At 64.9% G+C, this 57,178-nt stretch carries 52 protein-coding genes, 4 pseudogenes and 1 riboswitch; of the genes and pseudogenes, 19 read left to right on the top strand and 37 right to left on the bottom strand.

The genetic code is table 11. The features are described from left to right. The first annotated feature begins 158 nt into the window (after positions 1-158). The 6 genes and pseudogenes from LFT49_RS21410 (at position 159) to LFT49_RS21385 (ending at position 9,679) form a co-directional block, all read left to right on the top strand. Positions 159-2,381: a transglycosylase domain-containing protein gene (locus tag LFT49_RS21410; protein WP_237430602.1), complete on the top strand. Its 2,223-nt coding sequence runs from the start codon at positions 159-161 to the stop codon at positions 2,379-2,381. Between the two features lie 261 nt (positions 2,382-2,642). Continuing rightward, entirely contained in the window at positions 2,643-4,235 is a 1,593-nt protein-coding gene (gene resB / locus LFT49_RS21405; protein WP_237430601.1) for a cytochrome c biogenesis protein ResB, read from the top strand. Between the two features lie 184 nt (positions 4,236-4,419). Further along, a pseudogene (gene ccsA / locus LFT49_RS21400) lies at positions 4,420-4,890 on the top strand (cytochrome c biogenesis protein CcsA); the annotation flags it as partial. Positions 4,891-5,378: 488 nt separating this feature from the next. After that, positions 5,379-8,345, top strand: a complete 2,967-nt coding sequence (locus LFT49_RS21395) for a Tn3 family transposase (RefSeq protein ID WP_236803072.1) — start codon at positions 5,379-5,381, stop codon at positions 8,343-8,345. A gap of 15 nt (positions 8,346-8,360) precedes the next feature. Further along, a complete protein-coding gene (locus LFT49_RS21390) occupies positions 8,361-9,041 on the top strand; it encodes a plasmid pRiA4b ORF-3 family protein (protein WP_236803071.1) in 681 nt (226 codons plus the stop codon). A 221-nt stretch (positions 9,042-9,262) separates the two neighbouring features. Then, positions 9,263-9,679 carry a hypothetical protein gene (locus LFT49_RS21385; protein ID WP_236803070.1) on the top strand — a complete coding sequence of 139 codons (417 nt, stop codon included), beginning with the start codon at positions 9,263-9,265 and terminating at the stop codon, positions 9,677-9,679. Between the two features lie 223 nt (positions 9,680-9,902). On the opposite strand, the gene LFT49_RS21380 is transcribed toward LFT49_RS21385, so the two are convergent. Next, complete coding sequence (locus tag LFT49_RS21380) at positions 9,903-11,714, bottom strand: glycoside hydrolase family 15 protein (RefSeq protein WP_236803069.1); 1,812 nt, start codon at positions 11,712-11,714, stop codon at positions 9,903-9,905. A 1-nt stretch (position 11,715) separates the two neighbouring features. After that, entirely contained in the window at positions 11,716-12,765 is a 1,050-nt protein-coding gene (locus LFT49_RS21375; protein WP_236803068.1) for a glucose 1-dehydrogenase, read from the bottom strand. Between the two features lie 206 nt (positions 12,766-12,971). Between LFT49_RS21375 and LFT49_RS21370 the strand changes: the two genes are divergently transcribed. The 5 genes from LFT49_RS21370 to LFT49_RS21350 are packed head-to-tail and all read left to right on the top strand — an operon-like array spanning position 12,972 to position 16,066. Continuing rightward, positions 12,972-13,241 carry a hypothetical protein gene (locus tag LFT49_RS21370; protein ID WP_236803067.1) on the top strand — a complete coding sequence of 90 codons (270 nt, stop codon included), beginning with the start codon at positions 12,972-12,974 and terminating at the stop codon, positions 13,239-13,241. A gap of 2 nt (positions 13,242-13,243) precedes the next feature. After that, positions 13,244-14,182 (top strand): FAD:protein FMN transferase, encoded by a 939-nt coding sequence (locus tag LFT49_RS21365; protein ID WP_236803066.1) that lies wholly within the window; start codon positions 13,244-13,246, stop codon positions 14,180-14,182. After that, a complete protein-coding gene (locus LFT49_RS21360; protein WP_236803065.1) occupies positions 14,179-14,754 on the top strand; it encodes a ferric reductase-like transmembrane domain-containing protein in 576 nt (191 codons plus the stop codon). The genes LFT49_RS21365 and LFT49_RS21360 overlap by 4 nt, the downstream gene beginning before the upstream one ends. Next, on the top strand, positions 14,745-15,836 hold the full coding sequence (locus tag LFT49_RS21355; protein WP_236803064.1) for an NADH-ubiquinone oxidoreductase-F iron-sulfur binding region domain-containing protein: 1,092 nt from the start codon (positions 14,745-14,747) through the stop codon (positions 15,834-15,836). Before LFT49_RS21360 ends, LFT49_RS21355 begins: the two co-directional genes overlap by 10 nt. Then, the gene (locus tag LFT49_RS21350) at positions 15,833-16,066 is read left to right on the top strand and encodes a ferredoxin (protein WP_236803063.1); all 234 of its coding nucleotides are present in this window, start codon (positions 15,833-15,835) and stop codon (positions 16,064-16,066) included. The genes LFT49_RS21355 and LFT49_RS21350 overlap by 4 nt, the downstream gene beginning before the upstream one ends. 172 nt (positions 16,067-16,238) lie before the next feature. Here the strand turns inward: LFT49_RS21350 and LFT49_RS21345 are convergent, their stop codons facing one another. Beyond that, positions 16,239-16,865 carry a DedA family protein gene (locus tag LFT49_RS21345; RefSeq protein ID WP_236803062.1) on the bottom strand — a complete coding sequence of 209 codons (627 nt, stop codon included), beginning with the start codon at positions 16,863-16,865 and terminating at the stop codon, positions 16,239-16,241. A gap of 243 nt (positions 16,866-17,108) precedes the next feature. Between LFT49_RS21345 and LFT49_RS21340 the strand changes: the two genes are divergently transcribed. The 4 genes from LFT49_RS21340 to LFT49_RS21325 all read left to right on the top strand — a co-directional run bounded on the left by LFT49_RS21340 (position 17,109) and on the right by LFT49_RS21325 (position 21,510). Further along, positions 17,109-17,657 carry a hypothetical protein gene (locus tag LFT49_RS21340; protein WP_236803061.1) on the top strand — a complete coding sequence of 183 codons (549 nt, stop codon included), beginning with the start codon at positions 17,109-17,111 and terminating at the stop codon, positions 17,655-17,657. A 278-nt stretch (positions 17,658-17,935) separates the two neighbouring features. After that, positions 17,936-18,157 (top strand): hypothetical protein, encoded by a 222-nt coding sequence (locus LFT49_RS21335; RefSeq protein WP_236803060.1) that lies wholly within the window; start codon positions 17,936-17,938, stop codon positions 18,155-18,157. Positions 18,158-19,067: 910 nt separating this feature from the next. After that, on the top strand, positions 19,068-20,684 hold the full coding sequence (locus LFT49_RS21330; RefSeq protein WP_236803059.1) for a multicopper oxidase family protein: 1,617 nt from the start codon (positions 19,068-19,070) through the stop codon (positions 20,682-20,684). Positions 20,685-20,832: 148 nt separating this feature from the next. Beyond that, positions 20,833-21,510: a DUF1345 domain-containing protein gene (locus tag LFT49_RS21325; protein ID WP_236803058.1), complete on the top strand. Its 678-nt coding sequence runs from the start codon at positions 20,833-20,835 to the stop codon at positions 21,508-21,510. Between the two features lie 156 nt (positions 21,511-21,666). Here LFT49_RS21325 and LFT49_RS21320 read toward each other — a convergent pair whose 3' ends face one another. The 3 genes from LFT49_RS21320 to LFT49_RS21310 all read right to left on the bottom strand — a co-directional run bounded on the left by LFT49_RS21320 (position 21,667) and on the right by LFT49_RS21310 (position 23,567). Next, the gene (locus LFT49_RS21320) at positions 21,667-22,377 is read right to left on the bottom strand and encodes a VIT1/CCC1 transporter family protein (RefSeq protein ID WP_236803057.1); all 711 of its coding nucleotides are present in this window, start codon (positions 22,375-22,377) and stop codon (positions 21,667-21,669) included. Positions 22,378-22,989: 612 nt separating this feature from the next. After that, complete coding sequence (locus LFT49_RS21315; protein WP_236803056.1) at positions 22,990-23,418, bottom strand: hypothetical protein; 429 nt, start codon at positions 23,416-23,418, stop codon at positions 22,990-22,992. A 2-nt stretch (positions 23,419-23,420) separates the two neighbouring features. Further along, positions 23,421-23,567, bottom strand: a complete 147-nt coding sequence (locus LFT49_RS21310) for a hypothetical protein (protein WP_237430600.1) — start codon at positions 23,565-23,567, stop codon at positions 23,421-23,423. A gap of 521 nt (positions 23,568-24,088) precedes the next feature. Here LFT49_RS21310 and LFT49_RS21305 point away from each other — a divergent pair. Then, positions 24,089-24,253: pseudogene (locus LFT49_RS21305) on the top strand (IS256 family transposase); the annotation flags it as partial. Positions 24,254-24,544: 291 nt separating this feature from the next. Here LFT49_RS21305 and LFT49_RS21300 read toward each other — a convergent pair. The 6 genes from LFT49_RS21300 to LFT49_RS21275 form a co-directional block, all read right to left on the bottom strand. Next, on the bottom strand, positions 24,545-24,940 hold the full coding sequence (locus LFT49_RS21300; protein ID WP_236803055.1) for an ArsR/SmtB family transcription factor: 396 nt from the start codon (positions 24,938-24,940) through the stop codon (positions 24,545-24,547). Next, positions 24,924-26,177 carry an MFS transporter gene (locus LFT49_RS21295; protein ID WP_236803054.1) on the bottom strand — a complete coding sequence of 418 codons (1,254 nt, stop codon included), beginning with the start codon at positions 26,175-26,177 and terminating at the stop codon, positions 24,924-24,926. Before LFT49_RS21295 ends, LFT49_RS21300 begins: the two co-directional genes overlap by 17 nt. Before the next feature lie 70 nt (positions 26,178-26,247). Continuing rightward, positions 26,248-26,574: a hypothetical protein gene (locus tag LFT49_RS21290; RefSeq protein WP_236803053.1), complete on the bottom strand. Its 327-nt coding sequence runs from the start codon at positions 26,572-26,574 to the stop codon at positions 26,248-26,250. A gap of 26 nt (positions 26,575-26,600) precedes the next feature. Beyond that, positions 26,601-27,896 (bottom strand): magnesium transporter MgtE N-terminal domain-containing protein, encoded by a 1,296-nt coding sequence (locus LFT49_RS21285; protein ID WP_236803052.1) that lies wholly within the window; start codon positions 27,894-27,896, stop codon positions 26,601-26,603. An 86-nt stretch (positions 27,897-27,982) separates the two neighbouring features. Next, positions 27,983-29,722 (bottom strand): Nramp family divalent metal transporter, encoded by a 1,740-nt coding sequence (locus tag LFT49_RS21280; protein WP_236803051.1) that lies wholly within the window; start codon positions 29,720-29,722, stop codon positions 27,983-27,985. Between the two features lie 261 nt (positions 29,723-29,983). Then, positions 29,984-30,154, bottom strand: a riboswitch (M-box (ykoK) riboswitch). Between the two features lie 234 nt (positions 30,155-30,388). Then, positions 30,389-31,015, bottom strand: coding sequence for a mechanosensitive ion channel family protein (locus tag LFT49_RS21275; protein ID WP_236803050.1), 627 nt, complete (start codon positions 31,013-31,015; stop codon positions 30,389-30,391). Between the two features lie 419 nt (positions 31,016-31,434). Here LFT49_RS21275 and LFT49_RS21270 point away from each other — a divergent pair, with 419 nt between their 5' ends. Beyond that, positions 31,435-31,719 carry a hypothetical protein gene (locus LFT49_RS21270; protein WP_236803049.1) on the top strand — a complete coding sequence of 95 codons (285 nt, stop codon included), beginning with the start codon at positions 31,435-31,437 and terminating at the stop codon, positions 31,717-31,719. A gap of 551 nt (positions 31,720-32,270) precedes the next feature. Here the strand turns inward: LFT49_RS21270 and LFT49_RS21265 are convergent. The 3 genes and pseudogenes from LFT49_RS21265 to LFT49_RS21255 form a co-directional block, all read right to left on the bottom strand. Next, positions 32,271-33,245, bottom strand: coding sequence for a magnesium and cobalt transport protein CorA (locus tag LFT49_RS21265; RefSeq protein ID WP_236803048.1), 975 nt, complete (start codon positions 33,243-33,245; stop codon positions 32,271-32,273). 83 nt (positions 33,246-33,328) lie between these two features. Next, positions 33,329-33,589, bottom strand: a complete 261-nt coding sequence (locus LFT49_RS21260) for a hypothetical protein (protein WP_236803047.1) — start codon at positions 33,587-33,589, stop codon at positions 33,329-33,331. A 276-nt stretch (positions 33,590-33,865) separates the two neighbouring features. Next, a pseudogene (locus tag LFT49_RS21255) lies at positions 33,866-34,875 on the bottom strand (cation diffusion facilitator family transporter). On the opposite strand from LFT49_RS21255, the gene LFT49_RS21250 reads away from it, so the two are divergent. After that, positions 34,834-35,163 carry a hypothetical protein gene (locus LFT49_RS21250; protein WP_236803171.1) on the top strand — a complete coding sequence of 110 codons (330 nt, stop codon included), beginning with the start codon at positions 34,834-34,836 and terminating at the stop codon, positions 35,161-35,163. The pseudogene LFT49_RS21255 and the gene LFT49_RS21250 overlap by 42 nt on opposite strands. On the opposite strand, the gene LFT49_RS21245 is transcribed toward LFT49_RS21250, so the two are convergent. Further along, complete coding sequence (locus tag LFT49_RS21245; protein ID WP_442863742.1) at positions 35,097-35,315, bottom strand: hypothetical protein; 219 nt, start codon at positions 35,313-35,315, stop codon at positions 35,097-35,099. The genes LFT49_RS21250 and LFT49_RS21245 overlap by 67 nt on opposite strands. Before the next feature lie 345 nt (positions 35,316-35,660). Between LFT49_RS21245 and LFT49_RS21240 the strand changes: the two genes are divergently transcribed. After that, positions 35,661-36,233, top strand: coding sequence for a recombinase family protein (locus LFT49_RS21240; RefSeq protein WP_236803046.1), 573 nt, complete (start codon positions 35,661-35,663; stop codon positions 36,231-36,233). A 332-nt stretch (positions 36,234-36,565) separates the two neighbouring features. Here LFT49_RS21240 and LFT49_RS21235 read toward each other — a convergent pair whose 3' ends face one another. From LFT49_RS21235 to LFT49_RS21135, 21 genes and pseudogenes are all read right to left on the bottom strand, one after another. Next, complete coding sequence (locus tag LFT49_RS21235; RefSeq protein WP_237430665.1) at positions 36,566-37,972, bottom strand: NADH-quinone oxidoreductase subunit N; 1,407 nt, start codon at positions 37,970-37,972, stop codon at positions 36,566-36,568. 14 nt (positions 37,973-37,986) lie between these two features. Then, the gene (locus tag LFT49_RS21230) at positions 37,987-39,465 is read right to left on the bottom strand and encodes a complex I subunit 4 family protein (RefSeq protein ID WP_237430599.1); all 1,479 of its coding nucleotides are present in this window, start codon (positions 39,463-39,465) and stop codon (positions 37,987-37,989) included. A gap of 2 nt (positions 39,466-39,467) precedes the next feature. Next, positions 39,468-41,393, bottom strand: a complete 1,926-nt coding sequence (locus tag LFT49_RS21225; RefSeq protein ID WP_237430598.1) for a proton-conducting transporter transmembrane domain-containing protein — start codon at positions 41,391-41,393, stop codon at positions 39,468-39,470. Then, the gene (locus tag LFT49_RS21220) at positions 41,390-41,692 is read right to left on the bottom strand and encodes an NADH-quinone oxidoreductase subunit NuoK (protein ID WP_141160658.1); all 303 of its coding nucleotides are present in this window, start codon (positions 41,690-41,692) and stop codon (positions 41,390-41,392) included. The genes LFT49_RS21225 and LFT49_RS21220 overlap by 4 nt, the downstream gene beginning before the upstream one ends. Further along, entirely contained in the window at positions 41,689-42,357 is a 669-nt protein-coding gene (locus LFT49_RS21215) for an NADH-quinone oxidoreductase subunit J (RefSeq protein WP_336886864.1), read from the bottom strand. The genes LFT49_RS21220 and LFT49_RS21215 overlap by 4 nt, the downstream gene beginning before the upstream one ends. After that, positions 42,357-43,298 (bottom strand): NADH-quinone oxidoreductase subunit H, encoded by a 942-nt coding sequence (locus tag LFT49_RS21210; RefSeq protein ID WP_237430597.1) that lies wholly within the window; start codon positions 43,296-43,298, stop codon positions 42,357-42,359. The genes LFT49_RS21215 and LFT49_RS21210 overlap by 1 nt, the downstream gene beginning before the upstream one ends. Further along, complete coding sequence (locus tag LFT49_RS21205) at positions 43,295-44,386, bottom strand: hypothetical protein (RefSeq protein ID WP_237430596.1); 1,092 nt, start codon at positions 44,384-44,386, stop codon at positions 43,295-43,297. The genes LFT49_RS21210 and LFT49_RS21205 overlap by 4 nt, the downstream gene beginning before the upstream one ends. A gap of 77 nt (positions 44,387-44,463) precedes the next feature. Beyond that, on the bottom strand, positions 44,464-44,814 hold the full coding sequence (locus LFT49_RS21200) for an NADH-quinone oxidoreductase subunit A (RefSeq protein WP_237430595.1): 351 nt from the start codon (positions 44,812-44,814) through the stop codon (positions 44,464-44,466). A 246-nt stretch (positions 44,815-45,060) separates the two neighbouring features. After that, a complete protein-coding gene (locus tag LFT49_RS21195) occupies positions 45,061-45,939 on the bottom strand; it encodes a potassium channel family protein (protein ID WP_237430594.1) in 879 nt (292 codons plus the stop codon). Between the two features lie 476 nt (positions 45,940-46,415). Continuing rightward, positions 46,416-47,201 carry a hypothetical protein gene (locus LFT49_RS21190; RefSeq protein WP_237430593.1) on the bottom strand — a complete coding sequence of 262 codons (786 nt, stop codon included), beginning with the start codon at positions 47,199-47,201 and terminating at the stop codon, positions 46,416-46,418. A 177-nt stretch (positions 47,202-47,378) separates the two neighbouring features. Next, entirely contained in the window at positions 47,379-48,620 is a 1,242-nt protein-coding gene (locus tag LFT49_RS21185) for a UPF0158 family protein (RefSeq protein WP_237430592.1), read from the bottom strand. Between the two features lie 91 nt (positions 48,621-48,711). Beyond that, positions 48,712-48,951 carry a toxin gene (locus LFT49_RS21180; protein ID WP_237430591.1) on the bottom strand — a complete coding sequence of 80 codons (240 nt, stop codon included), beginning with the start codon at positions 48,949-48,951 and terminating at the stop codon, positions 48,712-48,714. Then, the gene (locus LFT49_RS21175) at positions 48,951-49,211 is read right to left on the bottom strand and encodes a ribbon-helix-helix domain-containing protein (protein WP_237430590.1); all 261 of its coding nucleotides are present in this window, start codon (positions 49,209-49,211) and stop codon (positions 48,951-48,953) included. The genes LFT49_RS21180 and LFT49_RS21175 overlap by 1 nt, the downstream gene beginning before the upstream one ends. Positions 49,212-49,342: 131 nt before the next feature. Then, entirely contained in the window at positions 49,343-49,771 is a 429-nt protein-coding gene (locus tag LFT49_RS21170) for a DUF4913 domain-containing protein (protein WP_237430589.1), read from the bottom strand. Further along, positions 49,768-51,537, bottom strand: a complete 1,770-nt coding sequence (locus tag LFT49_RS21165; RefSeq protein WP_237430588.1) for a type IV secretory system conjugative DNA transfer family protein — start codon at positions 51,535-51,537, stop codon at positions 49,768-49,770. Before LFT49_RS21165 ends, LFT49_RS21170 begins: the two co-directional genes overlap by 4 nt. After that, positions 51,534-53,123 carry an ATP-binding protein gene (locus LFT49_RS21160; RefSeq protein ID WP_237430587.1) on the bottom strand — a complete coding sequence of 530 codons (1,590 nt, stop codon included), beginning with the start codon at positions 53,121-53,123 and terminating at the stop codon, positions 51,534-51,536. Before LFT49_RS21160 ends, LFT49_RS21165 begins: the two co-directional genes overlap by 4 nt. After that, a complete protein-coding gene (locus LFT49_RS21155; RefSeq protein ID WP_237430586.1) occupies positions 53,124-54,632 on the bottom strand; it encodes an SCO6880 family protein in 1,509 nt (502 codons plus the stop codon). It lies immediately after the preceding gene. Next, positions 54,619-55,524, bottom strand: coding sequence for a hypothetical protein (locus LFT49_RS21150; RefSeq protein ID WP_336886863.1), 906 nt, complete (start codon positions 55,522-55,524; stop codon positions 54,619-54,621). The genes LFT49_RS21155 and LFT49_RS21150 overlap by 14 nt, the downstream gene beginning before the upstream one ends. 382 nt (positions 55,525-55,906) lie before the next feature. Next, complete coding sequence (locus LFT49_RS21145; protein ID WP_237430584.1) at positions 55,907-56,662, bottom strand: hypothetical protein; 756 nt, start codon at positions 56,660-56,662, stop codon at positions 55,907-55,909. A gap of 21 nt (positions 56,663-56,683) precedes the next feature. Next, a complete protein-coding gene (locus LFT49_RS21140) occupies positions 56,684-56,953 on the bottom strand; it encodes a hypothetical protein (RefSeq protein ID WP_139031148.1) in 270 nt (89 codons plus the stop codon). A 43-nt stretch (positions 56,954-56,996) separates the two neighbouring features. Continuing rightward, positions 56,997-57,178, bottom strand: a pseudogene (locus tag LFT49_RS21135) (DUF6668 family protein); the annotation flags it as partial.

The raw sequence follows: 57,178 nt of genomic DNA, 5'->3' as shown, positions 1-57,178 counted from the left end.
CCACATACCCGGCATTCGGGTTTCCGTCCCGGGCTACAGTGCCCTGCGGGCGGACCGGACAAATCGGTAACCGGGCACAACCCGTGTGTGTGGTCACTACCGGCGCCCGAGGACCGGGTTTATTTCAGCAAACATAAGAAGTGGAGAAAGGAAAGGTTATGAGCGACATTCCACCGACTGGGCGGTGGTCCGGCGCGGGAGTAGGTTTGCAGGGGAAGCTGCTCGGTTTTGTGGCAGCCAGCGTCCTGGCGGGTGTTCTGGTGGCTGGCTTGCTGGTGCCTGGTGCGGCGGTGGCAGGGGCGGCTCTGAGTGGCTCCAATGCGCTGTTCGCCAGTTTGCCGGCCGAACTGGCGGTCGAACCTCCTTCACAATCCACGAAGGTCCTGGCCTCGGACGGGCAGATTATTGCCACCTTCTACGCGGAGAACCGCTCCAGTGTTCCGCTTGATGAGATGTCTCCCTACCTCAAGGACGCCATCGTGGCGATTGAGGACAGCCGGTTTTTCGAGCACGGCGGAGTCGACGGGCAGGGTATCCTGCGCGCCCTGACACGCAACCTCGCCACCGGTACCCGGCAAGGCGCCTCCACACTGACCCAGCAGTATGTCACCAATGTCATCAACGAATCCCTGGCCTCTTCGGGCCGCGAATCCGAAATAGTCCTCAACGGGCAAAAGGAAATTGGCGACAAACTGCGGGAGATGAAGCTGGCCATCGCCTTGGAGAAAAAGTTCTCCAAGGAACAGATCCTTGAGGGGTACCTGAACATTGTCTTCTTCAATCGGGACGCCTACGGCGCCGAAGCTGCGGCCCGGTACTACTTCAACACGACCGCGAAGGAATTGACCCTGCCCCAGGCGGCCCTGCTCGCCGGGCTGGTGAACAGCCCGAGTTTCTACGATCCGGCCGTGAACCCGGAACAATCCATCGCCCGCCGGAACCAGGTCCTGGGCAACATGCTAGCGCAAGGGAAAATACAACAGGCAGAGTATAACGCCGCGGTCGCGACCGGACCCGACCTGCAGCTCACCCCCTCCCGGCAAGGCTGCGCCGGAGCCCGGATGGGCCCTTACTTCTGCAACTATGTTGCACGGCTGGTGCTCAACGACCCGGCCTACGGCTCCGACGTGGCGGAACGGGAAAGGAGGCTATACCGTGGCGGCCTGACGATCACTACCACTCTGGACAGCAGGCTGCAGCACGCAGCGCAACAGCAGGTAGATGCCACTGCCGGGCCAAACCCTGGCAAATGGGGTGCGTCCCTTGTCACCGTGCAGCCAGGAACCGGGAAGATCCTGGCCATGGCCCAAAATACCGTGTACCTGCCGCAGGACGGGAAATTCGACACCCAGCTGAACTTTAATGTGGACGCCAAAGACAGCGCCGGAAACGACCTTAATGGGGCCGGCGGCTTTCAACCTGGATCCACCATGAAACCGTTCACATTCGCCCAATGGCTAAACGAGGGCAAAAGCATCACCGCGACAGTGGATGCGTCCAAACGCGTCTACCCTATCGGTTTCCCTTGGAAATCGACGTGCGGGAAGGTTTCCGGCGCCTACAGCACGGCCCAGAAAGCTGCCCGCCTAGATGCGGCGGACGACCTCCAGAATGCCGAGGAAGGGTTCTACCGGCCCATGCCAGTAAATTACGGGCTGTACAACTCCATCAACACCGCCACCTTCGCCTCGGCAGCCCAACTGGACTTCTGCGGAATCCAGAAAGTAGTCGACGCCCTCGGGGTACGCAGCGGCCTGGACAGCACACCCGTGAACATTCATCAACTCGGCAATCTCCTGGGAGCCACCGGCGTATCACCTCTCAATATGGCTAACGCCTACGCAACATTCGCCAATGACGGGCAATACTGTGAACCACGAGCCCTGGTCCGCATCACCCAGGCCGACGGAAGCGAACTCCCCGTCCCCGGAACCACCTGCCGCGAGGCCCTCAAACCGGACGTCGCCAAGGGCGTGAACTACGTGCTTCAAGACGTCCTCAAACGAGGCTCCGGCGTATACATCACACCTAAAATCCCCGCCGGGATACCAGCCGCCGCTAAAACGGGTACTTCAAACAACAACGGCGCCACCTGGGTGGTGGGTTACACCCGAGGACTTGCTACAGCCTCCTTCTTCGGGGACGCGCTGGAGGGACAACAACGTGCAGGACAAAACGTAACAATCAACGGCAAATTCTACAAAGGTATCGACGGGTACATGATCGCCGGCCCACAGTGGGCAAATTACATGTCCCAGGTCGCCGCCCTGTACTCCACGGAAGCGTTTCCCGAACCGCCCGAAACGATGCTCAAGAACCAGCCCTCAAGCCCACCAACCACGGCCGCGAGGCCGACGCCATCGATCTCGCCGTCCCGCTGACCCCCGGTCGCAGAGGGCGGTGGCGGGGTGGCAGCGCTCATGGTAACCCGCCCGCGACACAGCAATTTCGCTGCCGCCTGAATGTCGGCGGGCCGGCTCGGAGCGCCTGCGGACCACCCCATCGATCCAGCCTCAGTCGTCAGTTTGGCAGAGACACCGTCACAGACAGAAAGGACTTTCGTGTCTGGAAGTTCACCTAACCCGGAACCCTGCCTGCAGGAGGCCACGAGGGCGGCTGCGCCTGCTCTTGGATTCAATGAGATGCTGCGGTGGGCTTGGACGCAGCTGACCAGCATGCGCACGGCGCTGTTGCTGCTGCTCCTGCTGGCGGTGGCCGCAGTGCCGGGCTCGCTGTTCCCGCAGCGACCGGTCAATGCACCCGCTGTGGCGCGGTATCTGAAGGACAACCCTGCTGTCGGGCCGGTTGTCGATACCCTCCAGCTTTTTGACGTGTACACGTCGGTGTGGTTTTCGGCCATCTACCTGCTGCTGTTCATTTCGCTGATCGGCTGCGTACTGCCCCGGGCCAGGGCGCACTACAAGGCCCTGCGCTCCAGTCCGCCACGAACGCCACGACGGCTGTCCCGGCTGCCCGAGTACGGAACCATGGTCCTCCCCGCGGACGCGGGAACCTCCGCGGCGGCCGCCATCAGCGATGCCGCGGCAGTGTTGAAGAAGCGGGGATACCGGGTCGAGGTCCGCGATCTCGATGGCAACCGGCCTTCCTTGGGAGCCGAGCGCGGTTTCCTGAAGGAGGCAGGGAACCTGGTCTTTCACACCTCGCTGATCGGCGTGCTGGTCTGCGTGGCGGTCGGGGGCATGTTCGGCTACCGGGGACAAAAGATCATCGTTGAAGGCGACAGCTTCATCAACACCCTTGTCAGTTACGATGCTTTCACGCCCGGGACAAACTTCAACCCCGCGTGGCTGGAGCCCTTTGGCGTCACCTTGGATAAGTTCGAGGTCCGCTTCGACCGGGAATCGAAGAAGCAGTTCGGCCAGCCGATCGACTTCACCGCCGCCCTGACCACCAAGGACGGCGCAGGCGCGCCGCCGCGCCAGCAGATCCTGAAGGTCAACGATCCGGTCTATTTCGGTGAAACCGGCATGTTCCTGGTCGGTAACGGCTATGCCCCAGTCGTGACGGTCAAGGACGGAACCGGTAAGACGGCCTTCAGCGGCCCGGTCGTGACCGTCCCGAGCGACGGTGTTTATACCTCCTCAGTGGTGATCAAGGCTCCGGACGCGGCCCCGTCCCAGCTGGGCTTCGTCGGGTTCTTCCTGCCCTCGGCGGTCAAGAACGACCAGGGTATCTCCTACAGCTTCGACCCGGACCCGTTAAATCCTCAGTTAAACCTGAACTCCTACTATGGGAACCTCGGCCTGGACACCGGCGTGCCGCAAAACGTCTACGTCCTCGACGTAAAAAAGCTGACACAGCTGAACGGCCGGGACCTGCCGGCCGGCGGCATCACCCTTGCCCCCGGCGCCACCTACACCCTTCCGGACGGGAAGGGCAGCATCAGCTTCGACGGGCTCAAGCGCTACATCGGCGTCGATGTCCGGTCCACGCCCGGCCAGAGCGGGGTTCTGGTGTTTTCGCTGCTGGCCGTCGCCGGCCTCATCACTTCCCTCTACGTGAACCGCCGCCGTGTCTGGGTCAGGGCGGGAACCCACGAAGACGGGCGCACCATGGTCGAATACGGGCTGCTGGCCCGCGGCGAAGACCACCGGCTGGCTGCGGAGGCAGCCGCCGTCCGGGGATTGCTCAGCCATAGGTGGCTGAGCAATTATTCGCCTGCTAATTGCGCCGCCACAGCCAATCCCTCTTCCTCCAGCACCACGGACCGGTAAACGATTCCCTTGAATGAAACCTTGGGCCAGTACAGCGAGGGTTCCTGAAATGGCGGGTGGCGGACCCGAGCACGAGCAGGACAGCCCAGCCGATGCTCGGACTGAGCGGAGCGGTCCCGAAGCTCCGGCCGGTCATCTGACGTCCGCTGCCGCCACCCAACCAGCCGCCGCAAGGGCCCGCCCAGCGGCCGACGGCCGAATGCTTTACGCCCCGGAGCGGCGGGTCTCTGCCCGCGTCGCCGTTGCGCTGACGGTACTGTGCGCCGTCATTCACGGCGCCGGGGTCGTCTCGCGCGGCCTGGGTGCCGCCGGCGTGCCATGGGGCAACATGTACGAGTTCCTGAGCACAGGCGCCTTCGTGGCAGCGGCCGTGTTCCTGCTGGTGCTGATCCGCCGGGACCTCCGGTTCCTGGGCACTTTCGTGGTGGGACTGGCGATCATGATGCTGGTCGCGGCCTCGGTGGCGTACTGGACGCCCGTAGGCCATCTCGTCCCGGCACTTCAGAGCTACTGGCTCATCATCCACGTATCCATCGCCGTACTGTCCTGGGCGCTCTTCACCCTGACCTTCGCGATGTCCGCCCTGCAGCTGGTGCAGTCCCACCGCCAGAAGGCACTGGCCCGCGGTGGACCCGACAAGCTGGGCTTCATACGCCACGCTTTGCTCAGACTAGAACCTGGACCCGGGGATCGAGTCAATACTGGTTATGAGGATCAAATCCGGTTCGCTGACCGCTGATCTTGCCGCCGCCGTGGCCGGGTACGCTGCTGGCCCTGATGGCCTGTGGTTTCTCGCCAAGGGCTTGTTCCCCAACGGAGACTTCTTGCCCGCCGTCAGAGTCGGTGACGCGGGCTCCCAATTAGCCGGGGGCCTACTGCCCTCCGTTGTCGCCTCATTCGAACGGGAACTTGGCCACCGGCCCTCCCAGCGCTGGCAGGCGCCTTGGTCGCCATTGCCGCCAACGTCATCGCCCTCTGAAGCGAAAAACAAAGCCGCCCCCTAACGGCGCCACGAGCAGGACGAACGACCCAGGAACCCCGAGCAAGGCTTCTAGGCCTACTGGAAGTGTTCGAGTCAGCATGATTGGCCCGGTAGTCCTGAAGGTGTCTTCAGGGGCAATCTAGGTGTGGTTGAGTTCTGGTATGGGCCTTGAGCTGACGAGCGAGCTTCTTGATTCGTGGACGCTGGTTGATGAAGATGTGGCGTTGATGGCGCGGAAGTCAGGAGCGACTCGGGCAGGGTTTGCTGTGTTGCTGAAGTTTTTTCAGCAACATGCCAGGTTCCCGGGTGGGCCTTCTGACCTTCCACTGGGAGCGGTGGACTATATTGCGGCGCAGATTTCTGTTCCTCCCGATGCGCTGGCTCCCTACTGGGGCGGGCGCTCAATCAAGTACCACCGGGCCGAGATCCGGTCCCATTTTGGTTTCCGTGAGTTCACGACCGCTGATGAGGCCCGGCTGGCTGGGTGGTTGGCGGAGAGGGTGTGCCCGTCTGAGGTTCGAGAGTCTGCGCTTGTGGAGGCTTCGCTGTCCCGGTGTCGTCAGGAGCGGATTGAGCCGCCGGGACGTGCGGGCAGGATTGTTGGTGCTGGCCGGGCGTTGTTTGAGCAGCGCCTGTGTGCTCATGTGGGCAAGGTTCTAGGCCCGGACGGTGCGGCTGGGCTGAAGGCCTTGGTCGCTGATGGTGCAGCCGGTTCCCTGTTGTCGGTGTTGAAGGCTGATCCGGGCCCGGCTGGTTTGGAGTCGTTGCTGGCGGAGGTGGAGAAGCTTTCAGCAGCCCAGGCTCTTGATTTACCGGCTGGCTTGTTTGCCGGGGTGTCGGAGAAGGTCGTGAGTGCCTGGCGGGCGCGGGCGGCACGGATGTATCCATCGGATTTCCAGGACGCGCCGGCGCCGGTGCGGTTGACGCTGTTGGCGGCGTTGTGTCATCAACGGACGGCAGAGATAGCTGACAGCCTGGTCGATTTGCTGCTCGTGCTGGTGTTGAAGATCAATACCGGCGCGGTGAGGAAGGTCGAGAAGGAACTGACCGAGGATCTGCAAAGGGTGCGCGGCAAGACGGCTTTGCTGTTCAAACTGGCCGAGAGGGCAGTCGCCTGCCCGGATGAGACGGTCCGGGAGGCCGTGTTCCCGGTGGTGAGTGAGAAAACCCTGCGGCAACTGGTCCAGGAGGCAAAAGCCAACGAGAGCGTGTTCCAGGGCAAGGTGAGGACCGTGTTGCGGGGTTCGTACTCGAATCATTACCGGCGGATGTTACCGGCGCTGCTGTCCGTGCTGCGGTTCCGGTGCCATAACACGGCGTTCCGGCCCATCATGGATGCCATCGCGTTGCTGGAACGGTACGCGGATGCTGGAAGTAAGAGCCAGTTCTTCGCGCCCGGAGAGGTAGTCCCGGTTGCGGGTGTGGTGCCCAGGTCCTGGGAGGGCGCTGTCCGGGACGAGAAGGGCAGGATCGAGCGGATCCCGTACGAGCTGTGCCTGCTCGTGTCCTTACGGGACGCTTTGCGCCGCCGCGAGGTTTTCGTTGACGGGGCGGGGAAATGGCGGGACCCGGAAGAGGACCTTCCCCAGGACTTCGACGCTTCCCGTGAGCTCCACTACGAGGCCCTGCAGAAACCGTTGGACCCGGCCAGGTTCATTCTTGATCTTCAGTCCAGAATGAGGAGGTCACTGGAGCACCTGGATAAGGGGCTGCCGGCCGATACCACCGGTGGAGTGAAGATCACCAGACGCCGTGGGGCGCCGTGGATAAAGGTCCCCAAGCTGGAAAAACTCGACGAGCCGGTGAATCTGGGCAAACTCAAGGCCGAGGTCCTGGCCCGGTGGGGCACCCTGGACTTGCTAGAAGTCCTCAAGGAAGCGGACTTCCTGACCGGGTTTACCGGGGAGTTTGTTTCCGTGGCCTCCCGTGAGGTCCTTGACCGTGAGACCCTGCGCAGGCGTTTGCTGTTGTGCCTGTTCGGGCTTGGGACGAACATGGGCATCAAAGCGGTCACTGATGCCGGCGGTCACGGAGAGAGCGAGCGGGAGCTACGCCACGTACGCCGGACATTCATCACGAAGGACAATCTGCGCCAGGCGATCGTGAAGGTCGTCAACGCCACGTTCGAGGCCAGGAACCCTCACTGGTGGGGTGAAGGGAACGCCTGTGCGTCGGATTCGAAAAAGTTCGGCTCCTGGGAATCAAACCTGATGACCGAATGGCACAACCGCTACGGTGGTCCCGGCGTGATGATCTACTGGCACGTGGAAAAGAAATCGACCTGCATCTATTCCCAGCTGAAGAACTGTTCCTCCTCCGAGGTCGCGGCGATGATCGAAGGCGTTCTGCGCCACGACACCGACGCCGAGATCGAAGCAAACTACGTCGATACCCACGGGGCCTCGATCGTGGGGTTCGCGTTCACCGAACTCCTGGGGTTCAAGCTGTTGCCGAGGTTGAAGAACATCGGCTCGATCCGCCTCTACCGGGCCAGCAATGAAGAAGCCTACGCCGAGATCAATGACGTGTTGTCCAGGCCGATCAATTGGGAGATCATCGCCCAGCAATACGATCAGATGGTCAAATACGCCACGGCCCTCAAACTCGGCACGGCAGAGTCGGAGACGATCCTGCGCCGTTTCACCCGGGGCGGGCCCAAACACCCCACGTACCAGGCCCTGGAGGAACTGGGCCGGGCCGTGCGGACGATCTTCGCCGCCGACTACCTCGCCAGCGAAGACCTGCGACGCGAAATCAATTCCGGTTTGCAGGTAGTGGAGAACTGGAACAGCGGAAACGACGTCGTCTTCTACGGTAAAAACCGTGACCTCACGGGCCCTGACCGTGAAACGACCGAAGTGTCCATGCTCGCCCTGCACCTGCTCCAATCCTCCCTGGTCCTGGTCAACACCCTGCTGCTGCAAACCGTGCTCGAGGTCAAGGAGTTCACCGGACTGCTCGAACCGGAAGACCGCAGGGGCCTCACACCGTTGTTCTGGACCCATATCAACCCCTACGGACGCTTCACCCTGGACATGAACACCCACCTGAACCTGGGCCAGATCTCTGCCGAACCCGAACACCGTACCCCCGGTGACAACCGCTTGGCCCAGGCCGCTGCTCTGTGATGGAAAGGACCCCCTATGGCCACGAATGAGAGATCCACGCCAAGAACCAAAGGCAAGCTTCTGCGCGCCAGAGTCCACCTCGTCGGGAGTAAACCAAAGATCTGGCGGCTATTCGAAGTCGATTCCAGCCTTTACCTGGACGAATTCCACGACGTTCTGCAGGTGATCATTGGCTGGGAAAACTCCCACCTGCATTCCTTTACCGACCGCAACCCGAACACCCCGGGCCGCGGACGGACACAGGCCAGGTCTTGGGCGCCTGCCTACGTCAGGGCAGAAGACGAGGAGGGCTGGTACCTGCCTGAAGAGACCGTCCAGCTCGGGAAAGTCCTCAACGAAGGCTCAACCCCGCTGTTCTACGCATACGACTTCGGCGATAGCTGGCTCCACCGCATCGACTGGATCGAAACCGTCAGGAAAACCGGTGACGACGCCCATGCCCGGGTGATCCGCGGTAAACGACGCTGCCCCCTGGAGGACTCCGGTGGAATCGGCGGCTATGAAGACCTCATCGCCACTCTGGCCAACCCTGATGCCGTCGATGAATCAGACCGCGAGCACCTCCAGGGCCTGCACGAATGGGCCCAAGGAACCGCGCAACGATCCGGCGGAGAGGAAACTTTCGATCCCGCACACTTCGACCCGGTCAAAGTCAACGAAGAACTCGGCAGACTCTTCACACCCGAAGGAAACTGACCAAGTGCCGGCCACGGCACAGCCAGGCCTGGCACCAATGGCATTGTGCCGGCATGCCTTAGCGAGTTTTTGTCTCCGCGTGGACGGCGCAGGAAACGCCAAGGATTGACGTAGTTTCCAGGAACTGGCGAGCAGGATCCCCCATCTGTCAAGTACCGTTGCGCTCGGCTGTCCATGAGGTCAGCCGGTCTCATGTTCTGTATTGAAAGGACTCCCCTGTCATGGCAGGAATCATCCCCTGGCTGGGTGCGCTGGGCACCACAGGAAAAGCCGTTGTTGTAGCATCCGTCGTTGCCGCTGGTGGCACCGGTGCAGCAGTGGCCGCCACCGCCACCGTTGCGCCGACCGATGCGACGTCCACTGTGTCGCCGGCCGCCCCCGCCGCTGATCCGTCGGCTTCCTCCACGGCCACATCGTCGGTTGTTCCCGCATCGACGCCCACTCCGTCCAGCGCGCCCGTATCTTCGGCTGAGGTCCCGCCGGCGCCGGCGTCATCTTCAACCGCACCGGAGTTGGCACACGCACCGGACGTACCAGTGATTGCCGAACCGGCAGAGGCACCGGAGGCGCCGGAGCATGCCGAACCGGCAGAGGCACCGGAGGCGCCGGAGCATGCCGAACCTTCGGAGGAGCCGTAACAGGCCCGGACGGGCTAAGTACCGGGCTTACAGAATCTGGGCTCACGAGCTGAGAAATACCGTGATTGTCCGGTCGGCTGATTTCTCTGCGGTTGTTTGCCTTTGACATGAGCGGCGGGGCCCTGGGGGCGAGAGCGAAACGGGGCCCTCCGAGGCCGGGCCGGCGAGGGTTCCTTGTGGCCTCTTCGCTGTCTGCACCTGGTGCGGCCGGCCGTGTTTGGGGTTAGTCCGGTGGCGGGGTTGTGCGGGCGGTGATTGTTTGATCGCTTCGGTGGCTGGGGCCGTGGTGGAGCTGGAAGGCGCTGGTGATCAGGGCGAAGTGGCTGAAGGCCTGTGGGGTGTTACCGAGTTGCCGGGCGTCTTGGACGTCCCATTCCTCGCTGAGCAGGCCCACGTCGTTGCGCAGGGTCAGGAGTCGTTCGAACAGTGTCGTTGCCTCGGTGCGTTTTCCGGCGCCAAGGAGTGCGTCGACGAGCCAGAAGGAGCAGGCAACGAAGACACCTTCTCCGCCGGGCAGCCCGTCGTCGCTGTGTTGGGGGCGGTACCGGAGCACGTACCCGTCCTGGGTCAGGCCGCGCTGGATGGCGTCGATGGTGCCGGTGACGCGGGGGTGGTCCGGAGGAAGGAATCCGACCCTGGGGATCAGCAGGAGACTGGCGTCGAGTTCGGTGCCGCCGTAGGACTGGACGAAGGAGTTCATTTCAGGGTTGAAGCCGTGCTCCATGACGTCGTTGTGGATGGCCTCGCGAAGGTCCTCCCACCGGTCTGCTGGTCCGGGGAGGTGGAACTGGCGGACTGCCTTGATCATCCGGTCTACTGCGACCCAGGCCATGACTTTGGAGTGGGTGAAGTGCCGCCTGGGTCCGCGCATTTCCCAGAGTCCGTTGTCGGGCTGTTGCCAGGCGTCCTCAAGGTGGTCCATTAGGGCGATTTGGATGTCCCAGGAGTCGTCCGCGTCGTGGAGGAGGGCGTTGCGGGTGAGGGAAAGCCCGTCGAGGACTTCACCCCAGACGTCGAGTTGGAGTTGGTCGGCGGCCGCGTTGCCGGTGCGGACCGGCGTGGAGTCCTCGTACCCTGCCAGCCAGGGTATCTCGGCTTCGGGGAGCCTGCGCCGCCCGTCGAGGGAATACATGATCTGCAGGTCTGCCGGGTCGCCTGCCACGGCGCGCAGCAGCCATTCCCGCCAGGCTTTGGCCTCGTCCGTGTAGCCGGCTGTGATGAGGGACTGCAGCGTCAGCGTCGCGTCCCGGAGCCAGCAGTACCGGTAGTCCCAGTTGCGGGGCCCCCCGGGCTGTTCGGGAAGTGATGTCGTCGCAGCCGCGACGATGCCCCCGGTCGGGGCGAAGGTGAGTGCTTTGAGGGTGATCAGGGACCGCTGGACAGCGTCCCGGTAGGGGCCGGCGGCCGCGCTGCGCGAAGACCAGTCCTCCCAGTACGCCAGGGTCCCGGTCAGGGCATTCTCGGCGTCGACGGTCCGCGGCCGCCGCAAGTGGCTGGGTGACCAGGTAAGGACGAACGGGACACGCTCACCTGCCTTGACCGTGAATTCGCTGACCGTGCGGAGGTGTTCTCCCTCCATGGGGGCGGACGAGGACAGGTGAACCGAGTCGGGCCCGGCGACCGCATGAATCCCGGTTGTGGTGCGCCGGACCCAGGGGACCACGTGCCCGTAGTCGAAACGTAAGGCCAGTTCGCCGCGCATCGCGACGGTGCCGCTGAGTCCCTCTACGATGCGGATGAGGTCGGCGACCCCGTCCCGGGGAGGCATGAAATCGGTTACTCTGACCCTTCCCGTGCCGGTGTCCCATTCGGTCTCCAGGACCAGGGTGTCGGGCCGGTACCGGCGGCGGGTGCAGGTGCCTCCGGCGGCAGGGGCCAGCAGCCAGCGTCCCGCGTCGGGGGTGTCCAGCAGCGCGGCGAAACAGGCCGGCGAGTCGAAGTGCGGCAGGCAGAGCCAGTCGATGGATCCGTCTGTTCCGATCAGGGCTGCCGTGTGCAGGTCCCCGACGATGGCGTAATCCTCTATGCGCGTCACCTCAGCCGGCCTTGACTTCGAGGACGACTTTCACGTCGGTATCCTGGCGCCGGAAGGCGTCCTGGAAGTCGGCCAGTGGTACCCGGCGGGTGATCAGCCGCTGAAGCCAGGCGCTGTCGGCCTGCTCCAATGCCCTGACAGCGGCTTCATAGTGGCTGCGGTTGGCGTTGACGCTGCCGAATACCGATTCGTTGCCCAGCACCAGGGCACGGTTGACCGCGCCGATGTCCACTGGCTCGGTCCTGCCGGTGGAGGAGACTCCGGTCAGGCAGGTGACCGAGTCGAGGGCTCTGCAGGTCATCGTCTCGAGCACTACGGAGGCGACGCCGGTGCATTCGACCAGGATATCGGCCTGAATCCCGGAATCAGTGAGGCTCTCCGGGTGGTAGGTCGCTCCGAGCTCCCGGACGAGTCCCGGTTTCGGCCCTGCCCGCACTTGGTCAAAGACGTGGACGTCGAGTCCGCGCTGCACGCCCAGCAGTGCCGCGAGCAGGCCGACCGGCCCGGCCCCGGTGACAACGGCGGTCTTCGGGGCAAAAAAGGCCCGGGAGCCGATCGCGTCGATGTGCTGCCAGGCTTTGGCGACGATGGTTGTTGGTTCCAGCAGAACGCCGACGTCGGCCAGCGTGTTCGGAAGCCGGACGAGAGCATCAGGATCAGCCCGGAAGCGTTCTCGGGCGAACCCGTGCAGGCCTTTTATTCCGTGTTCGGTGTAGCGGCCGTTGCGGCACATATCCCACTGCCCCGCCGCGCACGCAGGACACGGCACAGGGTCCGGACGGCGAACGATGCAGACCACCAGATCCCGGGGGCTGAGCCCGGAACCTGCCGGAGCGTCGAGGACACGGCCGATGTTCTCGTGTCCCAGAATCAGAAACGGTGACCCGGCGGGTGCTTCTCCGTATTCGCCGGAGGTGATCTCGGCATCGGTGCCGCAGAGCCCGACGGCCAGGGTCTCCACCAGGACCTGACCGTCCGCCGCGTCGGGCTCGGGGACATCCCTGAGCACCAACGGCTCCTTCGTCCCCGGGACGACAGTCAAAGCCTTCACGTCTTTTCCTCCTGCATCTCCGGGCGGCATCCGTCCCGGTTATTTGTCTACCACGTCCACCTCCGAATCCCGCTGAAAACCGGAGAACTTCTTAGGGCCCGCGCAGCCATGGTCCTCCCGGAAGGTCTCACAGACCGTACACAGGTTCATCTCAGGTACCTCTTATCGGGCTCGTGGGAAACTTGGTGGTAACGGAAGGACATGCGATGACGGCGGTTGTGAATTCACGGGCTCGGGCTCTCGGCGCGGTACGGCGCTGGACGGTGACCGCGATGGTACTGGCGGGGATCGCGACCGCCGGCGCCGGCGCCGGGCTGGCCACGGTGCAGCACACCGCCGCCACCGGCCAGGCAGCAGCGGCGGCGGTGCAGCAGGCGCCGGCCGCGCCCGCCGCGGCAGGGACGTTCGGGAAAGTTACGCCCGCACAAAACGCCCCGGCCGCTGCAGTGCCGCAGACCGCGACCCGGGCCTCCTGACCTTGGCAGCTGTCCCGGCCGCCCGGTTCGATGCGATCGGCACCACCGTTAGCGTGCACGCGACCGACCCGGGCGCCCTGGATCAGGCTGTGCGCACGGCCAGGGAATGGCTGGCGTCTCTGGACCTTGCTGCCTCGCGGTTCCGGGCAGATTCAGAACTTACGACCATTAACGCCCGGTCGGCCCGGGGTCCGGTGGCGGTGGCAGTCAGTGCCTTGCTCGGGGATGTTTTGGAGGCTTCCTTCCGCACGGCGGCCCTGACCGGCGGCCTGGTGGACCCGACAGTCGGCGCGGCCCTGCTGCGGGCCGGTTACGATGACGATATGGTACTGGTCAGAGACAGGGCGGGCTGGACGGTGCCCGGTGATCCGGAACCGGCGCCGGGGTGGCTGCAGATCAGCTACACACCCGACGTCCGGTTGCTGGTCATGCCGGCCGGCACGGTGCTGGACTTTGGCTCCAGCGCCAAAGCCTACGCCGCTGACCGGATCGCGGCCCTGCTGGGTGAGACCCTGCCGGGCGGTTTCCTGGTCGACCTGGGCGGAGACATCGCCGTTGCCGGCACCCCTCCAGAGACAGGCTGGCAGGTAGGGATCGAGCACGACCGCGGCCGCACCGATCAGGTCATCACCATCAGGGACCAGGCCATAGCAACGTCTTCAACGAGGCACCGGGCGTGGTCCAGCGGGTCCGGGACCGCCCACCACATCATCGACCCGCGCACCGGCGCCCCGGCACAGCGCATCTGGGCCGAAGTGACCTGCCTGGGTGCGACCGCTCTGGAAGCCAATGCCGCCTCGACCGCCGCCATCGTCCTGGGTGCTCAGGCACCGTCCTGGCTGGGGGCCCGTGGCATCGATGCCAGCCTGCACGCCACGGACGGTTCGACCGTGAGGACCGGGAACTGGCCTGCCCCCCACGAACCTGCCGGGGCACTGTGAGTCCGGCGGTCAGCGAGGTTTTCTGGTTCGTTTCCCGGGCGAGCGGGGTCACGGCTTCGGTGCTGCTGACGGTGACGTTCATTCTCGGTGTTGTGACTTCCGGGCGGCGCCGGCCGGCAGGGATCGGGACCACTGTCGTGACAGGGCTCCACCGCAACCTGGCCCTGGGGATGATGGTTTTTGTGGTAGTCCATATTGTTACTGCCGTGCTGGAAGGCTACGTCGACATCGGCTGGGTGTCGGTAGTGGTGCCGTTCACTTCCGGCTACGAACGGGCCTGGATCGGGCTGGGCGCTGTCGCGTTCGATCTGCTGGTGGCCGTGACGTTGACCTCGATGCTGCGTCACCGTATTCCCGAGCGGTGGTGGGGCCGGGTCCACGCGCTGAGCTACGTGCTGTGGCCGGCAGCGATAGTCCATGGCATCACGATGGGCACCGGGAGCGCCTGGATCCTCCGGGCCGTGGGGGTGGCCTGCCTGGCCGCAGGCGCCGCCGCGATCGCCTACCGGCTCACCGGCCGGCAACCCGATGAGACCCGCCGCAACGAAATCGGACAACAGCCATGGCGCTGAACCTGCTGCCGGCCCTGCACGAGGCCGGCCTGACGGGCCGGAGCGGTTCGGCGTTCAGCACTGCCGTGAAACTCGGTGCGGCGCTTCAGAATCGGGCCGAGCTGATAGTTAACGCCTGCGACGGGGAAATCGGTGCCGCGAAGGACGCCTACGTCATCCGGCACCACCTCGCCGAGGTCCGGGACGGGGCAGCATTGACGGGCCTGAAGCGGGTAACGTATGCCGCCCACGCCGGATCAGAAACCGAAGGACGCCTGCGGGCAGCGGGCGTGGCGGTGTTGCCGGTACCTGCCCGGTATGTCGCCTCCGAGGCCAGCGCCCTCGTTTCCCTGCATCACGGCGGCCTTGCCCGCCCGATGACCAAACGCGCCCGCCTGGTCCAGGGCGGCCGCACCCCGGAGGGGAAGAAAACCCGGCCGGTACTGGTCCTGAACGCCGAAACACTTCTGCGGGTCGCCCAGATCGAGGCCTTCGGGCCGGCCTGGTTCCGGTCTTTCGGCACACCGGAGGACCCCGGCCCGCGGCTGGTCGCTCTCAACGGCGCCGTCCAGGCGCCAGGTGTCTACGAAACCGAAACCGGACCATCCCTAAGCCAAATACTCTCCCTGGCCGGTGGACCGCTGCCCGGCGCCCGGGCCCTGAACATCGGCGGACTCGGCGGCACCTGGATTGCAGCGTCCCGGATACCGGCCCTGCACTACACCACCGCGTCGATGGCCACCGCGGGCGCCGCTCCCGGGCCCGGGGTGATGCACCTGCTGGGCCCCTCACATTGCCCGGTCGCCACGGTCGCGGACATGCTCAACTACGCCGCCGGGGAATCAGCCGGCCAATGCGGGCCCTGCATGTTCGGGCTCCCCGCGGCAGCGGCCGGGTTCGCTGAACTCGCCGCCGGTACCGGAGGTCCCGGAGCGCACGCCGCGCTGCGGCAACGACTGGGACTGCTTACCGGCCGCGGGGCCTGCCACTTCCCCGACGGTGTTGCAGCGTTCACCGCCTCCGCACTGGAGGTCTTCAGCACCCACCTCCAAGCGCACGCGGCAGGCTATTGCCCCGGACAGGAAGAAAGAGATCAGTCGTGAGCTTTTCTGCCCGCCCGCCCCGGACCGATTCGGCCGTCCCGGTCCTGGCCGTCGACCGGACCGCCTGCACCGGGCACGGAGTCTGCGCCACCTTGCTGCCTGAACACATCACCCTCGACGAATGGGGCTACCCCATCCTGGACGGACCCATCCCCAAAACGACCGACGCTGAGCTGACCGTCCGGTACTGCCCGGCCCGGGCACTCTACTGGCGAAACCAAAACGACTGAGTCGGAGCCCGCTGACCCTTGCCCGCACGAGGACTTCCACTGCCCGCCCGGTGGTCCTCTGGCAGGTGCTGGAGGGGTAGGACCCAGGACACCGCATCTGCCCCCCGACCCGACGGTGTTTGTCCCGGGCACGCTTCCGCATTCTCTGACCGACGGTGCGCTCAGACGGGCGTCAACTGCCCGCTTCCGGGGCCGCTTTCGCGGCGCGGCGCCTGCGCAGGTGCCAGAACAGTAACGCTGCAAGGACAACAGCGACGGTGAGGAGGGCGGCTCCGTGTCCGGCTGTCCGGGCGATGCTCTGATATGAGTTCCCTGCCAGGAACCCCAGCAGGGCACAGCCGGTACCCCACACCAGAGCGCCCGCGGCGTTGAAGGCCAAAAACCGCAGGTAGGGCATATGCGCCATGCCGGCCAGGGCAGGCATGACAGCGCGGAAGAATGCTGTGAAGCGTCCCACGAAGACAGCCGCGCCGCCCCGGCGGCGCAACAGGTCCTGGGCTTTAGCCACCTGCTGCCCTTTCCTCGCAACAAGGCGCAGGCGCATGATCCGCGGCCCGAAGAACCGTCCTACCTCGTACCCCACCGTGTCGCCGGTGATCGCCGCCGTCACGACCAGAACGATCACCACCCACAAGGGAAGCCGTCCGTGGCTGGCCAGGACGCCGCCCAGAATGGCCGCCGTCTCACCCGGGATCACAAATCCGAGGAAAAACGCGTCTTCAGCGAATACCAGGGCAAAGACCAGCAGCGCGGCCAGCACCGGGCTGATATTCAGGATACTGTCCACAATCTGGCCCACAACACTGCCTTTCCTCCTGGCGCCCACCCCCCACGCACCTGCGGTTCCGGCGATCTTTCCGCGCCGACCTCAGGGGTATCCCGGCCCGAGGCCCCGATCCGAGGTGTCCCAGGGGAGCCGGCAGGCTCTGCAGCGGCCTACGCACCTGCGCTGTCCATGCCCACCGAGGCGGTCTGGACCGGTGCACGGCCGCGTGGGTACAGTGTGCGGTAGAGGATCCGGCCCAGGCACGGGAGTGACCAGATGCAGCACGTCAGCAAACGCGCGAACACCCTCGCCCTGGCGGTGCTCCTCGGTCTGGCCCTTCCCGGGACGGCAGGGTGCTCCTTTACCAACCCCCAGGAGACCACCCGGATCACGCCGGCCACCAACGGCATCAACACCGTGATCGGCCCGGTGAAGCTGGGCAACCTGTTGATTCTCGCCCTGGACGCCAACGGACCGGGCAGGGTCATCGGCACGGTGAGGAACACCACCGACCACGACATCGTCCTCACCCTGGCCCTGGCATCAGGAGAGACAACGACCATACCGGTCCCGGCCCAAGACCGCAGACAGCTCACCCTCGACACGGCCCCGGTCACGTTCGCCCGCACCGGCGCGGCCCCCGGCGCGACGCTCCAGCTCAAAATCAGCGCAGACACGACGACACAGACCATCCCGGTACCCGTCCTCGACGCGACCTTCACCGAATACGCACCCTACTTCCCGATCCGGCCGGAGCCGCCCCACACCCCCGGCACCACGCCGCCGGCCACTTCCCCAACCCCGGCGCCCACTCCTACTCCCTAACGACAAGTACCACTGCAGGCCTCAGCATGCCGTCTCATTCACGCGCCGGCGGGGCCCGGCTGGCTGACCTCCGCAGGACCCGGGTGAGCACCCGAGGGACGCAGGACCGTTTCCGGGTCCGGCGCTGCCCCCGCCAGGTTCCCTGCCGGTTCACTGCGGACTCTCAGCAACCATTCAGCGCAGCTCCGGATAATAGATGGCAGGCGTCGTTGAGACGCCCGCCCCGGACGGGCCCCCCATCCGGACGGGGCACCGACTTAGTAGGACGGATACCGGCAATGTCTGCGACCCGAACCCCCCGCTCAGCTGTCCTGTTCAGCACTCTGGCCGGAATCGCTTTGGTTGCCGGGACCGCGGTCGCCGGGATTGGGCCCGCGGTCGCAGCCCCTGCGCCGGGGCCGGCATCGTCCACCGCGTCCGCCCCCGCGCCGGCCGTGCACCAGGTGCCGGCAGGCGCGGACGGCCAGCAGCATGACGCAGGGGAAGCCAGCGGCGACTGACCGTCCCCGGGTGTTGGGTAGAATACCGTGCAGGGAACGACCCCGTGAGGGGCGGTGAAAGGGGACCGGTGAGGACAGCGCGAAAGCACCCCTCATTCCCGGCCCTTAACCCGGTTTCCCCGCCCGTCGTTGCTTTCCTGGTTCTCGCAGGCCTGGTACTCGGGATTCTGGGCATGCACGCCCCTGGAACCGGCCACGGCAGCCCACCCCCGCACAGCCCACCCCCGCACAGCACAGCACCGCACAGCGGCATCTCACAGGTGTCCGGCGGCCATTTCACTGCCGCGGGGGCGCGTCCGGCGGGCCGGGCGGCAACCGCCGGGCCGGCCGTGGCCGCAGTTCCGTTACCCGGCGGGAACCAATCTTCCGGTTGCCCGGCGCCGTGCACGATGACAGTACATGAATGGTCATGTGGCCCGCAAGCCAGCGCTGCAGTCCCTCAGCCTGTACTGCCCGCCCTCGCTCCGGATGCCGGCAGGGCGGCCCTTGTGGGCGCTCCTGCTCTTCCCTGTCTGAAGCCGGCAGCCCGCGGACGGGCCGCACCGTCCCTGACAGAACTCTCTATCAGCCGCACGTAAACCGGTCCCGGTCCGCCCCCACAGCCCCCGCGTACGCCGCTAGCGACTGCCTTCATCGTTGCAGGGCCCTGGCCGTGTTCGTCCCGGCTGCCTCCGCACCCCTGGGACAGAGACGACCAAAAGCTGCCCGGTCCATCCCGGGTGCGTGCGGCTCCGCCCGGCCTTCTCCTGGCCTCCGCCGGGCGCTGCTGCGGGCGTGCCCCGGGCCCGGGCCGGCGGTGCCTGTTTGCCGGTTGGCCGCAGCGGCTCCTCCCGCCCCTGGAGTACTTAGAGTTACCCCCTTTTTTGAGATTTCTCCGCGTTGCGCGGATACAGACCAAGGACACGCAAAAATGAAAAACGCCTACCCTCTTCCCTCCCGCCGTACTGTGCTCGGTACCGGGATCGCGGCCGCTGCCATGGCGGCCCTCGCTGCCTGCACGTCCAACCCGACCGCCGGGCCTTCCGCGGTGACCAGGATCATGCCGGGGGACCCGATGATCGCGGACTTCGAAGCGCGCCGCGCCTTCACGGGCAAGACCATCACAACCCGGCTCAGCGCCGGTGAAGCCGACGTCGTTATCGCCGGACAACCTGTCCGGACCTGGGGCTATGGGGGCACCCTGAACGGGCCGGTGATCCGGGCCACCGCAGGGGATAAACTCACGGTGCCGCTGATGAACCAGCTCAGCCAGGGGACCTCCGTGCACTGGCACGGGCTGGCCCTGCGCAACGACCAGGACGGGGTCCCGGGGCTGACACAACAGGCCATCGCCCCCGGCGCCGCGTACGACTACAACTTCGTTCTTCCCCACCCGGGAACGTACTGGTACCACTCGCACGTGGAAATGCAGCGCGAACGCGGGCTCTACGGGGCCCTCATTATCGCCGATCCCAAGGAAACCCTGGCCTATGACCAGGAATGGGTGATCATCCTTGATGACTGGATGGACGGGGTCACCGGCACCCCCGACGATGTCCTGAAGGAACTCTCCATGGGCATGGGGTCCATGAACACCCCGGCACCGGCCCATTCAATGCCCGGCATGGACATGGGCGGCGGGTCAGCGTCCTCGATGCCCGGCATGGACATGGGCGGGTCAGGGTCCACGATGCCGCCGATGCCGGGCATGAAATACATGTTGATGGGGGCGCGCAGCGACTTCCTCGGCGGTGACGCGGGCGACGTTTCCTACCCGTACCATCTTTTCAACGGCAAGGCCGCGGCCGGGCCTGAAACGTTTCCCAGCAAACCGGGCAGCCGGGTCCGGTTGCGGATCATCAACGCGGCCGCTGACACCGCTTACCGTGTCGGTGTGCCCGGGCAGAAAATTACGTTGACGCACACGGACGGGTTCCCGGCCGCGCACCGGGACGTTGACGCCGTTGTCCTGGGCATGGGGGAACGGATCGACGCGATCCTGAACGTGCAGGAGGGTTTCACCCCTGTTCTGGCGCTGCCCGAAGGTAAACCCGGGATGGCCTACGGCCTGATCAGCACGGGCACGGGTACACCGCCGCCGGCAACCGCCTTCCCTTCAACTTTGGGTGGCACGGTCGTTGACGGCGGCATGCTCAAGGCAGACGCCTCCGTCCTCCTCCCGGCGAAACCGGCGGACCGGGTCCATGAAGTGCACCTGACCGGCGGCATGGCAAAGTACGACTGGGGCATCAACAACCGCCGCTTCGACATGAACAATCCCTACGAGGGGGCGTTCGATCTCAAGGTCAATGAACGGGTCCGGGTGGACTTCATCAATGACACCACCATGTGGCACCCCATGCACTTGCACGGCCACACGTTCCAGCTCGCCGGTGGCGGGGCGCGCAAAGACACCGTCATCGTGCGCCCGAAACAAACAGTGAGCGTCGAATTCGATGCCGATAACCCCGGTCAATGGCTTACCCACTGCCACAACGCCTACCACGCCGAGCGCGGCATGATGGGGGTCTTCTCCTACATCAAATAGTCGACCCGGTGGCCCGCGTACCCCGCGTCTCTGCCTTCAGGGCCCGGGGTGCGCGCAGGCCCGGCGCAGCGCAAAATGCGGCCCGCACCCGGCCGCTATCGGGATCTGCCAGAGGCAGTGCCGGGTGCCGACCTGCGACGATGGTCCTATGAACACTGCCGGTAACACAGTCGTCGGGGCCCGTGAAGGGTTCGCCTCCGTTTTCCACCGTTCCTGGCTCCGGGTCACGGCCATGACGGTCACCGGTGCCGCGGCCGCGTTCCTCGTCGCGGTTAGCGGGCCGCCGGACTACGCGCCCGCGGCCGGTTGGGCTGCGGCGTCCGCGACGTACCTGGTCTGGGTGTGGGTTGTTATCGGGCGTCTGGACCCGGCAGGTACGGCCGCCCATGCCAAACGGGAAGACCCAGGGCGCGGCATTTCAGACGTACTGGTCCTGGCCGCGACCATGGGAAGCTTCACCGGAGTCGCGCTGATCCTGCTCGATGCCGCCACCTTGCAAGGCGGCAGCAAAGCCTCGGTAATCGCCCTGGCACTCGGAAGTGTGGCCCTGTCCTGGTTCCTCGTGCACACCCTCTTCACGCTCCGCTACGCCTCCATCTACTACCGGGACAAGAACGGGATCGATTTCAACGAAGAAAGCGCGCCCCACTACCGGGACTTCGCCTACCTGGCATTCACCGTCGGGATGACCTTCCAGGTCTCCGACACCAACCTGAAAACCGATGCGATCCGCTCCACGGTCCTGCGCCAGGCACTGCTGTCCTACCTCCTCGGGGCCATCGTCCTGGCCACCACCATCAACCTCGTCTCCGGCCTCATCCACTAAAAGGCCCTGGCTCTGCCAGTGTTCAGGAACCCTGCCTGTGAGGCGCCGGCCCGGACGGGGCAGAGAGTTCCCGTGCGCCTGTGGGAAAGGAAAGTAGAATTTTCCGCCGGCGGCGGCCGGGTGGAGCAGATGGATGGCTGTGCTGAGGGCGGCCGGTTAAAGCACGGTCGCACCGAAGAGCAACCCGATGCCGTAAGTGATCATCAGACCCACCGCTCCGCCGATCAGTACCCGGGTCGCGGCTCTGCGGATGGACCCTCCGCCTATCCTTGCCCCCAAGGCACCGGTGAGGGCCAGGGCCGCGAGCACGATCACGTAGGTGATCCAGACCCGCACCGACACCGGGGAGAGCAGGATCGCGGCTACCGGAAGCGCACCGCCCAGCAGGAACGCCGCCGCCGATGAACCTGCCGCGTGCCAGGGGTTGGTCAGCTCTTCCTCGTCGACGCCGAGCTCCATCCGCAGGTGTGCCTTCAGCGGATCCGCTGCTGTCAGCTCCCGGGCGACCATGGCCGCGGTGGCGCTGCTGAGGCCCTGCTCCTCGTAGAGCCCGGCCAGTTCCTGCAGCTCCCCTTCAGGGTCCTCGGCCAGCTCACGCCGCTCTTTGACAATAAGGTCCCGTTCGCTGTCCCGCTGGCTGCTCACCGACACGTACTCACCCAGCGCCATGGAAACGGCACCCGCGGTCAACCCCGCCATCGCCGCGATGAAGACCGGCTGCACAAGGGTCGTCGCACCGGCAACACCGATCACCAGACCGGCCATCGACAAAATCCCGTCGTTGGCCCCCAGCACGGCAGCCCGCAGGGCGTTCAAGCGCCCGGACATCCCGGAGGCATGCGGTTCCGGAAAGGCATGAACAGGCATGGGATTTCTCACTTTCAACGTCATTCCAAGGAGAGCGCAGCACGGATGCACCACTCGCCCTGCGGCCGGAGCGCGGGCCGGTGCCAGGACATCACACTAGCAGCGACGGACTCAACGGCCTACCCCCAAGTTCTCATCAACGTCTGGCCGCCGCCCTGCTCAGACCTGGATCATCCGATTGGTGCATTCCGGCCTGCCCTGAACGAGGATTCGGGCGCGCTCGAACGCGGCGTGAAACCCCTACACACCGTTCCGAACGCCCCAGCCGCCCCAGAGCTGCGGTCGAGGAGCGCAACGACGCGGCAGAGGCCCCCGGGCGCGTCGGTGCCCACCGGTAAGAAACCCAACGTCATCGACCGCATTTAATCGGTCCGCACCGTTCGGGCGCGGCCGCTTGGTGTGGCTGCCATCGGAGCGGTGCGCGAGTGCAGGCCGAGTTCTTCGAACCGGAACCAACCTGCCATATTCACCAGGCGACCCGCAGGCCGGCCTCGACGACGTCCCGCGCGGGGGACGTCGAGGAAGAACGTTCCGCCGGCGCCGCGGGGCCACATGACCGCCCGGGGTACCGACCCAGGGCTGTTGCTTTCGGCGTTGCCAGAGGCGGTGCCACTATTCAGGCAGTTGTATCTGGAAGCCGCAGCTGCAGCGCAATATGCGGGTGGTAAGGCAGACGTCGTTGGCGTTCTGCGGGTCGCGGTCCGTGTAGACGGCGTTGAGGCAGCCGGCCTCTGAATCGAGCGTATGCATCGGCCGGCCGCAGTGGACGTACTCTCCGTCGAATATCAGGACGTCATCCTCGCCCGGGGCCCGGCTGAGGACTGCCCCTACGGCGGCAACGTCGGCTCGTCGCAGGTAGTGGAGATCGCACGCGGTGCAGACATACCCTGCTTCCACGAAATCGTCCGAGGGCGGATCGAGGGCTTTAATCGACTGCAGCCTCAGCTCCGTGTCAGAACCGCAATGGCCGCACAGGAGCAAAGTACTGCCGGGGCGATCAGTGTGCGGGCGGATACTGGCGGCGCCGGGATCGAAGGACATTTTTACGCTCCCGCCGCGTAGCTGGACAGGCTGCAATCCGCCCCGTCGACACAACCCAGGCGCATTGCCGCGCTGAATGCGGTATCTGGCAGGCCGGTCCAGGCGGTGATGGCCCGGCCACCGCCCTGGTTGACATGCGAGGCGGCCATGCTCGGCTCCCTTTTAGCTGCGTGCATTCCAGCCCGCCATCCTGCTATAGCGGGATCTCCCGCCAGCTATGCACCAAGCCGAAAGGAGGATAGATACGTGATGCCTGCCACCAAAAACCTACGCCGTGGCTCCTGGCGTGTCCAGCCACCGTCGGCGGCGGCAGGACAGTCCGGGCAGAAAGAACCTGCCCACGATTCCCTTGTCATCTTGTCTGGGCTGGACTGGTAGCGGAGTATTTGAAGTGGCGGTGTTTCACCTTGCTGGAGAGGGTCCATTCAGCCTTCATCGGGGTTCCGTCCGGGGGCTGACTCGCGGCCTCAAGAAATTCGGGAGTCAGCCCCACTTGCCGGTGCCGCACCGGGTGCCTCGGCGCATAGCCTGTCGCGGTATTGCTACGGACAGTGGTTTCAGCCCTGCGAGGAGAATCACGAGGCAAGGCCCCTGAGCTCGCCGCCGGGATCCTGAGCCTGTCCTGAAAAACGGGCAACACCATTGGCACTTAGGACAGTCATCGTGCAGCGGCCACTTCCCGACCGAGCAGTCCGCGTTGAAGTGCGTCTACCTGGCTATCATGAGCCTGGACCCCACCGGCAAGGGCCGGAAACGCTGGAGCAACCGCTGGAAGGCCACTCTCAACGCCTCCGAGATCACCTTTGACGGCCGCCTGTCCGCCGGCAGGAGCTAGAGAAGACAACCCCAGTTACACCGAATAATTGACAGACCCCTAGCCCCCGGTGACACGCTCAGGAGTACTGGGCCCTAAGGTTTTGTCGAGCGTGGTAGCGGCCTGTATTTGCCGGCGTGGATGGGCTTGGGGCCCGGCCAGGTGTAGCCACGGAGTAAGAGCCCGGTATGGCAGGGATGCACGACTGCCCATGAAAGGACGTACGGATCATGATGGGTGGTCAGGTTCGGCATGGACTGGGATGGGCTATAGGCCTGCTGTTAACGTTTGGTAGGCGGGCAGGAGGAGGCCTCAGTCGTGGGCCGGTTCTCCAGTCATTAGGTGGTCGGCGTGGTTGATGGTTTCGCGGATGAGCCGGACCAGGTGCCCGTCGTGGAGGGAATAGATGACGTGCCGGCCGTCCTTGCGGGTGTCCACGAGGCCGGTGAGCCGGAGTTTGGCCAGGTGCTGGCTGACCACGGTTCGTGGTGCCCCGGACGCGTCGGTGAGTTCGGTGACGGTTTTCGGGCCGCCAGTGAGTTGCCAGAGCAGGTGCAGCCGGGTGGGTTCGGCGAGCATCCGCAGCGTCCCGGCAGCTGTTTCGAGCAGCTCCGGGCCCGGGGTGACCGGGTGGGCCAGGGACGGCTCTCCAGGGATGGTGCTCAGGGCACCGCTAGGGCTCAACGCGCTGCTAGGCCGGCTGCTCAACGGTTTGCTCCTCATTAGCCGGTTCCGCGGCGGTGTGCCGTGGCCAGGACAGGAAGGCACCTGCACTGCCTACCATCGCAATAATCATCAGGGCAAGAGCAGCCCAGCCCAACCCGGCCACGGCTCCGATCCAGCCGGCCAGCGGGTAGGTCAGGATGTAGCAGGCGTGGGAAAGGGAGAACTGCGCGGTGAAGACGTAGGGCCGGTTTTCCTCGGTGGAGGCATCGCGCAGCAGCCGGGAGGAGGGGGTGAGGATCGTGGAGTTCGCCGCACCGAGCAGGAACCACAGCCCCAACAGCAGCCACCACCCCGGACCACCGGACCCCAGGAAGGTCAGGAGTGCGGCGCCGGCCAGCACGGCAGGGATCAAGGCGGCGCCGGTGAGCATCACGGCACGGTCCCCGAACCGGTCCAGGACCCGGGGCGCTGACAAGGCGACGATCATAGACCCGACGCCGAAGCAGGCCAGAGCCAGGGCCAGGTCCGTGTCGGGACGCCGCAGAACGTCGCGGACGTAGACCACGGTGTTAACGAGCACCAGCGCCGTCGGGGCTGCGACCACGAGGTTCAGTGCCAGTAGGGAACGCAGGCGCCGGTTGCGCCAGAAAATCCGTGCTCCCAGAGTGGTCCGGTGCCACAGGGACGCCTGCGGCCCGGCCGGGACGGAAAGCCGCGGCAGGACCGTGAGCGTAACCATGAAGGCCGAGAACAGGAAACCGGCAACTGTGCCGATGAACAGGTTATTGTAGCTGATTAGCGTCAGCAGCAAGGCCGCAAGGGCCGGGCTGACCAGGGCCTCCATATCATAGGCCAGCCTGGAGAGGGACAACGCGCGCGTATAGTCCCGCTCGTCCTTCAAAATGGTGGGGATCAGGGACTGGAAGGCCGGGGTGAAGGTCGCAGAGGCGGACTGCAGCAGGAAGATCACCACGTAGATCTGCCAGGTCTCTGTAATGAACGGCAGAGACAGTGCCATCGCCGCCCGGATCAGGTCCGCCCCGATCAGCACCGGCTTTTTCGGCAGCCGCGCCCCGAGGGCGTTGATCACCGGGGCTAGACCCACGTAGGCGAGCATCTTGATCGTCAGGGCCGTGCCCAGCACCGCGCCGGCGTTCCGGCCGGCCAGGTCGTATGCCAGCAGCCCGAGGGCCACCGTGAGCAGTCCGGTGCCGATCAGGGCCACGATCTGGGCAGCAAACAGCCGCCGGTAGGTCATATTCCGCAGAACCGCTAACATCAGGCCGAACCCCTTAAGTGCATACGTGCGCGTCTATGCACTAACCATAGCGGATTTTCGCCGCTCGCGATTATCCGCATTCAGAGCCGGAGTTCCCACCCGTCATCCTCGCGGCCGGGATGTGGATGCGGCGCGCCGGTGTTCGGGGCGTCGCATCCGACGGGGCCGAGGTGCTGCTGACGGCGCGGATAGGCATATCGTCAATGTTCGGCAGCGCGCCGGCCAACCTGGCTTTGGCCTGGGCAACGACCTGTTCCGCCTCGGCCAGCGAGGTGCTGACAACCATGACGGTTGCCGCCGCCGGGGAACCTGAAGGTGCGCAGACCGGGGCGCTGGTCAGGGTCCGGCTGGGCAGCCTGGCCCGGGGCAGGGTCCGTCGGTGCCACGGGGATGTCATTCGTGGCGCTTCGCCTGATGGTCCGGTCAGTCGTCGCTTCCGGGGCGGCTGTTCCTGGTCGTGTTTCGGTTGGGTTCCCGATGGGCCCAATCCGGCGGGATGGCCGCTTCAAGGGCGTCATCGACGGTAATGACACCCAGGATGCGGCCGTCTTCATCCAGGACGGGAAGGGTCAGCAGGTTGTAGTCGGCCATGGTGGTGGTGACGTCGATGATGTCATCGCCCGCGGTCGCACTGACCGGTTCGGGATCGGCGGTGTCCCCGAGCAGGGCCGCCGGGTCGGATTGCAGTGCCTGGACCAGACCGATCACACCGGCGAGGGTTCCGTCCGGGTGCAGGCTGTAGATGGTGGTGAGTGCTTCGGGTTGCTCCGTGGTGGCGGTGCGGATGCTCTCGAGAGCATCCGCGATCGTAGAGGTAGCCGGCAACGCCGTGTAGTCGGTGCCCATGAGGCCCCCGGCGGTGGCGTCATGGTAGCCAAGGAGGGCCATGACCTTGGTGTGCTGGGCGGCGGGGAGGAGAGTGAGGATCCCGGTACGGCGCTCCTGCGGGAGATCCATGACGGCGTCGGCGGCATCGTCGGCGCGCATGTGCGAGAGCACGTCCGCGACTTCGGCGTCGGTGCGGTCTCTGAGGATCCTGGACTGGCGGTCCTCATCGAGTTCTTCGAAGACGTCTGCCTCCAGTTCGGGGTCGGAGTGGACCCGGGCCAGGAGTTCGTCTTGTTCTTTGTCTGAGGAGTCTTCGATCAGGTCCGCGATCTGGGCCGGTTTCAGCTGGGCGAACCGGGCCGAGAGGGAGCGGGTCTTGCTGGATGCCTCGTGGCCGATCAGGGGCAGGAACCGGTTCCAGTCCCGGAAGGGGTGGGTGTCGTGCCGCCGGCTGATGGTGAACCAGCGGGGTTTGTGTACGTCCAGGCCCGTCGCGGTCCATCCCGTTGCCGTGCCGTTCAGTTCGATGTCGAACGCCTTGACCATGACGGTGTGGTCGGTGTCGATCAGCCGGTGGCCCAGAACGTCTTCTTTGAGCAGTACCTCGCCCTCGCGGCGGGTGAAAGGGCGCAGGTCCAGTGTGGCTGTGCGCAGCCGGACGCTATCTGCGTCCATGTCGGAGATTTTCTCCAGCGGCGCAAAGACGCGGTTGGACCCGACTGCGACGACCAGGCCGGTCAGACGCGGGTAGTTTCCTTCGTCGAGGCGGACGATGGCGTCGGCGAGGGTCCCGACCTGGTGGCCTTTGGTGTCCAGTACGGGGCGGTGCAGCAGGGTCGAAAGCCGGATGGCCGGTGTTGCGGTGGTGCCGGTGGTGCCGGTGGTGCTCATCTTTGTGAGTGCCTTTCGAGGATACGGGAGGGGATAGCTGTCCTACGTGGAATCTACGCTGTGCCCGGTTCAGCCGCCAAGGGGGTTCAGCCGCCCATGGCAAGCTGGACTACCCGGACGATCACCAGGATCATGGCGATCAACAGGTAGGTCCGCAGCACGGTCAGCCCGGTACGGCCGGCGGTGGAGAGTTTCGGGGCCGTCAACAGCGCCAGGGGCGGCATGCGCCAGTCCTGCTTCCCGGTCCGGTCGATCGGCGCGGCACCCGGGCCGGGTCGGAATCTGGCATAGAGGAGGTATCCGGCACCGCCCAGAATGCTCAGGGCTGCCCCGCCGGCGAGGATGCCGATAATCACCGCGCTGCTCATGTCGGGGAAGAGCACCCCTGCGGTCAGGACGATGGAGAGAATTACCAGGACGGCGATGATGAGCGCGGTGAAGACGTTCGTGGCCCTGCCGTTCACCCAGGGGCCCAGGACCTGTTTGTCGTTGCACAGCAACAGTAGGAACACGGTGGCCGAGGGCAGCAGGACACCGGCGAGGACCTGGACACCGACGGTCAGCAGCCCCAGCGGGGCCCCCGGGATCAGGACAATGACCGCTGAGATGATCAGAACTCCGGCGAACACGGCATAGAAGCCCTTCGCGTCGGAGAATTTCCGGTGCAGGGAATGCTTCAGGCCCAGCACGTCCCCCAGTGCGTAGGAGGTGGACAGCCCGACGGCCGCCGCGCCGATGATTGAGGCGTCAATCAGGGCCACCGCGAACAGCACCCCGGCGGCCTTCCCGACGTACTTTTCCAGCCCGACGGCGACACCTCCGGCGTCCGTGAAGTTCCCGAATTCAGGGTGCCCGGCGAACGTGGCCGCGGTGAACCCCATGATGGCACCCGCGCCGATGATCACGATCACGATCCCGAGCCACAGGTCGACCTTCTCGTACTTCATATACCGGGGAGTGATGCGCTTATCGATGAGGTAGGACTGCTGGAAGAACAACTGCCACGGGGCAATGGTCGTACCGACGATGCCGATGATCAGCAGCGTGACCGTGGACAGGTCCGAACCCGCTGGGAGCCCGGGGATGAAGAAATCATGGGTCACCTGCCCCAGGTCCGGATGCACCATGACGATGATGGGCACCAGCAGCAGCGACCCCGCGACCAGGGTCATGCAGACCCGTTCGAACCGTTTGAACGACCCGGTTGAGGCTGCGCCGATGATCACCACTGCGGCCACGAGCACGCCCGCGACCTTGGGGATGCCCAGATAATCCAGGCCCAGGCTGATTCCAATAAACTCTGTAACGATGGTCAGGGCGTTGAGGATGAACAGATCGATCACGCTGAACGCGCCCCAGAACTTTCCGAACCGTTCCAGAATTAGCCGGGCATGCCCGACACCGGAAACCACCCCGAGGCGCAGGACCATCTCCTGGTTCACATACAGCACCGGAACCAGCAGCAGCAGCGTCCACAGCAGCGACGTGCCGTAGTTCTGCCCGGCCTCGGTATATGTCCCGAACGCGCCGGCATCGTTATCCCCGACCATCACGATCAGACCCGGCCCGATGATGGCCAGCAGGGTCTTGAACCTGGTCTTCCAGCCGCTTCCCGGCGACTCCTCACCGAGCCGGATCGTGCCGAAAGCACCCTTAATGTCGCCGATGTGTGCGCTGTCCAGGACCGCCGCCGGGGCAGGCCCGGAGGACGCTTCCGGCCCGGACCCGGAAGCCGTTGCTGGTGATGGTGACGGTGACGGAGCAGCGTGGGGTGCGGGCCCGGAATTGGTGGTCGGTTCGGGGCCGGTATGGGTGTTGGCGGGCATGGGCATGTCCTCCCGGAACATGAGACCTTTTGGATGCAGAACGCGGACATCACAGAAATCGGCGCAGCAGGAAGAGGTCCCGGAAATTGGCTAAGCGGTCAGGATGCCGGCCCGAGCAGAGCCGCGGCCGGCGGGGAAGAATTTGTGTTCAGGACCGCGCGAAGGCGGTACCGGTAGACGGACTATGACCATCGTTCACGGGTGACCACCTCCATTCCGGATCCGGCGGCGCCGCGGAGGAGGCCGGAGCTGGGACCCGGCAGTGCCCCTCCTCGTAAGACCTTTGGCACTTCACGGCGTGAACCCGGCGTTCCGGGAGCCAATCGGGGCAACCCCTTAGACCGGGGGAACCTGTCCTGACCCGGGGCGTCTCTCGACGTTGGGGGTCGCTGGCATGTATCCGCGAAGGAGCCTCAGCTAACGAACGGCACCTTGCAACCACTAATATATACCAACGTCAGACCCCGCATATCCACGAAACGCGCACCCGCAAACACCGCACACTGGCGGCCGAACAGCACGGACTGTTCCCCCGTCAGGCCGTGCCCGGGACGGAACCGGGGGATTTCTTTCCCGTGCCGGTGAGGAAGCCCTTCTGCCCTGGCCGGACAGGCACCGGCGCATCTTAGGCGCAGGACCTGACCCTTCCCTGCTGCACGATCGGTCCTACTCTCCTGCGCGTGTCAGCGACTCCTCCGGTGAGGCTCCGTCGGTGGTGGGCGTGCAGCTTCCCTGTGAGCGGTTTCCGACACGCAGGATTTCTCCGTTACGCAGGTACCAGACGGTGCCGTCCTCTGCACCGACCCTGGTGATGCGCAGGCCCACGGACTCAACGGTTCCGACGACTTCGCTGGTCTCGATCACGTCGCCGATGCCGTACTGGTCCTCCAAGGTGATGAAGATCCCGGCCAGGAAGTCCCGGATCAGCTGCTGGGCGCCAAAACCGATAGCGATGCCCAGGATCCCTACGCTGGTGAGCAGCGGCGCGACATTGACCTCAAGGGCGCCAAGAGTGTAAATGATGACGGTCACTACGATCAGTGCGGCGACGATACTCGTCAGCAGGGATCCGATGGTTTCCGCCCGCTGGACCCGGCGTTCGTGATCCAGGGTCCGCAGCACGGGCTGCGCCCACCGGAAATGAGGCTTCTTCAGCATGGCGTAGCCGTTACTGACCCGTCCCACGATGCGGGAAATCACGGACCGGGCAACCGCCCAGGTTCCGGCTCCAAGGCCGATGGTAATCACGACCTGGAGAAGGACGCCTATCCATTTATCACCCGTAAAAACCATTCTCTGGCACCCGCCATCCGTCTGCGGTAACCACCCCGCGGCTGAAAAAACTACGGCTTCCAGCCTAACGGCCGCCGCTCCTCGACCGCCCGGGGGCAGGAGCCCTCCGCAGCTCCGACGGACATCTTCGGTGCTGGAACCGGTCTTTCCCCGCACACGCTCCCTCGGCGGCGTACACATACACTCTCGTCTCCGGGCCGGTCCGCACTAATTCCGATCCGTGAGCGCCGGGACCCGAGCCCGGCAGAGCAGGAGCGGCAAAGACACCAACCGGTGCGTGCTGGTGAAACCAGCCACGAAAATAGGTCTCAACGAGTGCTGTTGCCCGGCTCCTTCCGAACCCTGTCAGATGTCAAAACGTGCGGGAGGCCGGACGGCGGGGCGGTAAAGTGGGGATTCAGATGAATCGAGGAACAAGCGTGACGGCAGACCAGATGTTGGACCAAGCCCATGATCCCTCACACGAACTGGCCGACGCCGTGGTGCAGCGGGTGTTTTATATCCTCAACGTGGGCCTATATGCCCCGTCCCCGGAATTCAGTAGCAAAGACCACGCAGTGGCATATGCACGGGAACGCAGCGCTGCCGGTGATTTCGGCGCTATCTCCCCGGCAGAGGTTGAGGTCGAGGTCCGGGCCGAATACCGGCTCAGCTCCGGCAGGATCACCCAAGGCATCGTGGAAGCGTTCACCGTTACTGCCTGACGGACGGGCCGGCCCGGCAGCCCTATATAAAAACGCCGGATACACCGTCACTGTGATAGTTCTAACAAGACTTTCGGGGCTCTCGTCCGCGATGGGTGGGCGGGAGATAGTGGACCCTCACCGGTGACAAGTCGTGGGAAGTCACCTGAATGGCGAAGAGCTAGTCGTGATCGGTGTTGATAGCTCGCCTGCGGGAAATGCCGCCCTGGAGTGGGCGGCCAAACGGGCCGACCACTTTCATGTCCGACTCAATGAGGTGCGCGTCGTTCCGGGAAGCTGGTCCTTCCGGCACTCAAGCCGACACCGGCAGTTCCTGAAACAAGCCGGAGAACTCTCACAGACAGAGCACAACTGACAGCGGCACTGGATGCTTCTCTGGCCGTCACGACGACTCTCCACGATGCGGAGATGTTCGTCGTAGGAACCGACAGACTATACCGGACAGACCGTAGTCGTCGACGGCTGTCGAAAGGCCTGGGAGCTTTGGCAGGGATCGCTTCGGCCGCCGGCCGATTCCCAAGGGCTGAATTCTCTGCGTTGCTGCCTGTCGTTCAGAGCCATTTGCGGTGTCTGAACGACAGGTAGAGGACGACGCCCATGGCGAGCATGAGGCCGATCGCGATCGGGTAGCCCAGCGTCCAGGCCAGCCCGCGCATGAAGGCAGAGTTCATTCCGTACAAAGTTCCTACGAGCGCGGAGGCGAACAGGATGGCCGCCCAGGAGAAAATCTTCTTGACGTCTTTGTTCCGCTGCTGGGCCATGAAGGTTGCATTGACCGTCAACGCGCTCCGGAGCAGGACACGGAATGTGTCCACCCGTTCCACGACCCAGATGACATGGTCCTGGACGTCCCGCAGTCTGTGCTGCAGCTCCAGGTCCAGATGAGATTTCTCCGCGTCGCGTTTCAGGGCCTCCAGCATGGCCTTGAGCGTGTGCGTTGCCCCCTGGAACTCGATGACTTCCCTGGAGAGCTTGTAGATGCGCCGTGCCATGTCCGGGCCGGCGCGGAAAAGATCGTCCTCAATCTCGTCGATTTCGGTCTCCAGATCACCGGCGACGGCCTCGTACTGGTTCGCGACTTCATCCATGAGCGCGTACAGCACGGACTGCGGGCCCCGGGCCAGCAGCTCCGGGGCGGCCTCAAGCTGCTGGCGGACCTTCGCCAGGTTCGGGGGGTGCGCATGTCCGACCGTCACCACGTGGTCCGGACCCACAAAGACGTGCATTTCACCGAACTCGACCTTCTTCACATCGTCCAGATATCGGGCCGGGCGCAGCACCGTGAACAGCGTGTCCCCGGAACGCTCGAGTTTGGAGCGCTGGTGACCGGTGAGGGCATTCTCAACGGCGAGCTCATGCAGGCTGAACGCATCCGCCACCGACCGGATCTCCTCCCGGTCCGGGCGGTACAGCCCGATCCACGCCATCCCGCCGCGGGCCCGCATCACCTCATACGTTTCATCCAAGTTCAACGGGTTGTCGGTCCGCCGGCCATCAACATAGACAGCGTTGTCCACCATGGTCATTTAGGGTCTGTCCCTTTCTCATCTCTGCCGTGTCATGCAGACGAGCCCCGGCTAAATGGTGGCAAGGCAGATGTGGCTTATTCTCAGACCACTTCCACCAGCCTGATCATCTCGTCGTTTCGCTCCAGCTCTTTGGACCAGTAGCCCGCATCCTTCGTCATCAGCCGGTATTCATACAGGAAGTCCCGGAAGAGCTCAGCCAGAAGGGCGTCGTCGTCCTCCACCACACGGCGGACCGCCTCAATGTCCAGAGGGACGTCCAGAAACCGCTCGGCGGGAACGATGGCTTCGTGGATATTGACCTGGTACCGGAGCCGGAACGAGTATGCGATGGCGAGTTTCATGGTTCTGCGCACCCCTTTCGGCTCGGGTTCCATGCGTTCGGGTGGACACCGCTGACCTTCATGCGCCACAGCAGTGAAGCCCCACTGTCAGCCGCTGGACGCAGGCACCCTTTTCGTCAAGCGCCTCCGAAAGCACGGTGTCCAAGTTAGGTTGTGAACGCCGGCGGCATATCATATTCCGCAGAACCGCTAACATCAAGCCAACTCCCTTAAGTGCATAGGTGCGCGTCTATGCACTAACCATAGCCGACTTTCGCCGTGGCGACGTTCCCCGTTTCAGATCCGGCGTTCCCACCCGTCGCCGTTCTGACCGGGATGTGCGTGCGGCGCCGGCGTGTGGGGCAGCGCACCTGTCGTGCCCGGGGTGCCGCTCACGGTGCGGATGGGCATGTCATCAATGTTTGGTAACGCGCCGGTCAGGCTGGCTTCGGCCTGTGCAGTGACCTTTTCCGCCTCCGCCAGCGAGGTGCTGGCCACCATGATGGTCGCCGCACCCTGAAGGCGGTGCCCGACCCACCGAAGCTGCAGCTTCGGGACGGAGAGCACGCCCGGTGTTTTTTCCAGGGCGGCCTGGGCGCGGTCCAGCAGCTCGGGTTCGATCCCGTCCATCAGCCGCCGACCGATGCTGCGGACCGTGCCCCAGAGCAGGAAAATGATCGCGATGGAGATCAGCAGTCCGACGATCGGGTCGGCCAGCGGGAATCCCAGCATGACGCCGCCGGCGCCGACCACAACGGCGAGGGAGGTGAACCCGTCGGTGCGCGCATGCACCCCGTCGGCGACGAGCGCGGCGGAGCCGATCTTCTGGCCGACCCGGATGCGGTGGATCGCCACGGCCTCGTTGCCGATGAATCCGACGACGCCCGCGGCCAGGACCCACCCCAGGTTATGCAACGGCTGCGGGTTGAAGAGCCGGTCGATCGATTGCCAGGCGGCAACAACCGCCGACAAGGCCACGACGGCGACAATAAAGAGCCCGGCCAGGTCTTCGGCCTTGCCGTAGCCGTAGGTATGGCGGCGGTTCGCGGCCCGCCGGCCGAGGATGAACGCGATCCACAGCGGAACCGCCGTCAGGGCGTCGGAGAAATTGTGGACGGTGTCGGCGAGCAACGCGACAGATCCGCTGATGAGAACAACCACCAGTTGCAGAATCGTTGTGCCGAGCAGAATGAAGAGACTGATTTCAGGGCCCGGATGCCTTCCGCGCTTGCCTCCAACGCGTCGTCGATTGAATCCGAGGCGTCATGGCTGTGCGGGACGAAGAGTCCGTGGAGGAATCCCTTGATACCGGTCGGGTGAGCATGGCCGTGGTCGTGCCCCTCGCGGGGATGCGCGTGGCCGTGGTCGCCGTCCGCGTGGTCATGCCCCTCGTGAGGGTGCGCGTGGGCATCCTCGGTGGGGTGGTGGCCGTGGTGGTCGTGGGGGCCGCCGGCGCGGGGGTCCTCGCGCACCGGCTGGTCCTGGTCGTGGCCGTGCGGATGTGGGTGCGGGTGCTCGTGCGGGTTGCTCAGGGTGTTGTCCTGCTTCCGGAGTGGTGGTGGAGCGGCGTGGCCGCCAGGCGACGTTCCGCCTGAAGAACCGCTGCGGTCACGAGGTGGCGGGCGTGATCATCCTCGATCCGGTAGAACACGCGGGTGCCCTCCTGGCGGGAGGCAACAAAGCGGGCCAGGCGCCTCTTGGCCAGGTGCTGGGAGCCGACATCGTTTCTCAGATCAATTACCCGCACCAGCGGTTCTCCCTCCACGTTCAGCCCTTGCGCGACACTTTGCGCTTCCGCCCCTTGAAACGCAATACTAAGCCACTTGCGCACATGTGTACGCGTTCATCCGCACAATACAGCCCTTGGCTGCTCACAAGAGTCTGCCGCGCACCGGTCCCCAACACCGATGTACGGAGGGATGCGCCCGGCCAGCAGTTGATTGCGGTCGTCTCCTTGGCATCTCAAATACGATCGTTCGCGAGACATCTCTCGACCTGTTCAGCGGATCGCGCACTTCAGGGGTCGATTTTGTAATGCTTTCCGCGTACGCGTCTGTGTAATGCCGTGCAGGGTTGGTGATACGTTATGGGGATGCGCGTTGGATACGGACGGGTCTCTACCCGTGATCAGCACCCCGAAGCCCAGCACGATGCCCTGACCGCGGCCGGCTGTGACCAGGTATTCGTTGATGTGGCCTCGGGAAAGCTAGCCCGCCGGCCAGAACTGGACAAGGCCCTGCTCTCGGCCAACCGCGCTGGGGACCAACTCGTCGTGACCAAACTTGACCGACTCGGCCGGTCGTTGGAAAACCTCATCGAGGTCTCCAAGACACTCCAGGAGCGCGGGGTTGATCTGGTGGTCCTGGACCAGAGCATCGACACATCCACACCGATGGGGCGGATGTTCTTCCAAATCCTTGGCTCGATCGCCGAGTTCGAACACGCGCTGATGTCCGAACGTACCCGTGACGGTCTGGCCGCGGCCAGGGCGAGGGGGCGCACCGGCGGCCAGAAACCCAAACTCGGCCCCCGCCAAGTACGGCTGGCCCAGGAAATGTATGAAGAAAAAGGCCCAGACGGCAGACGTGCCCACACGGTCGAGCACATTGCCAAGGAATTTGGCGTTACCCGGCCCACCATCTACCGCCACCTCGCCAAATCATGAACGACGGTCGCTGCCACAACAGAACGACGGCATGTCCGTAAGGTAGGGCCGTTCAGGGCTCAGTCATCGCCTACAACCACTGAACCAATAGGACTCGATCATCCAGATTGCCCCTGCCGACACTCTCAGGAGTACCGGGCCTGATTGGCCCGGTGCTCCAACAGAATGACGTACACCGTAACCGGACATGAAGCTAGATTGAGGCAGTGCATATCCGTTTCGTCTGCGATATCACACCAAGTTGCCGCGGAGCGGCCTTCGGAGCATCTCTGACCCGCACGTCCATGACCTTCCCAGCGAACGGGGTCGCTACCTGTTTCTTATCGCTGCGGTTAGGCTAATCCAGCCCAGAGGATGCCTCCACCGATACCCACAAAAAGCGTTAGGGCTGCTCCTGCTATGGCAACCCGGGTGGGCCAGGCCCGGGGGCTGAAGTCACCGGCTCCGGGTGAATCGGGTGAGGCCGCGCGGAAGGCAGGAGCGAGCCAGCGGAGGTAGTAGAAGAGGCTGGCGACCGTGTTGAGTGCTGCGAGGGCGGCAAGCCACCAGAAGCCGCCATCCCAAGCTGCGGTAAAGACGGCCAGTTTGCCGAGGAAGACTCCGGTGGGTGGGGTCCCGACCAGGCTGAGCAGCGCCACGACGAGTGCTACGGCGTGCCATGGCCGGGCGGTGGATAACCCTTCGTAGCCGCGGAGTTCGGCGCGGTCCGGGTGGGCCCCGATGATGGCGAAGGCAGTGAGGTTACTGGCGGCATAGCTGGCAAGGTAGATCAGCAGGGAGGGCAGGGCCAGCGGAACCGCTCCTGCCACGGCGACGGGCATGAGCAGGTATCCGGCCTGGCTGACGGTGGACCAGCCCAGCAGACGCCTGGGATTTGTCTGGGCGAAGGCGGCGAGGTTTCCCAGTGTCATGGTGACCGCCGCGAACAGGGCGACCAGCAGCGGCCACGCTACGGTTCCGGGTATCTGCTCCAGCAGACGGTAGGCGGCCAGGATTCCGCCGATTTTCGGCACCGTGGTGGCGAAAGCGGCAGCCGCGGTCCCGGCCCCTTCGGCGGCATCCGGGACCCAGAAGTGGGCGGGAACGGCTCCTGCCTTGAACATCAGCCCGGCCAACACGCCCACCAGCCCCACACCGGTTAGCGCCCCTGCGGCATGTTCGAGTCCCGGCCGGAGCCCGGAGTAGGACGTGGTTCCGGCGGCGGCGTAGAGCACGGCGGCGCCGAGCATGAGCAGGATGCCGAAGAATGCGCCCTGCAGGTAGGTCTTGAGTGCGGCCTCGGCGCCGTTCCTGGTTCTTCCGATGCCGATAAGGGCGTACAGGGGGATGCTGGCAAGGAGGAATCCGGCGATGAGCACCAGAAGGTCGGCTGCGCCTGAAAGTACGGTCGCGCCCAGGGAGGCCAGCAGGATCAGGGTGTAGGTTTCGCTTTCGCGCTCGGTTCCGCGGAGTTCATCGCTGCCCAGCACGATGACCAGCAGGGCCGATATTGCCACTACCAGCCGCCCGGCGCCGGTGCCGGCGTCGATCGCGTAGCTTCCGGAGTAGGCGGACGTGCCCGTTCCAGCCAGGGCGGCGGCAGCCGCGGTTGCGCTTGCTGCCAGCGCACCCAGTGCAATGATCCGGCTGATCCATTGCTGTTCCTTGGCAAGGAATGAGCCTGCCAGCAGGGCGGTGATGGCACCTGTCAGCAGCAGGATTTCCGGGAGCATTGCGAGGGCGTCAGCGCCTGGATTCATGGATTCCACGGCGCCTACCCTCCGAGCAAGCTGACCAGCGATGCCGAGGCCGGGCTGATGGTCTGCAGCAAGGGTACCGGGATCAGTCCGATCAGCACCGAGAGGACCAGCAGGCCGCCTGCCGACCAGGCTTCGGCAGGGCGGAGGTCTGCCAGCCCCGGGGACTTTCCCTGTGGTTCCCCGGTGAACACGCGCTGGAGTGCGCGCAGGAAGAGCGCGGCGGTGATGAGGATGCCGGGGAGGGCGAGGGCGGTCAGGGGGACGGCGCCGATGCTGCCGGCGAAGATCTGGAATTCGGCGATGAAGCCGCTGAAGCCGGGCAGGCCGAGCGAGGCGAAGGCAGCCACGGCGAAGAAGGCCGCGAAACGGGGTGCGGGGGAGGCCAGACCGCCGAAGGCGCCCATGTCGTAGGTCCCGGCGCGGCTGTGCAGCACTCCGGCCAGCAGGAACAGGGCGCCGGTGATCAGGCCGTGGCTGACCATCTGCGTGACGGCGCCGGTCACTGCTGTTTCCCTGGCCGCGGGATTGCCGCCGGCACCGGCTGCGGCCAGGGCGAGGACGATGTAGCCCATGTGGTTGACGGAGGTGTAGGCGATCATGCGTTTCAGGTCGCTCTGGGCCAGGGCCACGAGTGCCCCGTAGAGAACCGACACCACGCCCACGGCCACCAGGGCGGGGACCCACGCCCGCCAGGCGTCGGGAAGCAGTGGCATCGCGATCCGGACGAAGCCGTAGGTGCCCATTTTCAGCAGCACACCGGCAAGGACGGCTGAGCCGGTGGCGGGTGCATCGGTGTGGGCCGGGGGCAGCCAGGTGTGGAACGGCAGAGTGGGGGTTTTGATGGCCAGGCCGACGACGACGGCGCCGAGCACCCACAGGCCGGCCGGGTTGTCACGCAGTGGCTGGGTCCGGAGCAGTTCCGGAATATCGAACGTGTGCGGCGCGGCGCCGAGGTATAGGCCGATGAAGCCCAGCAGCAGTGCCAGCGAGCCAAGGAAGGTGTAGAGGAAGAACTTCAGGGCTGACCGTGCCTTGTCCCCGTGGCCCCATCCGGCAATCACGAAGTACATGCCAACGATGGACAGATCGAAGAACAGGAAGAACAGGATGAGGTCCTGGGCGGCGAACAGTCCCATGCTGGTGGCTTCGAGGAATAGGAACAGTGCTGCCCTGGGGGCCGGCCGGTCCCTGGCGCCCCAGTCGTAGACAGCGCAGGCAAGGAAGATGACGGCGGTGAGGCCGATCAGGGACAGCGAAAGCCCGTCCACCCCCACGTGGTAGCTGCTTCCCACGTTCGGGATCCAGCGCAGGCGTTCCTCATAGGCCAGTCCGTCCGGTCCCGGAGTCCGGTACCCGGCCCACAGGATCGCGGTGAGTACCACCTCGACGGCGGTCGCTCCCAGGAAGAGGGCGCGGGCCATGCCTCCGCGTCCGGCGGACAGGAGGACGGCCGCCGCTGCGGCGAGGGGGAAGAGGATGGCGAGACTGAGCAAAGTTACCTCACGACGATCAGAAGGACGGCGGCCACCACGATCACCGTGGCGGCCTGGACGTAGTAGTGGTGCAGTTGGCCGGTCTGGGGCCGGCGGGCGGCTGCACCTGCGCGACGGGCGCTGCGGGCAAGCCCACTCACCGCGCCGTCAATGGTGTGGTCCGTGATGGCGGAACGGCCGGCCAGGCGGGAGGTTGCAGCGGCTGCAGCATCGGTGCCGTGATCGAGTGCCCCGTCAGCGCGATTAAGGCCTCCTGCGCCTTGCAGGACCTTTTCGGCGGCGCGCTCCACGCCACGGGAGAGGACGGCATCATCGAACCGTGCCAGGGAGCGGGCGGACGCAAGGACCGGGCGTACCAGGACGATGTGGGCGGCAGGTTCCATGTGAAGCCAGGCCAGCGCCCCAGGAAGTGGTGGAAGGTTGCCGCAACGCACCCACACCGCAACCAGGACCGCCACGGCAAGCAGCCCCGACGCGGCGAGTTCGAGCAGGGAGGACTCCGCCCTGCTGCCCAGCACCCCGCGGACAGCATCACCTGTTACGCCCAGCACCAGGAGGCCGGAAACAGCGGCGCCGGCGGCGAGGACTCCGATCGGGACTATCTGCCACGGGGTGACCTTCCGGCTGCCCGTCTCCTCTGCGTCGTAGGCGGACGCAGTTCCCGGGAGCACCGATCTCCAAATCAGTGCCACGGCCTTGGCGGCGTAGGCGGCGGCGAGAACAGCGCCTGCCAGCCCGGCAATATATAGGGAAAACGAGTGTTCTCGCGCTGCGGTGAGGATGTTGTCCTTGGTGGCCCACAGCGCCAGCGGAGGAATCCCGGCGAGGCTGAACACCGCGACGGTGAACGCGCCACCCAGCAGGGGCCAGCGGCGACCGGCCCCGCGAAGGTCGGCCAATTTCTTGGTTCCGAGTGCCGCCAGCCAGGCGCCCGCCGCCAGGAACAGCGCGCTCTTCGTTGCGGCGTGGGCCATGAGGTGCGCGACACCGCCCGCTGTATCACCCACTCCGGCGGCCATCACCACAAACCCGAGCTGCGCCGCCGTCGACGCTGCCAGGAGTTGCTTGAGGTCCTGCTGGCCTATCGCGATGAATCCCAGGATCACGGCGGTGGCCGCACCCGCCCACGCCGCAGCGTCCGCAGCCCATCCGGTAGCGGCCAGGAGGGGCTGGACCCGGAGCAGCAGGTATCCGCCCATGGCCACCATCGCGGCTGAATGCAGCAGGGCGCTGACCGCGCTGGGTCCGTCCATGGCCCGGGAGAGCCAGAAGCTGAACGGTAGCTGCGCCGCCTTGCCTAGCGCGGCCACCAGTATCCCGGCGGCAGCGATGTCCCGCCATGGCCCGGGAAGGCTGTCCAGGCCGGCCAGAGGCATGGCATCCCCTGACTTAGCGCCGGAAGCCATCGCCGCCCCCGCTGCGAGGTAAAGTCCAAGGTCCGCGGTGCGGGTGGCCACGAACGCCGTCAACCCGGACGACACTCGCCGAGACTCCTTCCAGTGGAACCCGATAAGGGTGTAGGAAGCGGCTCCCATGATCTCCCATGCAAAGAGCAGGGTGGAGAGGGTGGTGGCAGTCACGGTGACCAGCACCGAGGCGATGAAGATCAGCATGAGGCCGTGGAACCGGGCGGGCGTGCCTATGCCGGATGCGGCCGCGTAGAGCAGGACCAGGAAGGCCACGCCGGCAACGGCCGGGAGCAGCATCCCGCTGAGGGCATCGACGCTTAGGCCGAACTCGCTTCCTGCCAGGAAGGGCGCGGCCAGGGAGGGGCGCAGGGCCGCGGCTGCGGAGGCGGTGCCCAGCACCAGGGCAGAGACGACGACGGAGAGCACCGCGGCGAAACGGTCCGCCTTCGCCCCGGCGAGGGCAAGCGCTGCTCCGGCGGCGGCCGGAAGCCCGATGAGCAGGATCAGCAGCCAGCTCACCCGGCCAGGTCCGATGCCATCTCGGTCATATCGGTCTGACGGCTGCGGTGCAGCAGGATGGCAACGGCAAAGCCCATGGCCATTTCCACCGTCATGGCGGCGATCACCACCAGGAGCAGCACTTGGCCGTCCGGTGCAGGGGCGAGGAACCACCAGAACGCGGCTGCTGCCAGGATGACGCCGTTGAGCATCAGCTCCAGGCCCATCATGACCATGACCACCACCTGTTGTGACAGTGCGCCATAAAGGCCCACGCAGAACAGGGCGGCCGCAGCAATCAACACCAGTTGAAGTGTCATTTGTGCCCACCGCCCCCATGGTGCTGCCCGTGGCCATCGCTGGTCCCCGCGCCGCCGTCCGTCCCGTCCATGCCGTGGGCCGCATGTCCCACGGAACCACCTGAGTGGCCCTGTTCCTTGCCCTGTCCGTCGTCGTCGGCATCCCTTGCAGGAACCAGCGGGTAGGCGCTGTACCTCCCTCGCGGGTTTGCCAGGACCAGGGCCGCCACAATAGTGGCGAAGAGCACCGGGCTGATCACAAGCATCACGAGCATTTTCGGTTCCATGATGGCTTCGCCGAGGGACGCGGTGACGTCACCGCCTGCAGGGCCTCTGCTCTCCGGCCAGTCCGCGAGCAGGATCCCTGCAATCAGCAGCAGAAACAGCCCGCTGGCCGTCCATGCGGACAGTTTCTTGCTGTGGACCATGTCCATGGGCATCAACGCCGGGTTCATGCCCATGAACATGATCATGAAGATAGCCATGACCGCCATCTCCATAACCATCATCAGGACAGTGATCACCCCGATGTACTCCAGCCTGAACTGCAGCAGCATAAGGCCCACTGCCACGAAGGACAGCGCCAAGGCGTAACTTGCACGCGCCATTGAATCGGTGCGGAACACTGCCGCGCCGGCGGCAACGGCGATCAGGGCAAGGACGGCAAAAAGTACTGCCTCGGGCATCAGCTGCTCCTTCCGTTAAGGGTGACGACAGCGACAACGAGGACCTGCAGAAGGACAAGGGGAAGTCCCACTACCCAGGCCGGGGCCATCAGTTGCTCCGGACGCAGCTGCGGAATGCGGCGCCGCAAGGCCACGAGCAGCCACAGCAGAACAACAGTCTTGCCAAGGAACCAGGACCAGTCCGGCAGCACCGGGCCGGACCCCCCGCCCAGGAACAACGCCACGGCGAAGCCGGCACCTGCCGACAACAGTGAGTAGCGGCCGGTCAGGACAAGGAAACGGTCCACACCGGAAAGCTCTGCCGTCATTCCCCCTGCAATGTCGGCGGACATAGGGGCGGTGAATGGCCGCTGCAGGGAAAATGCCAGCACCGCGGCCAGGAACACCGTGAAGGCGACCGGCATCCAGACCACGAACCACAGGCCGTCCTGCGCGGCGACGATGTCACCCATCCGCAGACTACCGGCCGCTGCCGCAGGAGCGGTCAAGGCGAACATCAACGGCAGTTCATAGGCCACGGCCAAAGCAAGGAACCGGTACGCTCCCACCAGCGGAAATACGCTGTTCTGTCCCCAACCGGCCAGCCATACGAAGGCCCACACCAGGACGTCCATCGCATTGAACCAAACCAGCCCCACGGCGAGATCGGACACCACCCACGCACCCACCGGCAGCACGGCCACCTTCAGCGCCGCGGCCACCGTCAACCCGGCCACGCCCACCCTGCGCAGCAGCTCATCGGCTGCCACAGTGGACCGCCTTCGCTGCCGCAGCAGCCGGGCCGCCTCCGCAATTGGAGCGAAACCCCCGCCCCGGCGCCCAGCGGAGCGTGCAGCCAGAACTCCATTGATCATCGCCCCGGACAACGCCACCACCGCCAGCGCCATCAGGGCTGCAAGTGGCCCCCAAGCAGGAAGCTGCTGCACCATCCCCGGAGTCATCGCGCCGGCCCTTCCACTGCCGGTACAGGTAGGGGCGAAAGGTCGAGGCTTGCAACCACAAGGCGAACCACGGACAACTCCAGCCCGCGGACCAGGTCCGACAGGACGCCCACTGGGTGTGCGCCTGCGGTTGCCGTGCCGGCAACCCTGGCATCCAGCATGGCAAGGAGTCGGTCCCAGGCATCCGTGCCACCGAGTTCCCCGGATTCCCTGCCCTGCGGGATCCGGCCGACTCCCTGCAGCGTCCGCCGCAACAGCCAATCCCGACGCAGCTGTGCGCCGATGGCCGCAAGCGACCGCCGACACTCATCCAAAGCCCCACCATCCAAGGCAGCATCACGAACACCCCGCACCTTCGCGGCCTCCCGTGCGGCCCCGGCCAGCTGCAGGAGCCGTGACGCGAGATCCGACTGCCGCACCAAGGCCCCGCGCTCCGTCCCCAAAGGCCCGCCAACATGAGTCTCAGTGGACGGGTCGAACGCGTACTCAGCCCTGGCAGCGAAAACGATATCCCCCTGCAGCTCGCAGTGCAGGACCAACCCGGCAGGCCAGAACGGAAGAAACGGCCCCAAAGGTACCTTCAAGACATCCAAGTCAAGACCGTCGCGGTCCTTGCCCTCGCCCGCCAAGCCAATTCCCCCTGGCATCGGCATATCCATGCCGCCGTGGTCCATGCCTCCATGGCTCATACCCCCATGGTCCATGTTCATCTGGGAGTCTCCGCCGCCGTCGTCCTTCCCGCCGTGGTTCATGCCCTCGTGATCCATGTTCATCTGGGAGTCTCCGCCGCCGTCGTTCATCCCGCCGTCGTCGTCCTGTTTCAGTTCAGGAGCCGTGCGTTCCGCTTCGAGCCGGAATTGTTCGCCCACATCCAGGAGCTCCGAGACGCAGCCGTCCAGAGCCCGACCCGGATGTTCGGGCCCGGTGACCAGGGTCCTGCTCCTGGGGCCCGGCAACTGATCCCAGAGGCGCTCCACCGCGTCGGTCTGGTCATCGGGAACATCTCCGCAGATGCAGAGAATGTCGGCGTCGCCAGGTGAAAGAGCCTCCACCCAACCTTTGCCGGCAATGTCGCGTTCTACCGCCATCCTCGAAAGAGAGCCCGCATAGCCCTCGACCAAGAACACATGGCAGCGTGCCACCGCAGCCCGGGCCAGCATTTTCTTCAGGCCCACTTGAAGGCTCCCTCGCGCCACGCCCACGCCACGCCGGTCATCAGCACGCCCAGGAACACAAACATTTCTATGACAGCCGACGCGCCCATTCGAGACACCACAACAGCCCACGGATACATGAAGAGCATCTCGACGTCGAACGCCAGGAAGACCAACGTCACCGGGTAGTAGCGGGCGTGATACCGCGAGAGGGCGTGCTGTTCAGGGATCCAGCCGCTGGTATACGGCTTACTTACCAGGGGATTCCTCGCCATCGCAGTCAACTGGTGGAGAGCGTACAGGCCACCCACCCCCACGAGCGCAACCACGAAGGTGATCGTCAGATTCAGGTAAGCCGACATTCACGTCCCTTCACAAGCCAGGCCCCACAAGTTAAATCGTCAGTATGCTGACCATACTCCGGTGGTTGCCGCGGCACGAACCGAACATAGTACTTGGAAGGCCCAACATGACTTCGTGATGGATAACGAACCCGAAGTCCAATGATCAACTCTCTGCATGCCGGAGCCGGAGCAAATGCCGAGACAATCTTTGCCCGCGAGCAAACCGAGACCAGAATGCGAGGCCGTTCATGCATGGGGCACGCTTTACTCGTACCGGAGTCTTCTGCCGTGGTCTTGGGCGTAGGAGGCCAGTACTTCAGGCAGTTCGCCGCCGGTGTGCAGAAACTCATCGTCGAGCTTGTTGCCGAGCTCCTCTAACGCCTTTGTAAGAATTGCGGCGCTGCCGGTGATTTCAGGTGCTGCAGAGCCGGCAGCGGTGTCGCGGAGGGTCAGCGCGTATGGGAGATGACGAGCCAAGGACAGGCCGGGATCATCTTCCTGGAAGTAGTAACTTTCTCTATGCTGGGTGAAATCGATCCGGGCTTTAGCGATTCCCGAGGCCAGTCTGTCCAACCCGCAGCTCACCGCCAACGGGTTCAGTTCGTGGAAGCGCTTTGCATAGCCTGTGTCTGCCAATCCCTTCAACTCCAGGGCCAGGGCTCGGCGTCGGGAGAGCGGCGGGTAGACCTGGGTGAACCAGGTCAACGCACTGGTCAGCAGGGCAAAGCCGGTCAATGCCTCAAGCGGAGCGCCAATGCGAACCCAGGGATCTACTGCGACGACGTCACCGAAGCCGAGCGTCGTCAGCGTGACCAGAGAGACATAAAGCGCCTCAGCGAAATCGTTGTATCTGCTGGGTTCTATCCCCGCCGAGTAGGAAAATCCGTCGGGTATATGGGGGAGATAGATGAAGGCCCAGCCCAGCGCCTGGAGCCCAACCCACAGTGCTATTACGGCCACCATCGCCCCAGGCCCTACGGCGGAGCCAAAACGGTGGTTAAGTCCTTTCGAGATCCGCCACACTCCACCCATAACTGCGTTGCTGAGTGCACCCTTCCCGCTGGGATGGAGCAGACTGTGATACATGTCGCGTAACCCAAACGCGATCAGGGCCATACCAACAAGGGACACCAGTACGCTCATCGGAAAACTCTCCTGTCCTTCGTGTTCACCAGTCTGGTCCAAAAGAAATCTGCGTCCGGGCGGCCAGCTGTCACCAAGTTATCCGGCACTTTGAAGTACACCCTATCCCGACGTCAGGCACCATTAAGGTGAGCGTCAGATTAGGGCCCTGAAGGCGGTTGCTACACGCTCCCGCTCGTCAGTCTTAGATTCAAACCTGACAGCCGGCTGCTTTAGGAGATTGTAAGGATGGGGTGCCCGGCAAAGTACAGCCGTCTGTTCTCGGAACGGCCTGTGGCGCAATTCGTCCACGTCGCCTTTGGACAAATGGTTCCGCTGCCCACAGCCGGGGACAATCCTGGAGGGGTTACCCACCGCTACTGCTGCTAAGGGAGCTTCCCCATGGCTCCCTATTCCAGCCGTGGATAACCCGGATTGACCTCAACCGTGGACAGCTTGGGGTTGCCTTTGAGTGCCGGCGCTCCTCAGCCGGTGAATTATTCGTCGAACGTGACGCGGAGATTGCGGAACACTGCGTCGCGCTGTTTTTGGGAGAGCTGCATTAGCGGCACATCACGCAGCTCGTCGAGGTTGAGATCGTCGTCCTCCTGGTCCTCGTCCTCGAGCATGGCGAGCATGTCCTCGTAGATCAGGACCATCGTGGTGCCGTCCAGTGGCCGGAATCCGAGTTCGCCCCAGTACTTGGCAAGGGCGCGGCATTCCCTCCGGTGTTTCAGGGATCCTTCATCCATATCGTCCTTGAGCCCGGGTGCCGCGTGCAGGACGGTGACGACGGTACCGCGGCCGATTGCACCGAGGATGGCCTTGAGTACTTGTTGCCCTGCCCTGTGCCCACGGAACCGCGGCTGGACGCTCACCCAGGACACGATCATCAGATCGCCTTCTAGGACCGGTTCACCCTCGACGCTGAGCTGACTGGGCTCGGATCCGGCGACGATGAACGCTTCGGCGAATCGGGACAGTTCAGCGCTGTGGGCGTCCAGGGTGTCGAAGAGGTTGACGTTGCCAACGTCCGGGACGAGGTAGACGCTGGCTTCGGCGACGGTTACCCGGCCGTGGGCGTCGGCGTCGAAGGTGTCGTAGTCGGGTTCGAGGATGTCAGCGTCGATGTAGGCGCGAATGCTCCATGACTGTGGGTAGTCTTCGGGCCGTTCCCAGGAGTCGGGGCGGGCGGCGTAGTCGAGGGCATAGGTCAGTCGCATCCACTGAAGGGCGTCGCCGATCCCGTCGTGGTTGTCGGGTTGCATTTCGATACCGGCCATGACTTTTTCCTGCCCGCTCCCCCACCAGGGGCGATCTGAATGTTCTAGGAGTGTTGTCAGCTTCACCGTAGCCGACACTCGCCTGACGTGACAGTAAAGCCCTTCGAATTTCCGGGTGGCTATTTCAGGCCGGGTAGCGTCCGCACGTCCGGGAACCAGCCGGCCGAGCCCGGGTTCTCAGCCAACGCGGATGCCATTGTCCGCGAGGACTTCACGGGCACGGCCCATCTGCCGGTCGGTGGAGAAGGCGTACCAGTTTTCGCTGAGGTTCTCGTCGTGGACGATTCCCCTGAACCGGGAGAAGGCACCCTTGCCCTCGATCGCCCGCTCCAGCCGCTCTCGGAGGGTTTCATCGTGCTGCCGCCCGGCGAAAGCTGCCATGTCCTGCCAGCCGTTCCCAGAACCCGTGCGGTTCAGCCGAAGCCACCGGTCCGACTCATCCTCCACGTCGATCGCGTTGTCCTGCCCCACGATCATCGGGTCAGTGGCGGCCTCGTCGTACACCTGGCCGGTGTGCAGGTCGAGGTAGCCGCCGGTGGACAGGTCGGGATCCCCTTCCAGGATGATGCTGAGCATGTCGAGGTCTACTGGCACGGCCCTGCCGGTCAGCGGCACGCGGCGCAGAGATGCCAGCAGGTCCTCGGCCAGCGCCTGGTCACCGGCGCAGCCGCGTTGGGTCAGCCGGTTGATAACTGACAGTGCCACCGGCTCGGCTTCCTGACGTTGCTGCTTCAGGGCCATGGGTATGCCGGCCCCCACCTGCTGCAGGGTGTCATCGATGTCGCGGCCTGTCACCGCCGCGAGTAAACGGGCCGCGTCTGCTGCCGCGATGGCTTGACGCAGCTCGGGCAGGTCGAGCCCCGGCACCTGGACCTGTGCGGGCCAGGCGTGCAGCAGCATCGGATGCGGTTCGCTCGGTTTTGACGGGACCCGGCTCTCTCCGTCATCGGTGGCCCACCGGCGCCCGTATTGGTCGGGTATGCGGCCCCAGCCCCAGTACGGCAGGGGGGCATCAGGGCGGATGCCCAGTACCTCCAGTGGGTCGATCTTTACCTCCCCGAGCACGCATCGGTGGGTCCAGGCGTCTCCGAGGTCGAACATGAACTTAAACTCAGCCCCCGGCTCCAGCGTCCGGGCGACCTTGGCAGTAGCGATGTTGATTGGTGCGATGATCGGCCCGCTGATGGATCCGGCCATCTCGGCTCCAGTCTCTTCGTCGGTGATGAGCCGGCCGTCGTCCAGGGTGAACATTGACAGGTGCGAGCGGTCCCATCGGGCGAAGGCATCGTTGATGGCGTTGGCGAGATCCATGAAGGTGTGCGACGGTCCGACGGCGAAGACTCGCCCCGGCCAGGGCCACAGCTCCTCACCGCGACCACCGAGCAGTTCCACCGTCACCGATAACCAGGTTCGTGCCATATTCCAAGGATGGCACGAACCGCGGCGGTGCCGCCGTCGCTTTACTGCAGGGCGTCGGCATCGCGCAGGAGGGCGGTCGCGGGAAGTGATGCTAGGCGAGCAGGTCCACGTACTGGGCGCGCGCCTTCATTGCATGGATCAGCAACTCATTGCCGCTGTCGAATCGAAGGACGACGAGTTCGAGCAGGCGGCCAGCGGGGTCGAATCCGAGCCTCAACTGGCGGGCAGGGCTGTCCTCGTCGAGGTCTGCAACGTACACCGCGTGACCTGCCGCGTAAATCCCATCCTCCGCGCTGATCCCGTGTTTAAGAGCCGATGAATGCGCCTGCACTACGCGGCGCTGATCCACGCCCGGACAGCCGCGCGGATCGCTTCCGAACGGCTCAGGTGATCATGCTCGGCTCGAGCGGTCAGCTCCTGCAACAGGGAGGCATCCATGCGCACCGGTACCACTTCGCCGGGGCCTTCACCAACTGGACGGCGGCCTCGCTTGCGCAGTTGCTCGACAGGATATCCACGCTCAGCCTCGTCGGCCCACCCTTGGATCATCCCGTCAGTAACCGGCACCCCGTTGATCTTCTCATCACTCACATCCAAAGCGTATTACGAAATTTAAATTGGTGGAAGGTCTTGATGGCAGCTCACTCCCAAGGATCTGCAAGGCATGCTCGCCTCCCTGGTAAAAGCACTGGTTCCAAGCGCGCAACGGAGGGCAGTCCATGCTAGTCAAAGATTCCTGCTTCGGGGGTCTTGTGGGGCAGGGCGGTTTTGTCCGGGGCGGGGGTTTTGTGTCCGTCGTAGGCGCATTTTTTGAAGGGGCCTTCTTTGTCCATGAGGACGCGCATGTGTGGGTCTGCGTGGTTCAGCCACCAGGTGCTGACCCCGAGAGCGGGTTCGAGCCGTAGGTGTTCCCAGGCCCGCCAGATGGCTTCCATTCGGATGAGGGCTTCGGGGTGTTTGTACCACTCGGGGCACCATGCGTAGGCTGCGCCCTCGTTGACTTCGCGGACGTAGGACTGGGCCAGTAGGTCAGCGAAGAACTCCACGGCGTTGGAGTACACCAGTTCCGGTTCGGGCTCCGGGTGGCTGTGCCCGTCGGCCGGGGACTGTTCCTCTTCGTCTCCGAAGGAGTCCGCGAACTCTTCACTCATGCCTTGTCTCCGTCTGTCCATGGGTTGTGGGCGGCGACAGTCACAGGGGCACGTTCAGTTGTTTCGTTGGCTGCGAGGGAGTCTTTGACCTTTTGGGCATGGGGACCGTTCATCCAGGGAATCGTTTCGATCATGGTGGCCGGGGCGCCGGATGCGAGCAGGATGGCCCGGAACCTTGGCAGTGCGGTCAGGTCGGCGACGGACAGGATCTCGTCCTTGCTTTCCTGTCTGGATGAGGAGGATCCGGTTCTGCTGTGGCTGCGGGAGACGTTGATGTAGCTGTATTGGCCGATGAGGCGGGAGAGTTCGTCGAGGTAGCCGACTTCGGAGACGCCGCCGCCGTAGATTTTGACGTTGGATGCTGACCAGAGTTTCCGCATTCCTTCGAGGTTCCAGACTTCCACGCCCTGGGACCAGGATTGCAGGATGGTCATGAGGATGATGCCGCGGGAGCCGTAGTGGCTGTATTGGTCCGGCAGGGCTTTCCACCGGCAGACGTTTGCCGCTTCATCGAGGATGCCCAGCAGCGGGGTTGCGAGGCGCCCGCCGGGTTGGGAAGTGGCGTACTTTTCCGCCGCTTCAACGACCGCGACGGTCAGGGCCGTGACGAGCGGCCCGGCGGTTCCGACGCCTTCGCGGGAGAGGCTGTAAAGCGTGCCTTTGCCGCGGACGAACTCTTCGGGGACGAACTGCGGACGGGGGTCGGTGTCGACCGTGGTGCCCGGAGCTGGGGTGACCCATTGGCTGACGTCCCGGTCGGTGAGGCAGGAAACCATTTGCCGGGCGGTGCCGTAGACGCCGGCCCGCTGCTTTTCCGGTTCCCTGATGTGGCCGATGACCATGTCTGCCAGCAGGTCAAAGCCGGCGGTGCGGAGGATGTCAGCCGGTGCTTCGTCGTGCGGGCGGGTCAGCCAGGTGTACACCTGCGTGATCGGGGCGGCACTGAGCGAGGCGGCGAGCAGGAGGGCTTTGAGCAGGTTTTGCCCGGCCGGGTCGAAGTAGGCATCGGGCTTGGTTCCGGGTTCCCGGGAGCCTGCGGCGAAGTGCTGGGCCATGTTCCCTGCCGTGGCTTCGTTCTTCACGTACGAGAGCGGGTTCCACCACCAGGATGGCTCTTCCTCCGACACGGCCTGGGGGTCAAAGACCCACACCTGCCCGGCCTCGGAGCGGATGGGGCGGGTGACGTCGACGATGTCACGTTTGTTCGACGTCGCGATCACCGCGCCGGGGGCGTCCAGGATGGCGGGGACCGCGTAGGAGGTGGTCTTCATCGTGCGCGGCCCGGCGATGAGGATCAGCATGTCCTCCCAGGACGCCCAGAGCGGGCGCTTCCCGGCAACGCTGCGGCCGAGACGGACACCGGTGGAGTTTTCCACGCCGAGGCGCACGGCCGTGGCCGTGGCCCCCTTGGTCGAGAGGTGGTTCAGGTCCTTGCCCCGGCCCATGTACACCGCCGCCTTGTCCACCCGGGTGCGTTTGCTCGCGCTCCGGGACCGCACCACCAGCACTGTCACCACCAGTGCGGTCAGGACAGCGGCCAGCACGCAGGCCACCACTGTGGACTGGTCCGGCCAGGGCACCCGGCCCTTGGCCAGCCCGGCGATCAGGTCAATCGGGTGCGCAGGGGGGGCGGCGAGGCCGGCCATCCACGACCCGAGGTGGGCCGCGACCCAGGTGCCGCCGCCGAAGATGGTGGCGGCGCCGATGGCGAGCCAAATCCCCAGGGCGTCGCCGAGGCCGGTTCCCTTGCGGTTCGGGGCACTCATGCCGCACCTTCTTCCCGGATCGGAGCTGCCGCATCCAGCAGGGCTTCTGCCGGTGCATGCCAGAGGCGGTTTGTGTCATTCAGGGAGGCTTCGATGGAGGTTAAGCCAATGGTCACGGGGATGCCTGGGCGGCCGCCGACCTTGATCAGGAACTTTCCCCGGCCCGGGGGTTCGACGTCACCGCCGCGGGAATCCCACGCGGGCGGGTCCTGCCACGAGATGAGTTTCTGCTGTTCCTGCCTGGAGAGCGGGATCGCAGCGGTCAGCAGTGGCATTTCCGAAGCGGGGAGTCCTGCGCAGATGACCATGCCGGAACGTTCAACGAACCCGCGGGCTTTCATCCTGTCTTCCTCCGCCGGGAGGGCCAGCAGGTCGGACATGGTGTGGGAGATCATGACCTGCCCCACACCAACGGACCTGTTCAGCCGGGTGAGAGCGTCGACGCGGTCAACCATGCCCTTGCCGGAGCGCAGCGCCCGCCACAGCTCATCCAGGACGACGAAGTAGTTCCTGCGAGGTTCCAGCCCGGCATCGGCGAGGGCGTTGGCGACGTTGACGGTCCCGAATCCGTAGGACCAGCACGCCAGCAGGACCGCTGCCTGCAGGTCGGTCTCGGTTTCGTCGATGCTGGAGACATCGAAGACCACGGCACGGTCCCGCCGCATGGGGTTGGTGGTCTGCTGGGAGAAGATTTCCCCGAGCTTCCCGCCCCCGGTCAGGCCCAGCAGGGTCGCTTCCAGCGCGCGCGTTTCCCGCAGGTAGACGGTCATGTCGCCGCGGTCCAGGGCGACCTGGCGCAGCTCGGCCGGGGCCGCGGTGATGACGTCGAGTAGGTCTTTCAGGACCGGAATGCCGTCGAACGTGTCATCGAGCACCCGCAGGGCCCGGTCAAGGATGGTCTGTTCCTGATCTGTCGGGGGTGAGTTCCGGCTGATCGTAATGAGGGAGACGACCATATTCAGCCGCCGGCCGTGGGCGTCGGCCCGGACACGGACGGCCGCGTCGTGGTGCCCTTCTTCTTCCAGCAGCTGGGCGACCTCGACGGCCTGGCCGGGATCAAGGATGTTCAGGTAGCCCCGTCCCCGTCCGAGCCTAATGACCTGACCGCCCAACGCCTGGACCGCGTCGACGTGCTCTGCCTTCAGGTCCCCCAGCACGAGGGGGTGCACGCCCTGACCGGAGAGGCCCAGGAGCATCCTTCGCACCAGCGTGGATTTCCCCAGCCCGGGTTTTCCGAGGATGAACGCAGACGGGTTGGAGATCAGGTGGGCGCGCTGGAACCAGCTGATCGGGTCGCAACAGACTGTCGCCTGGGTTTCCTCATGCCGGCCCAGCGGCACACCAATCATCGGCGACGACGTGCCGGAGCTGAACGGCCACAACCCGCATACCTGCACCGTCGTGCCCCGGTACTCCCGCACCGCAGGAACCAGGGCAGCTGCTCCCCCACCACGGCCGGCCCAGCCGCGTGAGCCGGGACCCCGGACACGGCCAGGACGCGACGTCCCCTCCCTTTCACTGGAGGACTTTTTTGCTGTATTTACTGTTTTCACTTTTTTCGCTTGCAGGATCGTGTTGCGGGCCATTTAGAGGGCCTCCCTGATTTCGCTGGGGAGCAGGATGTGTTTGGGCAGCACCAGGCCCAGCGGCAAGGACGCGGCGAAAGCGGTGTCCTGTGAGCCGTAGGCGCGGCGAAGCAGGACCCTGGCGGTCCCGGAGGTCTGCTCGATCGCGGCCACCGCATCCGGAAGCCGGGCAGCGTCGGTCACCGTGGCAGTGACGACCATGCCGAAGTTCACAAGCCCGGCACCCTGGGCCTCTTCCTGGGCAGTCTGTGCCGCCGACCGGGCATCGACCAAGGCCCGTGCACTGGGCCGGTTTCCGGAGGTGATCCGAACGTTCGCGTTGTTCTGATCCCGCTCCACCACTGCCGCGGCACGGGCCGAATCCATCGGACGGTAGAGCAGGGAGACGCGTTTGCGGTCAACGTCCCCGTGCGGGGCCAGCAGCGGGGACAGGACCGAAGAGTTCACAGAACCCCGCGGCGCACCGGTCATGGTCCAGGAGACAGAGAACGCGGAATCGTGCCGGTACTCGTTCCAGCCGGCCTGGGTTGCCGTGGGGCCGACCTCGCCCCAGGTCAGGGCGACCGAGGAACCGGCGGCGTGGGCTTCATCGATGATCAGCGCCGCGGGCGGGTCGTAGGCAATCCGGACGACCTCGCACAGTTCCTGCGCTGACATCGGCCGGGCGATCCCGGCGCCGGTGGCCTGCAACCGGGCACCCAGCCCAGGGATGCGGGAGGCGATGTCGCGGGCGACGTCCTCCGGGTCCCGCTTCCTGGAGCCTGCACGGAGGGAGGCGGTGAAGGTCAGGGACACCCAGGCCCGCACGGTGGCAGAACCTTCCGGGTAGGTCCGGATAACCTCCCGGAGGATGGCCTTGGCCGCTTCGGGTGCGTTCTCGTCAATGTTCATCTCGACTTCATTGCGCAGCCGGTAGCCCGAGTCCGGGGCTGTCTCCACGGTCACTGCGGCGGCTTCGAGCCCTGCCTCATCGCCCAGTCCGGCGAGCCAACCGCCCCAGTTCGCCACCCACGCATCGACCTGCTCGGGATCCACGAGGGAGGCGCCGTCTGGTTCGGTGGAGAAGATGACGGTGAAGTGACTGGTGGTCGGTACGTGGAGCATGGCGAAGGGGCGGTTGTAGGAGTCCTTGAACTCATAAAGGCGCGACTTCGCCGCCAACCCCGGAAGCTGGTACATGCCCCATTCCGTCACTCCCAGCGGGCCCGAGCGGTACAGGTTCGCACCCGAGGAACGGGCGAGCCGGAAATTCATCCGGGTCGAGAAACGGTCCACCACGGACTGGCCGTGCTTGTCCTTGACGGTCAGCAACAGGACCAGCACGCCGGCGACGGCCAGGACGCCAAGGCCCGCGAAAAGGCCCCAAATGGCAAAACTGATGATGCCCAGCAACAGCCCGGCCATGACAATGCCGGTGCCGATAGCGCCAAGGTCCCCCAGACCTGCTGACCTCGGGACCCGCCAGTTTCCGTAGGACGGTTCCTTGTATTCGGTGTCAATTGCTGCCACTGGGGCCCTCCCCCGTTGAATCCTGCGCGGTCTGTTGTGCTGCCGAAGAGGCCCGTGAAGCTACCTGCGTACCGACGGCGACAGCGACGCCGGCCGGACCTGCAGCCTTCGCCGCCCCCGACGCGGCCCCGGTACCAGCCGTTCCGGCCCCCGCCCCTGCTGTCACAGCACCGGGGCTTCCTGTAGTGCCCTTACCGGGGACTCCCCCGGCTCCGGACACTCCGGCGGATCCCGGTGAAGGTTTAGCGTTGCCGCCGTTGGTCCCGCCGGGACCTTGGCTGCCGCCAGGAGACGCACCATTCTTGGACGGCTGGCTGGGCGGGGTCGGGGAAGCATTCCCGCGGCCGCTTCCACTGCGGCCCAGCGATACAGCACCAGTGGCCATGGCGCCTGCAGCAGCAGCGGCTCCCCCGCCAGAGCCTGAAGCGACCGCACCGACCATCGGGGTGACAAACCGCATCAAAGCCGGGAGGGCAAGTACTGCGACCACCATGAGCGCGAGTCCCGTAATTGAACCGAGCAGTGCGTCTTTTTCCGTGCTGGAGTCCATGAGTTTGAAAGCTGACGCGTACACGATGGCTGCTGCGGGCTTGTAAAGAATGAAGGCAATGGTCCACCCAACGGCCTTCTGAAACCACTGCCTGCCCATCTCTGTATTAGTGAAGGCAGCGGTAGTGGGAAGAATGCCGGCCAAGATGACCAGCATTCCGCCGCGGACAACCATCAGGACTATCTGGACCAACGAGGTCAGCAGGCCGATAAGACCGAGGATGATGAGGATAAAGACAGCGTCGCTTTGGTGAATGACTGCCATAGCCGTGAATGCCTCGGCAAACCCCCTCCCGTCTGTGGAGCGCTCAATGATGGCAGCCGAGAAAGCGTCGGCCGCCATGACCAAGATTGAAATCACGCCGAGGCCAAGCCCTGCAACCAGTGTGAGTGTCAGAAGCGACCAGAGGAGGTCCTTTAGTGGCGCGCCGCGCTGCTCCCAAATCATCCGAGTACCGCCAAGAATGACCGAAAGTACGGCTAGCGTCAGCGTCCAGTAAGACAGTTCAGAATTCAGGAAGCCCACCACCGGGCTGGCCGTCACGCCGTCCTCTGTCGTGAGGTTAGTCGTCGGCATGCTCACCCAAAACGTCGACAGGGTAGTCACCATACGGCTCAGTCCTTCCAGGATGGACTGCGCAAGATTTCCTATCGCGTCATTTGCGATGTCGGCAACTACATCCCCGGCGACGCAAGTAATGTCCCCCAGCTTGCATTCAGCCACGTCAGACTCCGGACCAGAGGATGAAGCCGCTTAGGGAACTGAGCTGGGACGTGCCGTTGAATATCTGTCCATCATCAGCGGCCTTTACTTTCCAGTCTCCATCAACCCACCGGAGCGATAGCACCGAATGAGCCAGGGCACCGTTCGGTAACTCAAGGGCCAGATCAACGTCTGCTTCCGTGGCGCTGTAGGACTTGATCAGAAATCCGCGTATCTGAGCGCTGTCTGTGCCAGTCGCTGACGAAGACGACCTATTCTCGGCATCCCTTATGGCAGCATCCCGGCCGGGGCCGGGGACCAAGAGCTTATCGGCCAGCTTCAGTTCGTCCTGCTCGGTTGAAGAACCTAGGGCAATGACGTTGGCCGCGGCGTAGAGGGCTCCGGTTGGTGAGTGCGCGAAGCAGGAACGGAAACCGTCGGTGTCTGTGACTCCTGGCCCGAAGGTGTCAGGGTCTGTGGGCGTTGCCATCCTCCCTACTAGCTCCCAGTTGGACCCGGGAGCAGTTCCCAAAGCCGTTTCCGAGGTAGAGGGCAGACCGCAGATGCTACTGGACGCGGCGTTATTTGGTGTGGAGGCCGCCGCTGAGTTGCTTTCCAGAGCGGACGGGGCAGGCTGCTGCGCGCCACCGTCCCCCTTCGGGAGCAGGAAGATGACGATGACGGCTGCTATCAGTGCGATCACGAGGGCGGCCGAAATGACGAATCCAGGTTTGGTGAATGGATTCCGTTCGGTGTTGTTCTGTGTGGATTCACTCATGATGAACCTCCGGGTATTGGGTTAGACGAAGGCGCGGACGATACCGGAGGCGCCGGTGATGATGATGCAGCCGGCGAGGACCCAGCCGAGCTTGGCGATGGATTCGCCCCCTTCGCCGCGTCGGAGCTGGATGACCATGCCGATGCCGACGATGATCACGCCCAGCACGCCGAGGACCAGGCCGATGCCGGAGGCCCAGTTCAGTACGGTGAGCAGGCCCTGTGCCTGGGGAGGTACGACCGGGGTCGGGTTCGGGATGACGCTGGCGGGAAGAGCTGCGATCAAGTTCATGGTGAGACCTTTCGAGGTATGGCGCTGTAGAGCTGTTGGTTGGTTAGTTGGTGAGGGCTGTGAGGTCGGTGATCAGGCGTTGGTAGTCGCGGCCGGATGTCCCGGTGTTGGTGTCCCCTAGCCGCCAGGATTCGACCCAGGGGAGCATCCAGAGTCGGGGGGCTCCCCCGCCGATGAGAGCTGCGAAGTCCCGCAGGGCTTTGGGTAGTTTTCCCGGTGCATCGG

It is taken from the genome of Arthrobacter sp. FW306-06-A (assembly GCF_021870055.1).
In the GTDB taxonomy this organism is placed as follows: domain Bacteria; phylum Actinomycetota; class Actinomycetes; order Actinomycetales; family Micrococcaceae; genus Arthrobacter.
This window is presented reverse-complemented; position numbering and strand designations above follow the sequence as displayed.

Coding starts and splice junctions, on each gene's coding strand:
- LFT49_RS21410 (WP_237430602.1), top strand. CDS start 159: ATGAGCGACATTCCACCGACTGGGCGGTGGTCCGGCGCGGGAGTAGGT.
- resB (WP_237430601.1), top strand. CDS start 2,643: ATGCTGCGGTGGGCTTGGACGCAGCTGACCAGCATGCGCACGGCGCTG.
- LFT49_RS21395 (WP_236803072.1), top strand. CDS start 5,379: ATGGGCCTTGAGCTGACGAGCGAGCTTCTTGATTCGTGGACGCTGGTT.
- LFT49_RS21390 (WP_236803071.1), top strand. CDS start 8,361: ATGGCCACGAATGAGAGATCCACGCCAAGAACCAAAGGCAAGCTTCTG.
- LFT49_RS21385 (WP_236803070.1), top strand. CDS start 9,263: ATGGCAGGAATCATCCCCTGGCTGGGTGCGCTGGGCACCACAGGAAAA.
- LFT49_RS21370 (WP_236803067.1), top strand. CDS start 12,972: ATGACGGCGGTTGTGAATTCACGGGCTCGGGCTCTCGGCGCGGTACGG.
- LFT49_RS21355 (WP_236803064.1), top strand. CDS start 14,745: ATGGCGCTGAACCTGCTGCCGGCCCTGCACGAGGCCGGCCTGACGGGC.
- LFT49_RS21340 (WP_236803061.1), top strand. CDS start 17,109: ATGCAGCACGTCAGCAAACGCGCGAACACCCTCGCCCTGGCGGTGCTC.
- LFT49_RS21335 (WP_236803060.1), top strand. CDS start 17,936: ATGTCTGCGACCCGAACCCCCCGCTCAGCTGTCCTGTTCAGCACTCTG.
- LFT49_RS21330 (WP_236803059.1), top strand. CDS start 19,068: ATGAAAAACGCCTACCCTCTTCCCTCCCGCCGTACTGTGCTCGGTACC.
- LFT49_RS21325 (WP_236803058.1), top strand. CDS start 20,833: ATGAACACTGCCGGTAACACAGTCGTCGGGGCCCGTGAAGGGTTCGCC.
- LFT49_RS21320 (WP_236803057.1), bottom strand. CDS start 22,377: ATGCCTGTTCATGCCTTTCCGGAACCGCATGCCTCCGGGATGTCCGGG.
- LFT49_RS21315 (WP_236803056.1), bottom strand. CDS start 23,418: ATGTCCTTCGATCCCGGCGCCGCCAGTATCCGCCCGCACACTGATCGC.
- LFT49_RS21310 (WP_237430600.1), bottom strand. CDS start 23,567: ATGGCCGCCTCGCATGTCAACCAGGGCGGTGGCCGGGCCATCACCGCC.
- LFT49_RS21295 (WP_236803054.1), bottom strand. CDS start 26,177: ATGTTAGCGGTTCTGCGGAATATGACCTACCGGCGGCTGTTTGCTGCC.
- LFT49_RS21290 (WP_236803053.1), bottom strand. CDS start 26,574: ATGACATCCCCGTGGCACCGACGGACCCTGCCCCGGGCCAGGCTGCCC.
- LFT49_RS21285 (WP_236803052.1), bottom strand. CDS start 27,896: ATGAGCACCACCGGCACCACCGGCACCACCGCAACACCGGCCATCCGG.
- LFT49_RS21280 (WP_236803051.1), bottom strand. CDS start 29,722: ATGCCCGCCAACACCCATACCGGCCCCGAACCGACCACCAATTCCGGG.
- LFT49_RS21275 (WP_236803050.1), bottom strand. CDS start 31,015: ATGGTTTTTACGGGTGATAAATGGATAGGCGTCCTTCTCCAGGTCGTG.
- LFT49_RS21265 (WP_236803048.1), bottom strand. CDS start 33,245: ATGACCATGGTGGACAACGCTGTCTATGTTGATGGCCGGCGGACCGAC.
- LFT49_RS21260 (WP_236803047.1), bottom strand. CDS start 33,589: ATGAAACTCGCCATCGCATACTCGTTCCGGCTCCGGTACCAGGTCAAT.
- LFT49_RS21250 (WP_236803171.1), top strand. CDS start 34,834: ATGGCTGTGCGGGACGAAGAGTCCGTGGAGGAATCCCTTGATACCGGT.
- LFT49_RS21240 (WP_236803046.1), top strand. CDS start 35,661: ATGCGCGTTGGATACGGACGGGTCTCTACCCGTGATCAGCACCCCGAA.
- LFT49_RS21235 (WP_237430665.1), bottom strand. CDS start 37,972: ATGAATCCAGGCGCTGACGCCCTCGCAATGCTCCCGGAAATCCTGCTG.
- LFT49_RS21220 (WP_141160658.1), bottom strand. CDS start 41,692: ATGACACTTCAACTGGTGTTGATTGCTGCGGCCGCCCTGTTCTGCGTG.
- LFT49_RS21215 (WP_336886864.1), bottom strand. CDS start 42,357: ATGCCCGAGGCAGTACTTTTTGCCGTCCTTGCCCTGATCGCCGTTGCC.
- LFT49_RS21210 (WP_237430597.1), bottom strand. CDS start 43,298: ATGACTCCGGGGATGGTGCAGCAGCTTCCTGCTTGGGGGCCACTTGCA.
- LFT49_RS21205 (WP_237430596.1), bottom strand. CDS start 44,386: ATGGCGGTAGAACGCGACATTGCCGGCAAAGGTTGGGTGGAGGCTCTT.
- LFT49_RS21200 (WP_237430595.1), bottom strand. CDS start 44,814: ATGTCGGCTTACCTGAATCTGACGATCACCTTCGTGGTTGCGCTCGTG.
- LFT49_RS21195 (WP_237430594.1), bottom strand. CDS start 45,939: ATGAGCGTACTGGTGTCCCTTGTTGGTATGGCCCTGATCGCGTTTGGG.
- LFT49_RS21190 (WP_237430593.1), bottom strand. CDS start 47,201: ATGGCCGGTATCGAAATGCAACCCGACAACCACGACGGGATCGGCGAC.
- LFT49_RS21185 (WP_237430592.1), bottom strand. CDS start 48,620: ATGGCACGAACCTGGTTATCGGTGACGGTGGAACTGCTCGGTGGTCGC.
- LFT49_RS21170 (WP_237430589.1), bottom strand. CDS start 49,771: ATGAGTGAAGAGTTCGCGGACTCCTTCGGAGACGAAGAGGAACAGTCC.
- LFT49_RS21165 (WP_237430588.1), bottom strand. CDS start 51,537: ATGAGTGCCCCGAACCGCAAGGGAACCGGCCTCGGCGACGCCCTGGGG.
- LFT49_RS21160 (WP_237430587.1), bottom strand. CDS start 53,123: ATGGCCCGCAACACGATCCTGCAAGCGAAAAAAGTGAAAACAGTAAAT.
- LFT49_RS21150 (WP_336886863.1), bottom strand. CDS start 55,524: ATGGCGGCCGACGCTTTCTCGGCTGCCATCATTGAGCGCTCCACAGAC.
- LFT49_RS21145 (WP_237430584.1), bottom strand. CDS start 56,662: ATGAGTGAATCCACACAGAACAACACCGAACGGAATCCATTCACCAAA.
- LFT49_RS21140 (WP_139031148.1), bottom strand. CDS start 56,953: ATGAACTTGATCGCAGCTCTTCCCGCCAGCGTCATCCCGAACCCGACC.